This window comes from Kiloniella spongiae (assembly GCF_001026905.1).
Classification (GTDB): domain Bacteria; phylum Pseudomonadota; class Alphaproteobacteria; order Kiloniellales; family Kiloniellaceae; genus Kiloniella; species Kiloniella spongiae.
In genome coordinates this window covers 114,518-172,188 of sequence record NZ_LAQL01000006.1, presented here as the reverse complement: position 1 = coordinate 172,188, position 57,671 = coordinate 114,518, and the positions used below count along the sequence as shown (strand labels likewise).

Sequence of the window (57,671 nt, the reverse complement as noted above, 5' to 3'; positions counted from 1 at the left end):
AAGAACGCGCGGCAATCGACCCGGATAAGAAGATATATGAAGGCCTGGTCTAGAGACAGAGTAAACAAACCAGACTGAGAGATTCTATTTATATGAACTCGGCATTCCAAATGTCGTTACCTGATCTTGGAGGATGCATGAGAACCGGGCAGGCATTTCCCAAGTCGATATTATAAGGGATATTTATTGCCTCTGCGATGGGCCAAAAAACAGCACGGTGCGCCACGATCAGAGGTACACCGTCGTTGTTTAGAGCTGTATTTATGGCTTCGAGTACCCGCGCTGAGAAACTAAGATAATCTTCAGCACCTTGGGGTGTTATTCCCTTACGCCAATTGGCGTCGACTTCTGGATCTGTTTTCAGTTGGCCTTCTAAAGAACCATAATGGCATTCCTGTAGGGCCAATGATTCAACCAAAGGCACGTTGCGGATTTCATTGATGATTTCAGCGGTCTTTTTTGCTCTGCTTAACGTGCTGGTATAGATCGCTGTAATATCTTCGTTCTTTAGAAGGGCCTGTGCCTGATATGCCTGTTGAATGCCTTCGTCGTTAAGTGGGATGTCACGTTGTCCCTGATAACGTTTTTCTTTGTTCCAGTCCGTTAGACCGTGTCTTAGAAAATAGAAGGGTTTTTCAATCAGCATTTGGGGCATTTATCGGGGTGGCATAGTATTTGTCAGGAAAAATTTACTAAGCCTGACTCTTGATGAGGTGTCAAAACATCTATCTTCAGACTGCTCATATCAATAAGGGGGATGAGGTCTTGCAAAGACTGTTTGTTTGCCATCAAATCGTTTGATTTATGGGCATCTTCTTTGGTGTCCCAATAGTAAATATCCATCCATAGACCGTCATCATCTTTTGAGAGGGACTGATACCTAAATCCGGGTAATTTTTCGAGGTCGGGAACCATTGCCTGAACGGCATCAATCATCTGTTGATCGGTTACATTTGGTGCCGCTTTCCAGCTCACAATCTCAACAACATACATCGTCTTGTCCTTTTGGTTCATATAAATGACGAGGCATCATATTGCTTAAATAAGTGAGAACAATTAGCATAATTGATAACTGTTTATTCTCATTTTGGAACGAATATGGATTCATTTCAGCGCGCTTTGATTTTTAAAACGGTTGTGGAAAATCAGACGATGGCAGCGGCGGCACGTATTATGAGCGTTAGCCCATCTGTTATCAGCAAGCGGATCACCGAACTGGAAGCTGCGATGGGGGTACAGTTATTAAGACGAACTACCCGACGTATTACCTTAACCGAGGCCGGAAGTAATTTTTATCATCGTATGGTTTCTTTGCATGGTCAGTGGCAGACCCTGTTGGATGAAACGCAGGATTTAGGGAAAAATCCGCGTGGGCGTCTCACCCTTGCAGCACCGTCCCCTTTATTAAATAGGGTTTTGTTGCCCAGGCTGGGGCCTTTTTTAAGTGAAAACCCTGATATAGATATTGAGTTTAAATCTGCCGCCTACGAGACCTTGCCTTTAGCCGGCGTTGATCTCTCACTGGCGCGGCAGATTGATGATTTTGATTCCATGGCCTATGTGGGGCAACGGCTTTGTCGCTATTATAATCAACTTTTTGCCAGCCCGAATTATCTGGCTCAGCGCAAACCCTTGTCTGATAGCGATGACCTGAGATCAAACGCATGTTTGTTATATGGTGAAAACACAAAGGCGACCACTTGGCATTTTTATTGTGGGGATAATACAGATGTCACCAGTGAGGCTAGTGTTGATGTTTCTGGGCGGCTTTCCAGTAACAATACAGAAGCTTTGATTGCGGCGGCTTGTCAGGGGCAGGGTATTGCTTATGTCCCGGAGTTGATTATTCAAGACGAGATTGAAAGAGGTGATCTGGTTCCGGTGCTGCCGCATTTAAAAAGCAAAACCTTTGAAATGTGGTTCTACTATCAAAAGCTTGATTTTGTGCCTTTGAAACTACGTGTGTTACTTGATTTCTTGAAGCAGCAATGGAAAGAACCAGCTTGATTGAGATGGTTGAAACAAAAAAAGGCAGCTCCAGAGAAGCTGCCTTTTTGATAAAGCGAAGAACTCTTTATTTGTTCATTCTGTTTTCAATAAGATCATCAACAACAGATGGATCGGCCAGAGTGGAGGTATCCCCTAGGCTGCCATAGTCATTTTCGGCAATTTTACGCAAAATACGGCGCATGATTTTACCTGAACGGGTCTTCGGCAATCCCGGTGCCCATTGCAGCATATCCGGTGTTGCAATCGGACCAATTTCTTTTCTGACCCAAACGACAAGTTCTTTGCGAAGTTCATCGCTTGGTTCTTCGCCTGCATTCAACGTGACGTAAGCGTAGATGCCCTGTCCTTTAATGTCGTGCGGATAGCCAACCACGGCAGATTCAGCGACCTTGGCATGGGCTACAAGGGCTGATTCCACTTCGGCGGTCCCCATGCGGTGCCCTGAAACGTTGATGACATCATCAACGCGTCCTGTGATCCAGTAATAACCATCTTCATCACGGCGGCAACCGTCGCCTGTGAAATAAAGGCCATCGTAAGTAGAGAAATAGGTTTGTACAAACCGCTCGTGATCACCATAAAGCGTCCGCATCTGCCCAGGCCATGAGTCAGAGATACAAAGATTTCCCTCGCCAGCCCCTTCGATTACTTTACCTTCATTATCGACGAGCAAAGGTTTTACGCCAAAAAATGGTCTTGTCGCAGAGCCAGGTTTAAGCGGTGTTGCACCCGGCAATGGGGTTATAAGAATACCACCAGTTTCAGTCTGCCACCATGTATCGACAATCTGGCAACGGCCTTCACCAACAACCTGATGGTACCACATCCACGCTTCAGGGTTGATTGGCTCACCAACCGTTCCAAGAAGACGAATGCTAGAACGAGATGTTCTTTTGACTGCTTCAAGGCCTTCGCGCATCAAGGCGCGGATTGCGGTTGGGGCGGTGTAGAAAATATTTACCTTGTGTTTATCGCATACTTCCCAAAAACGGGATGCTGTCGGATAGTTTGGAACACCTTCAAAAACAAGCGTCGTTGCGCCATTGGTAAGCGGACCGTAAACAATATAACTATGTCCCGTAATCCAGCCTACGTCAGCAGTACACCAGTAAATATCGCCATCATGATAATCAAAGACGTATTTATGCGTCATGGAAGCATAAACGAGGTAGCCACCTGTTGTATGGAGAACACCTTTTGGGTTGCCAGTAGAACCAGATGTGAAAAGAATGAAAAGCGGATCTTCGGCCTTCATTTCTTCAGCGGGGCACTCTTTGTCTGCTGCGGCGCAGGCTTCATCCCACCAGACATCGCGCTTGTCGTCCCAGTTGATATCACCACCAGTGCGTTTGACAACAAAAACGGTATCCACATCAGGGCAAGATTTCAGTGCTTTGTCTGTATTGGCCTTGAGCGGTACTTTGCGTCCGCCACGTAAACCTTCGTCAGCGGTAATCACACAGTTGGATTCACAGCCTTGAATTCGGCCAGCCAGTGCATCGGGTGAGAAACCACCAAAAACAACGGAGTGAACGGCACCAATACGGGCACAAGCCAGCATTGCATAGGTGGCTTCGGGAATCATTGGCATGTAAATGGTGACGCGATCACCTTTTTTCACACCACGGGCTTTCATGGCATTGGCGAAACGGCTTACGTTATCGTGGAGCTGCCCATAGGTGATATATTCATGTTCGCTGGGGTCATCACCTTCCCAGATGATTGCGGTGTCATCTTTTTTGGTCGGCAAGTGGCGATCAATCGCGTTATAGCAGACGTTTGTTGTGCCGTCTTCGTACCAACGGATATGAACATCGCCTGGGCCGTAATTTACGTCTTTTACTTTGGTAAAGGGTTTAAACCAGTGAATGCGTTTTCCATGTTCGGCCCAAAATGCTTCGGGGTCTTCGATGGATTGCTGGTACATTTCAAGGTAACGGGGTTCATCTACCCATGCTTTTTGGGCGAGATCTTCCGGTACGGGAAAAACAGTGGCGTCCGACATGTTTCGGTCTCCCTATATTATTATTTATTGTTGCGCTGCTTTATTTTTATCAGCGGTTTTTTATTCGCAGGGATTATTTACGGAATTTCCTGATTTCTCAAGGGTAATTTGGAAATAATCGATAAGCTATTGTCCTGTTAATGAAAATTATGTTGCGATGCAGCATTGTGCTTTGATTAATTTTCGCACCACTATTGTACTTTGCGCATGATTAGGGGCCACAAAGGTGTGATGAGAGAAAAGTTTTATACAGAGAGGTTTGACTTGTTAGTTTATACCCAAGTTTCTTTGGAGCCAGAACGCTGACCCGTTGTCTGGGGTTTATCCGGTTCTTCAAAAATACTGATGTCATTACAGGGACGACCAAAATAATATCCCTGTCCATAATCAACATTACAGTTAATCAGTAGTTGAGTAGTTGCTTCATCTTCGACCATTTCTGCAACAGTCTTGGTATTGAGTTTGCGGCAAAGATCGGCAATGGCCTTGAGAATATGTGCAGATGTTTCGTCTTCCAAAGCATCGCGTACGTAACTGCCGTCAATCTTCAGAACATCAACCTGAAACTGGCGAAGGTACTGTAATGAAGCTTCACCGACACCAAAGTCATCAAGACAAACCTTGTGCCCCAGATTACGCAATGTCTGCATTGCTTCATTTGCAACGACTGGATCGGGAATCCTTGTCGATTCTGTTATTTCAAAAAGGAGGGAATCCGGATCGTCTTTGAGCGGGGTTAAAAGGGGCGTCAATTGCTTGATGAAATCTGCATCACCAATAGAGGCAGCGGAAAGATTTATAGCTATTGATCTGGTATACTCGTCGCTTGGATTATTCTGAATCCATTTAATTGCTTTACGGCAGATAGCCAAATCAAAGCCTTTGATAAGGTTAAGGTCTTCGGCAGAGCGAATGAAATCTTGTGGTGATCCGGTTTCATCGTTGATGCGGGCTAAAACCTCGTAATGATGTATTTCGCGTGTTTTCAGGTCGATAATAGGTTGGAAGACAATTACAAAATCGCCTCCTTCTGTTACTTTGATGATACGCTCTGCGGTTTTTTTGATCCGCGCCAGAATTTCCGGAAGTGAGTGTGCCAGATCAGCGAGGCTGAAATTCTCGCTTTGATCATGCGCAAACTGTTGAATCATAAAACTTAGTGCCTGAGCTGCATTGCCACCAGAAATGCCGCTGTCTGCAAGGGCGATGCTGGCCTGTTCAACCTTGAGACCGACTCCATCGGGATCTGCGTCTTTAACTTGACGTGAAATTTCGTCGGTTAGTTTATCAATATCCAGATCTGGACGGCTAATCAGACCATATTTGCCATTTCCGAATGAAGCGGCAGAATTGGCTTCTGATGAGCTGGCGCGCAAATAGCTGTTGATTGTTTCTGAAAGCTCTGATTGCGCATCTTTATCCAGTTTCTTGGCGAAATCTTCGTAATCTTCCAGCTCAATGAAAGTTAATTTGTCCTCAGGGTTACTTTTCAGATGTTCCGTGACGGTTTGTCCAAAACTAACACGATCATGAACAATGTCCCCGCCAGCTTGTCGCATTGTTTTAGGAGATGTAGCAGCAATAGAAGCAGGGATTTTGCAAGAAATAAAATAATGCTTTTCTAAATCTTCTACATAGTAACCTGTCAGGGAAAGAGGCTGAATTTTTCCCGATTTGCTTTTAAAATCAATATTCATTGGGTTTGGTCGTACGCCCCCAACCATACCGGACAAAAGATGTTTGAGAACAGGCCCTTCGTGCGATAAAACGAGGTCACTAATCGCCGTGCCGATAAGTTCCTTGACTGACCGCCCAAAGATTGCCTGTGTCGCTCCGCTGACAAAGACAATCTTATGATTTTCAGAGAGTTCGAGTAAAAGATCGGCTCTGCAAAATGCAAAAGCGAGGAAACGATCACGTTCCTGGCGTAAGGAACTTATTAAACTTTCATTATCCATTTTGTTCCCAAAATTTTCTTCATTACTTAATACATGAAAGCGCGAAAGGAATTAGTCAGGTTAAAGCCGAGAAGTTAAAGCGAGGTTACCCATGAGTGTAATACTATCAATCTAGGACCAGGTTTCGGTTGTTTCTCCGCGTCGAATAACTGTGCGAGGTTTGTCTGGCTCTTCGAAAAGGCTGATGTCATTGCAGGGACGTCCAAAATAATAACCTTGTCCAAAATCCACATTGCAGTTGATCAATAATTGAGTTGTCTCTTCATCCTCAACCATTTCAGCAACTGTCTGTGTGTTCAGTTTTCGACAAAGATCGGCAATGGCCTTGAGAATATGTGCCGATGTTTCGTCTTCCAAAGCATCGCGAACATAACTTCCGTCAATTTTGAGAACATCAACTTGGAACAGGCGTAGGTATTGGAGTGAAGCCTCGCCGACTCCAAAATCGTCCAGACATACCTTGTGGCCGAGTTTACGAAGAGTCTGCATTGCTTCATTGGCAATAACGGGGTCTGGAATTCTGGTTGATTCGGTAATTTCAAACAACAGAGCTTCTGGTGTTTCCTTCAGTGGATCTAATAATGGGACCAGTTGTTTGATGAAATTGGGATCCCCGATGGATGCTGCGGACAGGTTTATGGCGATTGAGCGGTTGAACTGTTTGCTGGGATTATTTTGTATCCACTTGATTGCTTTTCGGCAGATGGCGAGGTCAAAGCCCTTGATAAGATTCAAGTCTTCTGCGGATCTTATAAATTCTTGTGGTGATCCTGTTTCATCGTTTATACGTGCGAGAATTTCATAGTGATGTATTGCGCGTGTTTTCAAATCCACAATGGGCTGGAAGACAATCATAAAGTCGCCGCCTTCGGTGACCCTGATAATTCTTTCTGCTGTTTTTTTTATACGAGCCAAAATTTCTGGAAGTGAATGTGCCAGATCTTCCAGGCTGAAATTTTCGCTTTGGTCGTGGGCAAATTGCTGAATCATAAAGCTTAAGGCCTGGGCTGCATTTCCCCCCGAAATACCGCTGTCTGCAAGAGCAATGCTTGCTTGTTCAACCTTTAGTCCAACGCCTTTGGGATCAGCAGCTTTTACCTGCTTTGAAATTTCGTCAGTTAGCTTGTCTATATTCAGATCTGGACGGCTGATCAGGCCGTATTTACCGTTTCCGAACGATGCTGCTGAATTTGCTTCTGATGAACTGGCACGCAGATAACTGTTGATTGTCTCCGATAGTTCTTCCCGGGTATCGTTATCCAGCTTTTTTGCAAACTCGTCATAGTTTTCAAGCTCGATAAAGGTGAGTTTATCATCTGGATTGGTTTTGAGATGTTCAGTTGCTGTTTTTCCGAAGCTAACGCGATCATGAACAACAGCACCACCTGCTTGGCGATTTGTTTTTGGTGATGTGGCTGCAATAGTAGAAGGAAGTTTGCAGGACAGAAAATAATGTTTTTCCAGATCCTCAACGTAGTATCCGGTCAGTGAAAGTGGCTGGGCCTTTCCAGATTTGTTTTTAAAGTCGATATTCATCGGGTCGGGCCTGACGCCACCAACCATGCCGGATAAAAGGTGCTTTAAAACCGGTTCTTCGTGAGGCAAAACCAAATCACCTATGGGCATACCGATGAGATCTTTTACAGAACGCCCAAATATGGATTGGGTTGCGCCACTAACGAAAACAATTTCATGCTTTTCCGAGAGCTCTAGCAAAAGGTCTGCCCGGCAAAAAGCAAACGCGAGAAAACGATCACGCTCCTGGCGTAAGGAACTTATCAAACTTTCGTTGCCCATTTGGTCCCCAGGTTTTCCTGCTTTCTTATAGTTGAAAGCGTCAGTAATTGCACAGACTAAGCCCAAGAAGTTAAAGCAACGTGAAAATACCTATGAGTGTGAAGTTGTGATTATCTTAACCTATGATGATTTTGATTTCGGATTATAAAATCTTGAGTTAATGATTAGATTGATTCAATTGGTGATTTTTATGACAGCGCGTATGATCAATATTATGAAACCTGTTCTGAAACATCTTTTGGTTATTTTAATCATCCTGGTTGTGTGCCTGGCGGCGATTTTGTTTTTCCCCGGATCTATAGAGGCCTTTGGCGCTAAGTTCTGGGATGCTGCCTTATGGATTGGTAGTTGTTTTTCTTGACGGTTAAGGTTGCATCCTCCCGAACTGTATTGCCCCCTGTGTGAGTAAATTCTATGACGTGTGCTGACAAAACCATTTCCTCCTCCCGACCAATTTGGGTCGTTTTGTTGTCAGGGTGTCTGGTGCTTTGTTTGGCTTTTGGTGTCAGGTCCAGTTATGGCCTGTTTGTCAAACCCATTACAGATGAACTGAACTGGGGGCGAGAAGTTCTTGCCTTTTCGCTTGCCATTCAGAATTTGCTTTGGGGCGCTGCTCAACCTTTTGCTGGAATGATTGCGGATCGCTACGGTGCCGGGCGCGTTCTGGCATTGAGTGTGCTGGTCTATGCTGGTGGCATTATTCTGGGGGTGATGGACTACTCGCCAATTGCATCCCATATGGGACCGGGCTTCTTTGTCGGTATTGGTTTGAGCGGCACAACTTTTGGTGTTGTTCTGGCTGTTATCGGGCGATCTGTTACGGAAGACAAGCGCTCTTTGGCGCTGGGTATTGCAACGGCGTCAGCTTCTTTGGGACAGTTTTTGATTATTCCTTTGGGAAGTAGCTTGTTGCAAAGTTTTGGTTGGCAAGATGCTCTGTTAATCCTTGCGGGACTTTTGATGCTGATTGTTCCCGCATCTTATTTTTTGCGGGGAGTTTCGTCGACATCGAACAATTCTGTTGAGCCTGATGCTGTGATGTTGCCTGAGGGGTCAATGTCTGAAGCTTTAAAGGAAGCTGCAGGGCATAGAGGTTACTGGTTGCTGATTGCCGGTTTCTTTGTCTGTGGCTTTCATTTAGCTTTTATTACTGTTCACTTTCCATCCTATGCCATTGATAAAGGCCTGGCTCCGGAAGTTGGTGCCTGGACATTGGCGCTGGTTGGATTGGCAAATATTTTCGGATCTTACACTGCGGGGGCGTTGGGCGGTACTTACCGAAAAAAATATCTGTTATCTGGGATCTATATTGCGCGCTCTGTCGCAATTCTCGCTTTCATTCTCATTCCCGCTTCGACGGTTTCCTTTCTTGTCTTTGGTTTTGCCATGGGGCTTTTGTGGTTGAGTACAGTGCCTTTGACATCAGGTCTGGTTGCCCAGATTTTTGGTCCGAAATATATGGGGACTTTGTTTGGCTTTGTTTTCTTTAGCCATCAGGTTGGCAGCTTCATCGGCGTATGGTTGGGGGGTGTGTTATACGATTCGACGCAATCCTATGATTTGGTGTGGTGGATTTCGATTTTCCTCGGTGTTTTTGCTGCCATCGTTCATTGGCCGATTACCGATGAACCTCTACGGCGACTTCCACAAGCGACCTAAAAGATTACGTCAATTAACTCGGGGTTTTTAAAGGTAAAACGACTGTTGGTTGAATTCTCGTTGGGGATAATTTTCTTTGCACTTGATTAAGGTTTCATCCTGTAGACTAGGTGATAATATGCCTGAGACCCAGATCGGATCCAGATTAGATATTGAGATCGAATATTGGCCGTTTCAGAAATATACAGGACGTAAAAGTGGAAGTGAAATTGCATATGCCAACCAACAATCTGAAGCCCAAGGTGCCATCCGAAGGCGGCCCTGAACTTGAGGATATTGTTGCAAAAGCAGAGCATGCACTTTCAGAGATGGAAGGTGATTATGAGGTTTTGGTCGGCGATGAGGTTACGCAGATAAGTGAATTTCTTCAGACCGCTAAAAACGATCCATCTGAAGGTGCGCACTGTATAAAAGAGATTCACACTATTGGCCATAATATCAAGGGGCAGGCAGCAACATTCAGTTATCCGCTTTTGTCATTGGCTGCAAAATCACTGTGTCATTTTATCCAGGAAAATGCGGCTGTGGCAGAGGAACGTCTGGACCTGATTGAAGCACATGTGAATACAATGCGGATTATTATTTCGCAAAAAACCAAAGGTGATGGCGGCAAAGAAGGCCAGGGATTGATTACGGCTCTGGAAGAAGCCGTTGGCAAAATTTTGGCGAAAGATTAAAGCTTACATTCTAAAACGAGGCTTATAATCGACATAGAAACTCTATACCGATAAAATTCTTTAAGCTGGTTTTGTATCGCCCATTGCGCAGATAATTTCCCATTCGCCATCATTGACGGACATAACCGAAAGTCGTGATTGTTTGATAAGGGCCATGTCTTGTAATTCAGGATGTGCTTTGATTTCTTCCAGGCTGACAGGTTTGATCATGGGATAAAGCGTTTTGACATCGACCATTCCAAAACGTCCAGATTTATCCGTATGATCGGGGTAATATTCTTTGCAAACCTCGACAATGCCGACGATCTTCTTTTCTTTGACGGAATGATAGAAAAAAACGCGATCACCTACCTTCATAGCCTTCATATTGTTCGATGCCTGGTAATTGCGAACACCGTCCCAATGCTCGACATCTTTGGCTACCTGGTCTTCCCAAGACCAACTACCGGGTTCTGTCTTCATCAACCAATATGCCACAGTAATCTCCTTTTAAGGCCTTGCTATAACGTGCTCATAAAGAGAGTAGCACTGCTTGCTAGGTAAACAAGCAGTGCTATTGAGATTCAGAACGGTACATTCATTTCGGCAAAAGTTTACCTTGGTCTGAACCTTATTTTGGTAGAGCCTGTTTCCAGGGAGTGATTGTTACCTGCTCGAAGAGGCCGGCTTTGTTGTAAGGATCGTTGAGGGCAAATTCTTGGGCGGCAGCGACATCATCAAATTCGAGAATAAGAAGGCTGCCCGTCATGCTTTCATGGTCGGTCCCCAGTGTTGGGCCTGCAACCACAATGTGATCCATGAACTGGCCAAGATATTCCAGGTGGGCCGGACGGTTTTCGGCGCGTACGTGGGTGTGATCTTTTTTATCGACACATGAAAAGATGAACTTCATTGAATGTTTCCTAATGTTTGAGGGTCAAAGTCTTGGCTCGTTTACACTTCTGCCTTTTGAGGGCGGGCGAGAAGCTGGGCGATTGTTTTGTCAATATCTGCATTGTTGTGCAATATACTGCACACGGCATCACAGATGGGCATATCGATAGAGAGATTCTGGGCAAGCTCTGTCACTGATTTGCTAGAGCTTAATCCCTCAGCGACCGTAATGCGGCCCTTGAGGTAATCCTGAATTTTGATTCCTTCGCCCAAGGCTTTGCCGAGGGCATAGTTCCTGGATTGTGTGGCCGTACAGGTGAGAGTGAGGTCCCCCATCCCCGACAGGCCCATAAGTGTTTCCCGTCGTCCGCCTTTAGCAAGACCCAGCTTTACAATTTCAGAAAGACCACGGGTGATCAGCGCGGCACGGGCATTGTCACCAAGTTTTTTACCCGCAACGATGCCACAGGCGATCGCGATTACATTTTTTACAGCCCCGCCAATTTCGGCCCCGATAGGATCAAGAGATTGGTAAATCCTAAAGGAGCGATTGTTTAATGTTTTTGACAAGGCTTTGCCTAGACTCTCGTCTGCACAGGCAAGAGTAACCGCAGTGGGCAATTTGTTGGCAACCTCAATAGCAAAGGTTGGGCCTGAGAGAACAGCAAGTGGATTTTCCGGGAGTATTTCGGTAATCATTTCTGTCATCATAAGCCCGCTTTTGATTTCGACGCCTTTGGTACAGAGAACAAGCGGTGTTTTCGAATTGATTTGATCTTTGCTGGCTTCCAAGACAGCACCTAAATGCTGAGAAGGAACGACGAGTAAGAGTATGTCACAATTTTGTAGGGCTGATGTTTCTGTTGTTGCAGTGATTTTAGGGCTAAGGCTTGCGCCTTTCAGGTAGAGCTTGTTTTCGTGATTCTTGTTGATATCAGAAACAACGTCCTTATTGCGCGACCATAGAATAACATCATTTCCAGCTTCTGCAGCAACGGCAGCAAGGGCTGTGCCCCAGGCACCAGACCCAAGAACACCAATAGTTTTTACGGGCTTGTCTGTCATGCTTCAGCGCCTGTAAGTTGATCGAGTGGCCAACGAGGGCGCGGAGCAAAATCCAACGAGTCTGTAAGGCCGAGGCGCAGGCGCTCCAATCCGGCCCAGGCAATCATAACACCGTTATCGGTACAGAGCTTCACGGGTGGAGCCAGCAGGCTGGTGTTATAGGTATCTGTGAGTTCTGTAAGGCGGGCGCGTAATGCCAAGTTCGCCGCAACACCGCCCGCGACGACCAATGGTCCCGGTTGTCCATAGGTATTCTGAAATACTTCCATGGCTTTTTTGCAGCGATCAACAAGAACATCGCCGACAGCCAACTGGAATGAGGCTGCGAGATCGGCTTTATCCTGTGCGCTCAGGTTTGCAATATCAGCTTCTTCGCTTCTTCCCTTGCTGGCACATTCAAGGATTTGTTTACGTATGGCTGTTTTCAAGCCTGAAAAAGAGAAATCACAGCCCGGTCGCCCTTTCATGGGACGTGGCAGGTCAAAACGTTTGGGATCACCATTTTTGGCAATCTGTTCGATCATTGGTCCGCCGGGATAAGGCAGTCCCATCATCTTGGCGGTTTTATCAAAAGCTTCACCCACGGCATCATCAATGGTGCCGCCCAATCGGCTATAACGTCCGACATCCTCAACGGCGAGAAGCTGGCAGTGCCCGCCGGATACAAGCAGGAGAAGATAGGGAAAATCGGCAGCGTCTTTTTCTGTCAGGCGCGCGGTTAAAGCATGTCCTTCAAGATGATTCACAGCAAGGAAAGGCAGCTTGCGTGCAGCGGCAATTGCCTTGGCTGTCATAACGCCCACAAAAACACCGCCGATCAGGCCAGGACCTGCGGTCGCTGCAACGCCGTCCAGTTGATCAAAGTCCAGATTAGCTTCTTCCAACGCAGATCTTATCAGGCGATCAAGATGGTTCATGTGGCTGCGCGCTGCAATTTCGGGAACAACACCACCATAGGGTTTGTGTTCTTCCAACTGGGTAAGAACTTTGTTGGCGAGAATGTTATGGTTACTATCAACGATGGCCGCTGCGGTTTCGTCGCAGCTGGTTTCGATACCTAGTACCTTCATGTTTTTTAATCCGGCCATGCTTTTCAAATTAGCAGAGTTATCTGAACTGAGTTATTAGAGAGACTGTATCTCATTTTTCAGCTTAGCTTCATATTTCAAAATCTTTTTGTAGAAAATACTATTCCCAACATTTCGGCAAGGTTTCACTGCTGAAATAACAGCGATTAGGCGTTTTATAAGTTAACAAGTTTCTATCTTTTGAGAACATATAACTAAAAGTTGTTTTTCTGTGAGGTGGAAAAGTCGCCAAGGTCGTCTTATTAATAATAAGTTACTGTTTGTGGCATTTGACAGGGTCATGCTCTTAGTTGGAGATTTTATGAAACAAATTGAAGCTTTTGTTGTTATTGGACTGTTACTTGGCGGATTATTTCTCGCCTCGCTGTCTCAAGCTGCGGGTCAGCAAGTAAAGGCAAGTCTAGAGATTGAAGAAATCGTTCTGGATTCAGGGCGCTATGTCATAGTCATGCCAGAAGCTGAAACTGAAATAAGAAACGAAGCTGAAAATAGCGCAGAGCCTTATCCAACATTATTTTATTATCACGGTTATGGGCAGAGTGCAGATCTTGTCCTGAAGAATAATGCTTTACAGGAGCTGGCTTCTTCAAGGGGTGTGATGCTGGTTATTCCTGATGGCCTCAATCGTAGTTGGTCCAATGTCGGGGCACCGAGCGAACGACGAGATGAAATCGCCTTTACCAAAGATATTCTTAAAGATGTTAAATCTCGGCATAAAATTGATAACACTCGCTTATGGGTTTCCGGTTTTTCCCAAGGTGGATCGATGGCCTGGGATGTTGCGTGTTATATGGGTGAAGAGTTTTCAGCCTTTTTTCCAATCGCAGGATCGTTTTGGCGGCCCCATCCTGTGTCCTGTGAAGCTCCGGTAAATATCCGACACATTCACGGACTGTCGGATCGTGTCGTTCCAATGACGGGGCGACCCATCGGGGCGCGGTGGCATCAAGGTGATGTGAAAACAGGCGTGCGTATCTGGCAAGAAACCAATCGATGTGATGCAAACTCTAAAAAAGTTTCTCTTGAAGATATGTCTTGTGAAATTTGGCGAGGATGTTCGACAGGCAAAGAGATGGAACTATGTCTCCACAAAGGTGGACACAACATTAAAATGAAATGGTTGGCTCAAGGCATGGATTGGGCTGAGAATTTAAAAAATGCAAGAGTGGGCAAAGAAAGCCTGTAAGCATTTTCTTACTTTTCCTGATTTAATTATATTTAGTGGTTAATACAGATTAAATCTGCGTCGGTTCGCCGCGCGATTTACAGGCACCATAAGAATTGTCGAAACGTGACTGAAAGAGTAAGGTGCGCTTGATTGAATTTTCTCTGGATGAATCTCTCCATCCGGACTTACAGGAATATATGGCAATAATTGATGACTGATAATCCGATTCTTCGTCTTGGTACCCGGGGAAGTCCCCTCGCTCTGGCACAAGCTTTTGAAGTTAAACGTCTGTTGCAAGAGACACATTCAGATCTAAGAGATGAAGAGTCTGTTGAGATTGTTGTGATCAAAACCACTGGTGATATGATTCAGGATCGGGCCTTGTCCGCGATTGGTGGCAAAGGGCTTTTTACCAAGGAAATTGAAGATGGTCTTCAGGATGGTAGCATTGATATAGCTGTACATTCTATGAAAGATGTTCCGACATGGTTACCTGATGGATTGGAAATCTCTACCGTTTTGGAACGGGAAGATCCTCGTGATGCGCTTTTCTCATCCAAAGCAAACTCGCTGGCAGAGCTTCCCAAAGGGGCTGTTGTTGGTTCTGCGTCGTTGCGCAGGCAAGCCCAGATCAAGGCAAAACGCCCGGACCTTGAAGTTATTACTTTTCGCGGATCGGTCCAGACCAGACTGCGTAAACTGGAAGAGGGACAGGTTGATGCGACCCTGCTTGCTGTTGCGGGTTTGAACAGACTGAAACAATCCGATTTGATTACGGCTGCTCTATCAATCGAAGAGATGTTACCAGCTCCTGCACAAGGGGCTGTGGGACTGGAAGTCCGAACCGGTGATGATCGTATCCGTAGATATGTTGATGCTATTCACCATGAACCGACGATGCAGCGCATCACTGCAGAACGCGCTTGTCTTGCGGAACTGGATGGATCTTGTCGAACACCAATCGCTGCACTTGCAGAAATAGAAGGCGATGAGCTTTATCTCCGGACAATGCTGGCGGCAACAGATGGTAGTGAAATCTTCACAACAGAGCGGCGTGGTCCTATATCGTCAGCTGAAGAAATGGGGCGGTCTGCAGGCCGGGAACTGAAAGAACAGGCCGGCGAAGAATTTTTCAAAACCCTTGAAGAGCAGCAATCCTGATTTAATCATAGAGGTCATTAATGATCACTCACCTTGTCACGCGTCCACAAGCGGATCAGGAGCCTTTTGCTTCAGAGCTTCGCCAATTGGGGCGCGAGGTGTTTTTTGATGCGGTTTTTGATATCGTGTATGGGGATTCGATCAAACTTGACCTCTCTGACGTGCAGGCCGTTCTTTTTACCTCTGCAAATGGTGTACGTGCTTATCAGTTAAATAGTAAAGACTATTCCTTGCCGGCTTTTTGTGTGGGGGAAAGCTCTGCTGAAGCCGCGCGCAAATGCGGATTCGAAACCGCCTATTCCGCAAATGGTGATGTGAGTGATTTAGCTAAGCTTGTACAGGTAAAACTAAAGCCAGAAACAGGAGTTTTGTTGCATCCTGCAGCTTCGAAAATAGCAGGAGATTTACACGTAAATCTCTGTCAGGCGGGCTATTCTTATCGTCGTGAAGTTTTGTATGAGGCGATGTCGTCCAAAACACTGCTTCGACAAACAGAAAACTTGTTAAAAGAAAATAAAATCAATGAAATAAGCTTTTTTTCACCGCGTTCTTCTAAAGTATTTTTAGCACTATTATCTCAAGAGGATTTATTAGCCAGTCTAGAAGGTTTGACCATCTATTGTTTAAGCCAGGCGGTTGCGGATTGCTTTGATCAAATACCTGTGTGCAAGCTTTTGGTTCCTGCGAAGCCGAACAGGGCTGATATGATAAAGTTAATTGCATCAAACAAATAAGTGTACGTACGTACTGGATTTTACCTTAACTCTGGCGCATAGTTTCCTTAATGACGTGTTTTGATCGTATGGATTGAACACAATCTGGATGACAGAGGATACTATGGCCAGCAAACAGGGCGACAAATCAAACAAATCAACAACAGGTTCTTCTGTAAAAGACGACAACAAATCGCTTGATAAGAAAGCGGTTAGCGAAAGTCCAACGCAGGAAATTATCAATGCTTTTGGTGGTTTGAGGCCTCTGGCCAGTAAACTGGGCATTGCTGTTAGCACCGTGCAGGGGTGGAAAGAGCGTGATTCCATTCCCTCTGCCCGCCATGAAGATATTCTTCAGGCCGCAGCTAAATCGAAGATTACACTTAATGTGGCAAGGGTTCGTGAAAGTGATCTTTTGCAGTCAGATGAACCTGATCTGGATACTTCAGGTATAGCGGATGAAAAATCCGAGATAAAATCTACCCTTAAAGCCACGAGTTCAATACCTGCATCGGGATCAAAAGCGGCTGCAGCAAAGAAAAATGGTGATACGCTTAAAAGCAACGATACAAATCCTCGTCAATTCAATGATGATAACGAGCGGTTAAACACGGACACTGTTACCGTTGTTAAAAAGGGTGGAACCCTGAACAGTTTCTTTTATGGTGTGGGGTTTTGTGCGCTGTCGATGGCTGCAGCTGTTTTCTTCCGCAGTGAATGGTTACCTCTTGTTGAGAAGATCCCCACATTTGGGGTTGAGAGTAATACGCCGAGCGTCAGTTCTTTAGAAGATCGAATTGCGGGATTAGAACGAGACGTTTTGAATTCGCAAAGCAAAGGTGTTGATGAAAATCGCTTTCTGTCGCTTTCAGAAACAGTGCGTACACTTAAACTGGAACAGTCTGAACTTGAAAGACAATTAAACGGTCTGACGAGCGGCGGTGTGGTTGTAACGTCAAGTGATGCGGATAAGAACGTTGTAGATGCCCTGAGGACCGAGTTAGAGCAAACGCGTCAACGCATCAATGTTATTGAGAGCTCAGGGCTTGCTTCTTCATCTGTTGGCGACAGTCTCAACGCGGCCTCTGTTCAGCAACTGGCATCTATCCGCACGCAAATAAACGCGCTTGTATCCGAAGTAGAAGGCCTGAAGATCAACGCACCGGTTTCTTCCCCAGCATTGCTTTCTGGTCCAGCAACTGGTGATGTTTATCTTGCTCTTGGTGTTTTACAGCTTCGTGATGCGTTGCGTGGATCTGGCCCTTTTGTGAAAGAGCTTGATCTTGTCCGTGCCGTTGCACCAAAAAACAGTACTGTTGGTGAAATGGTGTCTCCGCTGTCTTCTTTCGCAGCTGTTGGATTGCCTAGTTTGACTGATTTACGGGCGCGCTTTCCTGCTGCGGCGCGCGATGCGCTTACGGCTGATAAAATTGCCGGTGGGCAGAGCTGGGTCGATAAAGCGATCGGTCGGGTTACGGATGTGGTTTCAATACGTCCAATTGATGTTCTGGATGGACAGGGAACATCCAGTGTCTTGGCTCGGGCAGAAAACTATCTGAAAGACGGTGATTTATCGGGTGCTTTGCAGGAGCTTGAAAATCTTACCTCGGCTGCAAGTTCGGGAATGCAAGATTGGCTTGAACTGGCCAATCAGCGCGAGGAAGGTGAACAAATCAGTCAAAAATTGGCTTTGCTTCTAATTGGTGTCACGGCACAAGGTAGCGGTGCCGGAGGTATTGAATAATGAAACGGACACTGATTTATTTTCTTAAACTGGCGATTGTTCTAACAATTGTTATATGGATTGCGAACCGTCCGGGTCTGGTTTCTGTTGACTGGATTGGGTATCGTCTGGAAACAACGGTTGGGGTTCTCTTTCTTGCTGCCGTGGCCTTGGCAATATCTGCTGCGTTCTTGTACCGGTTTTGGCGTAGCCTCATCAACGCGCCAGCACTTTTCGGCCAAGCCCGTCAAGATAATCGCAAAAAACGCGGATACAAAGCCTTGACCCATGGTATGGTTGCTGTGGCTGCTGGTGAAGCGCAGACGGCCCTTGCGATGGCCCGTAAAGCGGAAAATTTACTGTCTGATGAACCACCGTTGACCATGCTTTTATCTGCTCAGGCGGCACAGTTGCAGGGAAATGAAGAGGCCGCGACCAATTATTTCAATGCCATGTTGGAAGACAAGGAAACTCGTTTCCTTGGACTGCGCGGACTTTTAATGCAAGCACAACGTCGCGGTGATTTTACCGAAGCGCTGGAACTTGCAAAGCAGGCACATACCCTAAGTCCCAAAACACCTTGGGTTCAGGAAAGTCTGTTTGAACTTTCGGAAGCAACAGGACAGTTTGCAATTGCAGATCAGGCTTTGAAAGAAGGGGCTAAGACAAAAAATCTTACTCCTGCTGAAGCTGCACGAAAACGAGCTGTTGTTAAATTGCAGCAAGCTTTGAAAGCAAATGATCAGGGTGAAGTTCAAGCCTCACTCGCTTTTGCCAAAGAGGCGCACAAATTGGCGCCTGATTTGGTACCTGCGGTGGCTTTTCTTGCCGAAGCTTATCATCGCGCTGGGCGTATTAAAGATGCTGAGAAAACCTTAAAAAAGACATGGACTAAACAGCCTCACCGTGATCTTGCGCGGGTGTTTTTAACACTTTGGCCTTCTGAAAGTAATGTCGAACGGGCCAAGCGTTTGGGACAGATGGTCGCGCAGAATAAAGATCACTATGAAAGCCATATTGCCCTGGCGGAAGCTAATTTATCAGCAAAACTATGGGGTGAAGCTCGACGTCATTTGAAACAGGCATCCGAGCAAGGTGGCCCAAGCCGTCTGGTGTGTCGTTTGATGGGACGGCTAGAGCAAGAAGAGCATGGTAACAGTCGTGCTGCGGCTGAATGGTTTGAAAAATCGGAAACCGCGCTTATCGCTCATAATTGGGTTTGTGAGTCCTGTGGTGCAATTGCCGAAAACTGGCAAGCTCATTGTGGTGATTGTGGCTCATTTGATTCGCTGACCTGGAAACGTCCGACAATTCTGACGGAAGAAAAGGTCATTGGACCAAAAGGAACTGAGCCAAAGGGCATTGAAATGGCAACCGGCGCATCGCTTGTGCTAGAGAATACGGACAGTAATGAAATTGTGATTGCTAAACCAACAGAGATTGAAGGGGCAGCAAGAGAAACAGGCGCTTGATTTTATCATGAGGAAATCAAACGCCTCCGGCAGATTTGCTTCTGATCGACCAGAATATAAGGTCGGTTAGAACTGGTAGTATGTTCTTCCTCGAATACAGCTATTCGTAATTCTGTTTAATTCGCAGGCATATTTATTGTAAGAAAAGAGGTGTTTGTTTTGAAAAAGGACTCTTTTTTATCAATGCTAATTCTTGGCTGCGTGATTTTTGCCGTGATTTCAAAAGTCGGTGCACAGATAAGTCATGTTAGTCTTTTCGACGACAAATTAGAGAGCTCCATTAGCAATAAACGCGTACTTATGGTTAAGAACGGAGAGAAAATTTCGAAATTCAGAATTGTGGATCTCGAGAAATTACCTCTCTATGAAGTTTTTCTTCCACCAGTCTGGGAAAATGAGGCTGGTAAATATCAGGGAGTACTTTTATCTGATATTTTAAAAGCCTCAGAGATGGCCGATGTGGATAAGGTCAAGTTGGTTGCTTTAGGTGGATATGCCATTGATTTGGCTCTGTCCATGTGGCCTGCAAATTGTTTGTTTGTGGCAACCCGGCATCAGATGCATGAAATCAGAGTTAAGATGAAGGGGCCGATCCGTCTGCTTTTGCCTTGTATGATCAAGGAAGAGGATGGCGAGACGAATTATACGGAAATGTCGACAGCAAGTTGGATCTGGAATCTAAAAGAGATTCACGTGCTTGACTAATATCAAGTCAAAAAGATTTTGAATAATTTTCCTCACTGTTTTGATAAGCTTTCGAACTGATATTCTTTTGTAGAATAGATCGGCATATTATAAGGCATTGTTTTCCTTTGTTATTAGGGGAGATAATCTTAAGTCCTTAAAATATATAAAAATTTACACAAAATTAGCCTAATAAATTCTTGTTGCACGGATGTTATCATTTGGCCTAAGCAGGGGATATCACAGTGATTGTGTGCGGCTAAATCAAGATAGCTTGGCATGCAATTCTTTTGCGTTGAGCCACAACTTTTCCCTTAAAAGATTGCTGGTTTGCGTGTCGAGGATCATCTTCCCCCGAAGGTGATCCTCATTCATTTAAAATTTTTATATTCAAATTGATATTATAAATTATTTTTATGAATATTTTTTTGATACCAATAGGGTGAAAATTAATTCCCTTACTATTGGAGTCAGCAATGGAACGCACACTGCGCATCCGTAACGGAGAAAAAGTACAAGGCACATTTTCCAGAGCAGAAATGGAACGCCGTATTGGCAAGCTACGTCGCCATATGGCTGATAATGATATTGATGCCGTGGTTTTGACCTCGTATCATAACATCAATTATTTCAATGATTTTGTGTACTGTGCTTTTGGTCGCCCTTATGGCCTAATTGTTACCCAGGACAAACATATCTCTGTAACTGCCAATATCGATGGTGCTCAGCCTTGGAGGCGCAGTTTTGATGACAATGTCATCTATACGGATTGGCAAAAAGATAATTATTTCTTTGCAATCAAAGATGAATTATCCGGACAAAATCTGGGGCGTGTCGGTCTGGAATTCGATCACATTAACATTGATAACAAAAACAAGATGGCTGTGGCCCTCGGAAGTCCGGAATTTGTAGATATCGGATCGCCGACCATGCGGATGCGGATGCTGAAATCTGCGGAAGAAATTGAAATTATCAAACATGGTGCAGCAACGGCTGATATTGGTGGTGCAGCTTGTGCGGAAGCCATTGCTGTTGGTGTTCCTGAGCACGAAGTTGCGCTTCATTCGACTCAGGCAATGATTCGCCATATCGCTAAGACCTTCCCTGATGCTGAACTTATGGATACCTGGACCTGGTTTCAGTCCGGGATCAATACAGACGGTGCACATAACCCTGTGACAAGCCGTAAGATTGAATCTGGTGATATCCTGAGCTTGAACTGTTTCCCGATGATTGCTGGATACTACACTGCTCTAGAGAGAACGCTTTTTGCCGAGTATGCATCTGATGCGCACATGAAATACTGGAAGGCAAATGTCGAAGTTCACGAAGCTGGCCTCGAATTGATCAAACCCGGTGTACGTTGCTGTGATATTGCGCTCGAGCTTAATGAAATCTTCAAAAAGCACGATATGCTTCAGTATCGGACTTTTGGATATGGTCACTCGTTTGGAACGCTGAGCCATTACTATGGTCGTGAAGCTGGTTTGGAACTGCGTGAAGATGTCGAAACAGTTCTGGAACCGGGTATGGTTGTTTCTATGGAGCCAATGATCATGGTTGAAGAAGGTAATCCGGGTGCAGGCGGTTACCGCGAACATGATATTCTGGTCGTCGGCGAAGATGGCGCTGAAAATATAACCAAATTCCCGTATGGCCCGGAACATAACATTATCAGAAAATAAAGATCTTCCCCTGATTGAAACACTCCATTTTGGAGGTTTTGATATCTCAAACTTTAAGCCCGGCATATTTGTGCCGGGTTTTCTTTTGCATAGATATTTTAATAATCGATGTCACATTAAGAGCTCTTTAAGCGTCATATTCCTGAAAGCAACATCAAAAAGAACAAAGGAAATATGACGATGGCAACTTCTTCTGTATCTCTGACATCTGAAAAACCTGTTATACATGAAAAAAATGACCCCAAGCTGATCGGGTATTTAGGTCAGGTTCATGTGATGATGGCTGAACGTGGTTTAGAGCATTCTCTTTCTGCACTTATTGAGTTACGGGCGTCTCAAATAAATCAATGCGCCTATTGTGTAGACATGCATACATCTGACGCTCGGAAAGCCGGAGTTAGCCAGGACAAGCTGGATAAAGTGATTGTCTGGCGCCATGTGGACGTATTTTCAGTAGCCGAAAGGGTTGCGTTGGCTTGGACCGAAGCGTTGACAATATTTGATCCGAAAACAAATTATGCGAAACTTCGTTCTGATTTGCGACAACATTTTTCTGACAAGGAAATTACATTAATTACGACAGATATCGGGATGATTAATCTGTGGAACCGTATACAGATATCCAAGCATTGATATGAGAATGTCCATATGACGCTTGAAAACAAAACAGATATATTTGAGCAATCACGACCCCGGCTTACGGGGCTCGCGTATCGCTTGTTAGGTTCCGTCAGTGATGCACAGGATATTGTGCAAGATACCTATCTGAAATGGGTTTCTTATTCTGGCCCGGAAATAGAGAATTCTGCCGGTTGGTTGTCTCGTGTTTGTACAAACCGTTGTTTGGACCAACTGAAGTCTGCCAATCGCCAAAAACTAGATTACATTGGGTCGTGGATACCAGATCAAATTCAAACGGAATTTGAAGCCAGCGCAGAAGAACAGTTGGAAATTGCCTCGTCTTTGACAACAGCCTTTCTTCTCTTGCTTGAAAGGCTGACACCCAAGGAGCGGGCTGCATATCTGTTACACGACGTGTTTTCGGTGTCATTTGACGAGGTTGCACGCATTCTGGATATGCAATCGGCGAATTGTCGGAAGTTGGCTGCACGCGCCCGTGAGTATGTAGCGAAAAACAATGTGCGGCATGTTCCGGAAAAACAGCATCAGGAAAAACTGTTAAAAGCTTTTCAAGGAGCGATCAAAACCGGGGATGTTGAGATTCTAGGAACGATGTTACGGGCAGATAGCGACTTACGCGCGGATAGTGGTGGCAAGGTGCAGGCTGTTCGGGATGTAATTGTTGGCGATGATGCGATCTGTCGATTTGTTCAAGATATTTTATCTCATGCATGGAGTGAAATGACGATTAGGACTCAAGTGCTGAATGGTACTTTGGCATTGTTAATCGTGGATGAAGGTAATGTTCACGCTGCCCTATCATTTGGGTATGACGCAAAAGACAAGATAAGCCAGATATACATTATGCGACATCCAGAGAAGCTACAGCAGATGACTTCGGCCAGAGGAGTCTTGTCAACATCAGGCGCTATATCCTGGGGATGATATCCCGGTTCTCGATATTGTTCTTGGGTATGAAAAACGCCCGTACTGTTAACAGGCTTTGTCCCTTTCATGAAATATTGATAAGCTTTGTCTTACCTGTAAAACGAGTTCAGGATCTTAATTTTTGCGAGTTTGATCGAGAGAGTCTGATAATGTGTTTTTCACACCATGATTAATATTCCCACAGATCTTCTGCGTACCTTTTCGACTGTGAATGATTTGGGAAGTATAACCCGTGCTGCAGAGACATTGGGGCGCTCTCAACCTGCGATTAGTCTTCAGCTGCAACGGTTGGAAGATCTGTTGCAAATATCACTTTTTAATCGGAGCGGGCGAAAGATTACACTCACTGAAGAGGGGGAAATTTTGCGTGGGTATGCCAAGCAAATTCTCGCGCAAAATGATGAGGTCATTTCCAGATTGAAAACACCGAAAGTCGGGGGCGTGGTTCGGGTTGGGTTGCCAAATGATTTTGCGGTTTCTTTGCTGCCGACAATTCTTGGTGGATTTACCAGTGCTCACGACGGGATCACGTTGGAAGTCGATTGTGGGATCAGCCGTGACCTCATTCAAGCCGTGGATAAGAATGATTATGACGTTGTTATTGCGCTTTGTTCGGATACACCGTCACCATCCCTGGCAAAAACGTGGTCTGATCGCCTGGCATGGGTTGGGAATGGTGATACTGCCTTGTTAACTCAAGATACTTTGCCTTTAATTGTTTACCCGCAAGGGTGCATCTATCGGCAACGATCAGTTGATGCCTTGAACAGAGCGGGGAAAAAATGGCGTATATCCTATTCCAGCCCCAGCCAATCTGGCATTGAAGCAGCGGTAAAGGCTGGTTTGGGATTGACGGTCTTGTCCGAAAAAACGGTGCCCGACAGTCTGGAAGTTGTGCCAATGGAAAGCGGCTATCCGGGGTTGGCAGATGTGGAAGTTGGCCTGTTTTATCGTCAGGGAGATTTAACCGAGGCTGGATTACGGTTAGTCAACTATATCACGGCATCAATGGATGAAATTCATCAGGAATAAGAAGCCAGGCGTTGATTAAATTTGCTCGTCTTTTACATGCCGCATCTCTCGTACTGTGTTTCTAATTATTATACTCCCCAAATGCGCATTTATATCCCATCCCTTGACGGTCGGTGTGCGGTGCAGCATAAATGATCGCTAGTCAAAATCGACAAATAAAAAAATTCAGGGAGCGACAGGCGATATGACTTCTGTGACCAAACCTCAATGGGTACCAAGCGAAGATCGTGTGCAAAATGCGATCGTCACTGATTTTATGACCTGGCTGGATCAACAGGACAGAGCAAAGGTGAATGATTTTGCTGGTCTGCATCAATGGTCTGTATCGCATATCGCTGATTTTTGGTCCGCAGCGTGGGATTATTTTGATCTCCCCGGGGAAAAAGGCAGGCATATCTACACGCGCAATGATCAGGATATCAAGGCGAGCGCGTGGTTCTCGCAATCGAAAATTAACTTTGCAGAGAACCTGTTACGGTATCGTGGCGATCAGGAAGCCCTTGTTTTCTGGGGAGAAAAAGGACGGCAGAGATCACTGAGCCGGGATGAGGTGTACAATGAAGTTTCCCGCCTTGCACAAGCGTTGAAAGCGCAGGGTGTGGAGCCGGGCGATCGTGTTGCTGGACTAATGCCGAATATGCCCGAAGCCATCGTTGCCATGCTTGCGACGACTGCTATCGGTGGTGTTTGGTCCTCGGCCTCACCGGATTTTGGTGCTCAAGGGATTTTAGATCGCTTTGGTCAGATTGCTCCGAAAGTTTTGATTGCGCCCGATAGTTATGATTATAACCTAAAAAATCACGACGTTCTTGGCAAAGTGACCGATGTGGTGAAAGAAATCCCTGCGCTTGAAAAGGTCGTTGTGATTTCCTGGTCGGGCGAGAATCTGGATTTATCGGGATTGGACAATGCCGTGGATATGCGGGATTTTGTCAATCCTTTCGAGCCAGCTGAAATAGCCTTTTCCAGACAGGGTTTTGATCATCCCCTGTATATTATGTTCTCTTCCGGAACCACAGGGGCGCCCAAGTGTATTGTTCACCGTGCAGGTGGCGCGCTAATGAAACAGTTGGTTGAGCACAAGTTCCACGGTGATTTGAAAGAAAATGATCGCCTGTTTTACTTTACCACCTGCGGGTGGATGATGTGGAACTGGTTCGCTGCTGGGTTGGGCTGTGGCGCAACCCTGATTTGTTATGATGGATCGCCATTTGCGGGTAGTCCGACAATTCTTTTCGATTTGGCAGAGCAGGAAAAAATCACCCATTTTGGGACGTCGCCAAAGTATTTGGATACCTTGAAAAAAGCAGGCGAAAGCCCGATTGATAAATATAAGTTACCAGCACTTCGGGCGATCTTTTCAACTGGTTCTCCTCTGTTACCCGAAGGCTTTGATTTCGTTTATGAACATGTGAAAAAGGATGTCCAGTTGGCATCCATTGCTGGCGGAACAGATATTTTGGGCTGTTTCATGCTCGGAAATCCTATCGGAGCTGTCTATCGCGGCGAAATACAAACACCTGCACTGGGTTGCGCTGTTTCAGCCTTTAGTGATGAGGGCAAGCCTGTGTCTGATGCCAAGTCGGATGACGGGTCTAACGAACGTGGCGAGTTGGTCTGTACTGAACCCTTCCCATCCATGCCACTCTGTTTTTGGGGCGATGAAGACGGATCCCGTTATAACAAAGCTTATTTTGAGCGCTTTGATAATATCTGGACCCATGGTGATTTTCTGGAAATCACAGAAAATGGCGGCCTGATTATCCATGGCCGTTCTGATGCGACACTCAATCCTGGTGGCGTTCGTATCGGTACGGCTGAGATCTATCGTCAGGTCGAAACACTGGAAGAAATCCGTGAGGCGATTGTCGTTGGTCAAAACTGGGACGGCGATGTGCGCGTGGTTCTTTGCGTTATTTTGCAGGATGGAGTAAAAAGTCTTGATAAAGAGCTGATCAAGAAGATAAAAACTAGAATCAGGACTGGCTGTACACCGCGTCATGTTCCGGCAAAGGTTGTTGCGGTTTCAGATATCCCGCGAACTCGATCGGGTAAAATCACTGAGCTTGCCGTACGCGATATTATCAATGGGCGCGAAGTGGGTAACAAAGAAGCGCTGGCTAACCCCGAAGCTTTGGATCTCTACCGAAATATTTCGACATTACAGGAAGATTAGAGGGATTCTCGCCAAGTTTGTATTTTAAGTACAGCCTTGGTGAAGAGTATTATATGTCGTCTGAATTGTTATCTAAGAGAGATCACTGATAAGTGATGTTTTCTGATCTCTGATCTCATTATTATTGCTGTATTAATGAAGGAATTAAACGTCCAATTAATTCAGAGTTGAGATCTTAATGAAGGCGATATTTATCAAAGTATTAGCAACGTCTCTTGTGTGTCTTCTATGGCCGATTGTATCGTTGCATGCACAGGAAAAAATTAATTTTTCATCCGAAGACGGGTTGATGGTGACTGCTGATCACTATGCGCCTGCCGTACAAAATGCATCCTATGTTGTGCTTTTCCATCAAGCGGGATGGAGTAGGGGAGAATATCGGGAAATTGCCCCAAAACTTATAAGTCTTGGGTTTGGTGTTGTCGCTGTTGATCAACGTTCCGGTGGTAAGGTTAATGGGATCGATAATGAAACATATGCTGCGGCTTTAAAAAAGAACGCCAAGGTGGATTATATTGATGCTTTGCCAGATATGTTGTCAGCGATTGAGTATGTAGACCAGATCTACAAACCTAGAAAGCTCATCGTTTGGGGCAGTTCTTATTCTGCTGCTCTTGTTTTACATATTGCTGGCGAAAAATTACGCAAAATTGATGCAGTTTTAAGTTTTTCACCAGGTGAATATTTTACCGGATCTGGAAAGCCCGGCGACTGGGTGAAACAATCTGCGCAGAAAATTGATATCCCAGTCTTTATCACATCAGCAAGATCGGAAATCAGGGTCTGGGATGATATATTTAAGGTGATTCCAGTGGCTGATAAGGCTGGTTTTGTACCAAAAGGTGCGGGACAACACGGCGCCCGAACCCTTTGGTCAAAATTTCCTGATCATCAGGAATATTGGCAAGCTGTAGAGCATTTCCTAAAGAATTTATCAGTATCTTGATTTATGTACTCAGAGATCAACTTCGATATCGCTCTTGGCAAAGCTACAGCAGGCGAGGAATAGATTATTTTTTGTGTCTTCCTCACTTAATGCCATAGCGTTTGGCGCTGTAATTTCGCCCTGTTTTAGCTCGCTTTTGCAAGTACCGCACAGACCACCACGACAGCTATAGGGAATATCAATTCCTGCAGCTTCAGCGGCATCAAGAACAGCTTGATTTCCCTTGATTTCTGCGGTTACACCGGATTTGGAGAAATGGATTGAATAGCTTGCGGTTGATCCATCTTCCGGAGGCAGGGTTGGCTCTATAGTAAAGCTTTCTTGATTGTACTGATTTTCTGGAAGGCCGCTGTCCATCAGGTGTGTTTGTACAGTGGCCATAAACTGGTCAGGACCGCAGACAAATACATCGCGTTCAAGATAATCCGGGCAAACTTCTTTGAGTATTTTGAGCGAGATCCGTCCCTTGATACCATGTTCCGCCAAACTGGAGGAAGGAACGCCCTGTGTGGTGTTGTAGGAAAGCTCTAACCCGGGAAACTGCTTTGATAGTAATGATAGCTCTGACCAGGCAATAAGATCATCAATGGTGTGGCTGGAGTGGTGAAAATGAATATCATAATCCAACCCTGTATCGGTAATGAACCGGGTCATCGAAAGCATTGGTGTTATACCTGACCCACCAGAAATCATCAGAATTTTTTTCTTCTGGTTTTCTTTTAGGTGAAAAACGCCTGCCGGACCCATCGCTTCTACACTAGAGCCAACGGCTACATGATGGTGCAGCCAATTGGAAACACGTCCATTTTTAACCCGTTTGACCGTAATTGTAATGGTATCCGGGCGTGAAGGTGTGGATGAAATAGTATAGCAACGGCTAATGACTTCGCCGTTAATTGGGATGAGAAGGGTTAAGAATTGTCCGGGCTGATAGGAAAAACGCTTCACAGGGTCAGCTGTGAATTTAAAGGTTTTCACATCCTTGGTTTCATCAATAACCTGCACACATCTTAATAATATGGGATTCTGGTCAAAGGTTTCCGCCGCCTTAGGCTGTAAATGGGCAGTCATTCGTGCTGATTTGGGTGCCCAATTATCAATGTAATGCGGTTTGGATTTTGTTTTTAGTATTTCAATAGGATCACCAACTTGAATAGTTCCTGTATTCAAGGGAATCATATTTTCCCCAAAAATGACGTCTTTCCCATCTGGAACTTGCCGGAATTCAGTCAATGTTTTCAAGGGTTCAAGAATTTTATCTGCGGCATGTGCAAAAGGATCAACCGTTGTAAAGACACAGCGCGCGCAGGGTTTTGGTAACTCGAATCTGACATCGCCAATTCTAATCAAGGACCAGCCATCCTCTTCGAAAGGTAGAGTGCCACTAACTGTTATGTTGGGGCGAAAATTAGCCATTGAAACAGGGGCGAGCAATCTTCTGTTTAATTCACCCAGTGAACTCTCTGCGGTGATGAGTAGCGGGAAGCCATCAGCAAACCCAACATCATTTTCCGGATGCTGTTTGATAAAGCGTTCCGATTTGTTCCCAAAGTAAAGCAGCTTCATCGGTTCACCGAGCAGATCACTTATCCATCTATCGGCTTGGGATCCACATTCCTGTCCGATCAGATCCGTGCCCCAAATATTACTGTTTTGATATTTATCGGCGAAGCTTTCCGGATTGAGCGTCATTGATTCTGTGTCTTCGTGGGACAGGGTTAAATGCGCACCCTGATAGATACTGATAATCGCTGTGATTTTGGGATGTGTTCGCCCGGTGACAAAGGTGCCGTCAGGTTTTGTGATCAGATATCGACGATCCCCCGCCAGGCCTGCTGTTAACACAGATGCCTTGGGCATTGAGATCCCTGCAACAGATTTAACGGGATAAATCAAGAGATCGCTGACAACTGCTTTAGACATTATAAGAGCCTTATTGGGGGTGGGAATTAGTAAGGACAATTAATCATACTGATCTGCTCCTAAGGAGAACAGGGCTAGATGGTAGATATCGTTTAAAAATATATTTGATGGAAAAATTTTCTGTATGAGCGAAAATTTATGCCTGTCCACGACGATTAGAAGAGAGCCAGCGATTTACAATCGCACAGTACCTGCAGACAATACCTACCGTAGGTGTTTCATGGTGTGGCCGGTATTGTTATAGCAATTTAAAGTTACAGTCTTAAAGGGATTAAAACAGCTGTGCTTGTTGAATTTGAGGTTCATGACAAGATGGACCCTCGTTACGGGCGTTGTTGACATAGTTGGTAACGGGTGTTGCCTTGAGGGTGTTGATCGGGAGGGGTTTCAACAGGTCATGGCCACCTTTGAAAAGCCATGTATTGTAATCTTTTCTTTGCACGATTACGGGCATGCGGTGGTGAATATGGCAAATGTCATGATTGGCGTCGGTCGTCAAAATGGCACAGGATTGGACTTCACTTCCATCTGCGCCCAGCCAATCATCCCAGATGCCGGCAAACGCAAAGGGCGCGTTGTTTTTTTGTGCGATATAGTATCCTTGTTTTCCTAAAGCGCCGGATTTAGTCGGACTACCGGATTTTCCGCTTTGCCATTCGTAAAATCCATCTGCCGGAATCAGGCAGCGTCTTCCGCGAAAGGGACCTTTGAAAGAAGGCTTTTCGTTGACGGTTTCGCTGCGGGCGTTGTGCATCGGATTGTTGAGATTCGGCTCTTTAACCCAGTTTGGAATCAATCCCCAACGATGTAGGGTAAAGTGTTTCTTTTTATCTGAGCCTAGAATAACAACTGCAACGGGTTGGGTCGGGCAAATGTTGTATCGTTCTTCCAGGTTCGGGCGTTCGGGAAAGCCCATAAGATCGCTTAAATCTGCGATAGGTGTGGTTAAAGCAAAGCGTCCGCACATGATTCTGAAATATTAATCCTTGAAAATTTACGTCTAACTTACCAGCTTTCTGTCTTGAGGAAACCATCTCTTGCGATGTGATTCAGTGATGTTTTTTAACGCTAAGTAATCCCGGAGTTTCATTTTTACGATTCTTGATCTATACCCTTGGTTTATAGCGGAACGCCCAAGAAGCGCGATTCCCCTTCTAATGAACCTTGATGCGAGATCGAAGTAATGATTTTTGGATTTTTTGGCCGAAAAAAAGAAATCCATATGATCGATGATGGATTGAAGCGCACAGGTACGTTCACGGCGGTTGTTCCCGACGCTGTAAAGCTGACTTTATGGCGTTTGGCAAAAGACCGGGGATTACTTAAAGATAACCCAGAGGCTGCTTTACATGATTTGGCCGGGTTTTTGAGCTACTGTATCTTGGGACAGGAAGACTTTGAGGATTTTAACGGATCTGAAGAGGCAAAGGAAATGTTGCGCCGATTAGAGATGGTGAAGATTTTCGAAGATGGTATTGATGCGGAAATTGTTTTGTTAACCCTGCATGCGGGATTGGCCGATGAGACAACAGCCGGACAATATTCGATAGAAGCAGAGACTGAAACTGATTCAGCTAACAGCGTTTAGAATGAGTAAGGTTTCAGTGTGATTTTCTCAGGAAACAAGCCGGAGAACACTTCTTTTGACTAAAGTGTTTTACTATCTGATGTGGATATTCTTTATCCCCTTTATTCTGTTGTTAAATGTGATTGAGGGAAAAAGTAATTATCCGGTAAAACAGGCAGATTGTCGTAAGAACGCAAAGACGGAAAGCTTGAAGAGTAAGCCAAAGCAAAAAACTGAAAAAAATTAATAAAGTTTACTGCCCATAAACCAGAGTTGGCGTATAATGGGCAACTTGGAAATTAAGCAAGGGAATTAAGACCATTAGTGAGGGATTTTCAGAGGCAGAGCGGATCAGGTTCCATAATCTATTACAGGTTGCGGCACTAAGTCCCTATGACGGAGAGAGAGAGAATGCACTTGCTGCGGCTAAACGTATGGCAGCAAAGCATAATATGTCTTTGGAAGAAGCTGCTGAAGGTGGTCCGAGAGAGGAGCCAAAGCAAAAGGCACGTCCGGCTTCTTATAGCATGTCGGCGACCGAACGTGTTTTTGCCAACTCACTTCACCTGATGGATTCCCATCTTGAACAGGAAAAAGCACGTCACGAGGCAGCGTTAAAAGCCGCTTATGAACGAGGCTTGGCGAAAGATGATAAGCCTCAGAAATCATTGGCAAGTCCTGTGAAAGTCAGAAATAAAAAACCACGCGGCATGCCACCGAAAATTCATGCAGCTGTTTTGTTGAGAGAGACAGAGCTAACTATTCGTGAGATTGCGAGTATTACGGGGTTGGATGTATACAAGATCACAGCAATGAAGCTTAAGAACAGAAAGCCCGCTGCTTAAGGTGTGTGATCATAGACTGACCATTTGTGATCATAATTTTGAGAATTAAAATCTTTTAGATGTTGCCAAAGAGAGCACCCTGACGGTGATCGTGAAGAGATACTGTGTGTGGATGCCTGTCTCTGAATTGTACGCCGACGCCATCCCAGGCATGTCGAACAACAGTACCGGAATATCTGCCCAAGCTGCTTAAATCCAGTTCAACGACTGTGCCAATCGGTGGACGACAAAAGGTTTCCAGAAAAAGACCATTTCCGGAGAGGTTTTGAATGGAACAGGCGTGCCAAGAACCATCAATGCCTAAAGAGGCGTTATCCCCTGCGGCATACCTTTTATATTGGCGATTTTCTATCATCTACTATACGTGTACCCAATCTAGTTACTTCGGATGATTCTATGTACTAATCCTTACCAATTCCTTTCTAATTGCGGTTAATTACTCTGGAACTTGTGTGATTTTTGTGAACTTTGAATCTTGTGAGTGTATTTTCGATCTATGATCACATTGTTGTGTCGGTTTATCCGCTTTTTTGAAACAGTAATGTCTTGACCAAAAAGCTGTGATGGTCGATGTGTTATGTAGCAATTTTATGTCACTCTTTCCTTCGCGTTTTTTCAGTTTTTGTGTTGGTTATGACTTGATCGGTATAATCACACATCTCTCTTCGGGTCTTGGGAAAAGTAAATTAAAACTGCTACAGGTGATTTGTTTCAGCACAGGAATAGCGTCAAATGTATAAACTGTACTACTATCCCGGCAACGCAAGTCTGGCCCCACATATGTTGATGGAAGAGCTGGGTGTTGACTATGAACTGGTCTATGTGGATCGCAATAAGCAAGCGCATAAAAGCCCGGAATACCTTGCTTTGAATCCCTCTGGCCGTATTCCAGTGCTTGAAGATGGTGCGATGGTGATTTCAGAGACCGCGGCAATTTGCTTACACATTGCCGATCGGCATCCAGAAGGCCGTATGATACCCGATATTACAACGCCGGAACGTGCTAAATTTTATCAGTGGCTCATGTTTTTGACCAACACAATCCAGACCGAATTTCTAGTTTATTATTACTCTGACCGCTACAGCAGTGACGCATCGGATGCGCCTGCTATTAAAGAAGCGGCAGAGCAACGTCTTATGAGTTATTTTGATATCGTTGAAGCCCAGCTTGCGAAAAAAGGCCCCTATATGATGGGGAAAGCAGTCTCATTTTTGGATTTTTATCTTTTGATGCTTTGTCGCTGGGGGCGTTTCCTGCCAACAAAACCAAATGAGATGAAGCATTTAGGCAAGCACGTCAAATTAATGAGCAAGCATCCGGCTGTGTTGAGAACTTTTGAGCAAGAAGGGCTGGAAGCGCCTTTCGCATAAGAAAGCTGTTTGAGGTTCTTGATCTTTATATAACGGGTAATGATAAATTATTACCCGTTATGTTTATGGTTAAATTTCAATTGTTTGATTCATAAAATTTATGCTTGTTACTCTTTTTCTGCGCTCGTTGTGAATAGAGAAGTGAAAAGTCGCAACTAAGGTAGAATTATCTTAATAAATATTCTCTAGTGGTAAGAATGGAATTTGGTCAGGCTTTGGTGCCTTGTACCTAGGGGAATAATAAATGTTATCAGCGATCACTAATTCTTGGGCGCTTTTGATCGGTATTGCCTTCTTGATGTTAGGTAATGGCCTACAGAGTACCGTGTTGAGTGTGCGAGGCTCTATAGAAGGCTTTTCCACCGAGGCAATCGGTGTTGTGATGACCTGTTATTTTGTCGGGTATCTTGCTGGATCATTTGTAACACCTAAGGTTCTTGCGAATGTTGGCCATGTACGTGTGTTCGCGGCCTTGGCTTCTCTGTCTTCCGCTTCAGCTTTATTGCATGCCGTTTTTATCGATCCCTACACCTGGGGGGCAATGCGTCTTATCACCGGGTTTTGTTTTGCGGGATTATATATCGTTGCAGAAAGTTGGCTAAACGATAGTTCGACCAATGAAACACGTGGACAGCTCCTAGCAGTTTATATGGTTGTGGTTTACGGAGCCATGGGACTAGGGCAGCTTCTGATTAATATTTCTGATCCCGGTAGTTTCTTGCCGTTCATTTTGATGTCTGTGTTGGTTTCCTTGGCTCTGATTCCAACAACCCTGACGGTTGCGCAGGTCCCTACATTCGAATCTCCGACGCCAGTTGGCCTCAAGCGGCTTTTTAAAATCTCGCCGCTTGGATTTGTCTGTGCATTTGGCGTGGGTGTTGTTCAAGCTCAAATTTTTGGTGCTGGTGCTATCTATGCCAAAGAACTGGAAATGGATACTGTCGATATCTCAGTTTTTATGGCAACGATGTCTATCGGTGGTGTTGCCCTACAATGGCCGATTGGTAAGGTTTCGGATCACTTTGACCGACGCAAGGTTCTGATTGTCGTAGCACTACTTGCGGGGTTGATTGGTATTTCAATGGGCTTTTTCTCTGGCCCTGAAGCGACGGTATGGTTTCTGGGGAGTGCCTTTTTATTCGGTGCGCTGTGCCTGCCTTTGTACTCATTGGCGATTGCCCACACCAATGATTATCTGGATGCATCTGAAATTGTTGGTGCCACGAGTGCCTTGATTGTTATTGGTGGAATAGGTGCAATCGTCGGACCGATCATCAGTACATTTTTGATGGGGCAATTAGGACCAAATGCTTTTGTATATAGTATGTCCGTTACATTGTTAATGATCACTGCTTTTGGTGTATTCCGCATGACACAGCGTCGCTCTGTGCCAATTGAAGAGCAGGGTGATTATATTGGGGTGCCTGCCGAATCCTCTACGATGGTGGTTGCAATGACGCCAGAGGGTGAGGAATGGTATGAAGAAGTGGTCGCTGAGGCTGAGAATGAAGCTACTGAATCTGCATCTAGTGATGAAGACATAGAGCCAGATATTCTAGAAGATGGCCCCGCATTTTGGGAGGAAGAGTTTTCCTCTGAAGATGAGATGGCTGAAGAAGAAAGTGCCCAGGCAGATAGCGTAGTTAAAAACGGCTAGTTTTGCTTAACAGCCACCAGAAATTGTATTAGCGATTTTCGTTAATGATTTCCAGGAAGATATCGGCATAGCGTTCGAGCTTTCGTTTGCCTACACCGGGAACATTCGCCATATCGCCCAGATCGACCGGACGTGCCATGACCATTTCCAAAAGGGTCTTGTCGTTAAAGATTACATAAGGGGGTACACCCTGATCCTTAGCCAGTTCAAGGCGTTTTGCTCTTAAGGTCTGGAAGAGCGCTTCGTCTTTTGGATCATCGATTGTTGCTGCCGGACCAAAAGATTTTTTATAATGACTGCGAAGAGAAGCACGGGTTTTCTTTGTTGGATCACGGCGGAAATGAACTGTTTTTTCGCCTCGTAGAACGGGTCGACAATCTTCGCCAAGCTGGAAAGATCCATGTCCTTCCATATCCACCTTGAGATACCCCAGAGCAACCAGTTGACGGAAAATGGATCGCCATTCCTGTTTGAGGAATTCTGTGCCGATACCAAAGGTGCTTAATTGGTTGTGGCCAAGTTTTTCAATCCGTTCCGTCTTTGCCCCCAAAAGAACGTCAATGACATGTGCCGAACCAAAAATCTGACCTGTCCGATAGACTGTTGAGAGTGCTTTTTGCGCGGCTTCTGTACCATCGAAACTTTCAACAGGCGTCAGGCAAGTGTCGCAGTTACCACAGGGTTTAATCGGATTGTCATCAAAGTATTCAAGCAAAACCTGTCGGCGACAGCGTGTTGTTTCGCAAAAGCCCAATAAGGCTTCGAGTTTTCTATTCTCGATTCGTTTTTGGGCTTCCGGAGCATCGGATTGTGACGCCATATGATAGAGCCGCGCGACATCGTTCATGCTGTAGATCATCCAGGCCTCTGCCGGAAGACCATCGCGCCCGGCGCGCCCTGTTTCCTGATAATAAGCTTCCAGGCTTTTAGGTAGGTCGAGATGAATGACAAAGCGGACATCAGGTTTGTCGATGCCCATGCCAAAAGCAACAGTGGCAACCATGATGACGGCATCTTCTTTGAGGAAGCGATCCTGATTACCTGATCTAATATCTTTGGGAAGACCCGCGTGATATGGTAAGGCGTTGAAACCCTTTTCACTCAATGATTGAGCGATTTCTTCTACCTTGTTTCTGGACATGCAATAGATAATGCCTGACTGTCCTGAATGTTCGCGCTCTAATAAATCAGTTAGCTGTTTTTTCGGGGCGGCTTTTAAACCAATTTTGTATCGAATATTTGGTCGATCAAATCCGGCGACAAAGGCACGAGCTTCACTTAAATGAAGACGTTCTTTAATATCTTGTCTGGTTGGTCCATCAGCTGTTGCCGTTAGGGCAATTCTGGGAACCCAGGGAAAGCGTTCTTTTAAGAGGCTGAGCTGTAGGTATTCCGGTCTGAAATCGTGCCCCCACTGTGAAACGCAATGGGCTTCATCAATGGCAAAGAGTGATAGGTCACACTGTTCCAGCAGGTTGAGAAAACCGTCAGTAAGAAGCTTTTCCGGTGCGACATAGACCATATCCAGATCGCCAGATCGCATGCCTCTTTCCGTGGCCAGTATTTCACCATAGGGAAGTGAAGAGTTCAGGGCCGCAGCTTTTACGCCGAGTTGTTGAAGCGCGGTGACCTGGTCTTGCATCAGGGCAATCAGAGGAGATACAACTATCGCAAGGCCGGGACGACAAAGCGCGGGGATCTGATAGCAAAGAGACTTACCGCCACCGGTTGGCATCAAAACAAGTGCATCGCCACCATCGATTACATGATCAATGACAGCTTCCTGGTCTCCACGAAAGCTGTCGTAGCCAAAAATACGGCTAAGAATATCCTGTGCAGAAGGTATTTGAGGGGCGAGCGCATCCATGCTTGGCTTATAGCCAAGTCTTTCGTGGTCGGTCAAAAAGAGTTTGTTAAGAGATTGTCGAGTATTTTAGTAAAGTACTTTGAATTTCACGCGATCGTTGAAGTCAGTTCTTAGTTCGTTTGTTGCCGATATACAATATAAATACGTTCTTTTGCCTGCCAACGATAACATGTAAAGGATGTTGACGTGTCTGGAACAGGCCAGGAAATTTATGTGGATGCCGAGCTTATCGAGCTCTATCGGGCTAGTGTGGAGGATGATTTCTCTACTTTGGCTGGTATACTCGAAGAAATAAAAAATAATCCGGACGGAGCATTCGAAGCGATGGATCAAGCTCGTAGTATTATTCATAATATGAAAGGGCAGGGAGCCAGCTTTGGTTTTCCATTGATAACACGTGTTAGTGACAGCTTTTATGAGTTGCTAAAGCATCAGGTTGAACAGGGTTCGCTTCATGTATCGACATCGCAGCTTTATGAGGCACACCTCAAGGCATTGAGGTCTATTATTACCAATGAAATTTCTGGTGATGGCCCCGAAATTTTCCAAGAAGTAGCGGTCTCTTTAAAAGAGAAAGTTGCTCAAATCGTTTATTAAGTTGTTTGTGATTTAGCAGATATCAAAAAAAGCCCGGCGATTAAATCGCCGGGCTTTTGCTATGACTTAATGTCATCAACGCTTATTCGCGGTTACCAAAAAGCTGTAGCAGGAACAAGAACATGTTCAGGAAGTTCAGGTACAGTGAAAGGGCACCCATAATAGATTTTTTCTGGGCAACTTCCGAATGGTCACTTTCCATATACATCAGTTTGATGCGCTGGGTATCGTAAGCAGTAAGACCTGCAAAAATCAGAACACCAAGAATGGAAATTACAAAACTCAGACCTGAGGAAGCCAGGAAGATGTTAACGATACTGGCTATGACAATACCAATCAGACCGATAGTCAGGAAAGAGCCAAAAGCTGAAAGGTTTTTCTTGGTGGTATAACCAACAAGGCTCAGCCCAGCAAAAGATGCCGCCGTGATAAAGAACACACGGACGATGGACTCACCTGTGTAAGCGATAAAGATGTAGGAGATCGAGACCCCCATCAACACCGAAAAGACCCAGAAAAGAAGTTGGGCTGTGGAGGCCGCCAGAGCATGAATACGGGCGCTTAGGAAGAATACCATTCCCAATGGGGCCAACATTACAACCCATTTAAGCGGGGTGCCATAAACAAGCTGTAGGAGTTCTGGGCTTTGGGATACCCCGAAAGCTGCAAGTCCGGTAATAAGCAGGGCAATTGACATATAGTTGTATACGCCAAGCATGTATTTGCGCAGACCAGCATCAATGTCGGCCGCTGTTGCTTGGCCATATCCAACACTGCGTTGTGTGGAACGGTCGATCATAAGAAACCTCGTTTCGTATTTACGTAAAAGTTGATCCTAATATTGGGTCTTGTTGTTTAAAAATCAACAATAATCGGGTTTTTAGTCGGATATTATCATCTCAATCGAAAATTTATTCATTTCGTAACAATGCAGCGGGGCGTTGTCGCAGTGCACTCCACGTTCCGGCATAGCCACAAATCAGTGTTGCAAGCAGAGCCAGCAAGGGAGTGAAGAGGACAACTTCGGTCAGTAAGGTGAATTCAAGGCGTAAGATATAGACCGTTATTGCCCAGGAAGCCACAGCGCCAATGACAACAGCAACCAAAGCAGAAATCAGACCCAACATACCAAATTCCAAAAAGAAGGTTGCCGCGAGCGATCGTCTGCTGGCACCCAATACTTTCAGGACAATCGAATCGTATACCCGGCGGCGGTGTCCTGCGGCGACGGCGCCCCCCAAGACAAGGGTGCCAGCTAATAATGCAACGACAGCGATAACGGAAAGCGCAAGTGCGACGTGGCTGAGCAATTCGGTAGCTGCTTCCAGTGCTTCTTTGACACGAATGGATGAGACGTTGGAAAATTGATCTGTGACTTTGATTTCCAGCGCGTCTTCTATTTCAGGCAGAGCCTTCACCGTTGCTATATGTGTTTGCGGTGCTTTGGACATCAGTCCGGGTGAGAAAACCATAACAAAATTGATTTCCAACCCACCCCAGTCGATTTTTCGCAAGTTAGCAATTTCGACGTCAATGGGTCGCCCGAGCAGATTGATTGTAAGACTGTCACCAAGGGTAAGCCCCAGTCCTTTTGCAACGGCTTGATCAAGAGAAACCAAGGGTTTGCCGTTATAGTCTTCGGGCCACCAGCTTCCCTCGACCAGTTTGGTGTTCTCTGGCATTTCGGCGGACCATGTCAGGCCGCGATCACTGCGGAATACCCATTTGATTTCGCTTGGAATCTCCAACTCGGAAGGGGGGGTGCCATTTACGGCTGTAATCCGGCCACGCATCATGGGAACGCGCCGTAATTCGTTGACGCCAGAAGTACTTTTTACAAGCGCGTCAAAGTCCTCGACCTGTTGTGGCTGAATATCAATGAAGTAAAAACCCGGAGCTTCTTCAGGTAGACTTTGTGTTACGGCCTGGCGAACATTTCCTTCCAATAAGGCAACGATAACAAGGACGGTAAGCCCTAGCCCCATTGACAGGATGACACTTGTGGTCGGGGCACCTGGCCGATGAAGGTTAGCAATTGCTGTTCGCAAGGGGGGATGGGTTGCCCGCGGCAAAAATTTGGTGAGCTTGGTTATGAGCCAGCCAACAGCGTTATAAATGGCAAAGGTACTGATTGCCCCCACAATAAAGAATCCGGCAATTTTAGGATTACTTGCAAAGGTAATCGCCGTCAGTGCGAGAAGAATGGCACTAAGAGTTAAGGCCAGCATTGCCTTCGGTGTCGGACGACCGGTAATGGGGGATGTTAGATCTCTGAAAAGGCGGGCAGGAGACGTTTTTCCAGCCTTGGACAGTGACCAAATTGAAAAGGTGAAAGCGGTGAGGAAGCCGAAAGCCGCTGCCAGTAGTAGAGGTTCTGCATAAAATTGTGCGGCGATCTCCCATCCGAGAATATCTTTGGCGAAGGCACTGGCAATGTAAGGCGCGGAAGCTCCTGCAATCAAACCTGTGATGGTGCCGATCAGGGTGAGGAAAAGTATTTGAATCAGGTAAATCTGGAAAATTAATCTGGAGGGTGCTCCAAGACATTTCAGTGTTGCAACCACACCTACTTTACTGTCCATAAAGCTTTTCACCGCGTTTGCGATACCAACACCGCCCACGAGCAATGTTGCCAGCCCGATAAGTGTCAGATACATGCCGAGCACATCAATAAACTGGCTGATGCGTGGCGCAGCTTTTTCTGAACTTCTTATCCGCCAACCTGCTTCGGGGAAGGTTGTGGCAATTGTTTCCTGAAAAGCTTTGAGGTCTGTTTCTATCGGTAAGGCCAAGCGATAATCATATCGAACCATACTACCGGGTTGAATAAGGCCTGTGCCTTCGAGACTTTCCCCTGATATCATAACCGTTGGGCCATAGGTGAAAGCACGGGTTGAGAGATCTGGTTCTTTTATAAGAGACGCCCGTATTTCATAGTGTCCATTCCCAACGATAATTTGATCGCCAACCTTTAGATTGAGCTTTCGCAAAAGGTTAGGAGCGAGAACCGTGCCCCAGCCGTTATCTGTTTTTGCCAGCGCGTCTGAAAGTGGGATGTTAGGCTCAAGGATCACATCACCGTAGAGAGGATAGACGTCATCAACGGCGCGCAATTCTATCAAGGTTCTTTTGCCGCCTTCGACAGCTTGTTTCCCCATTGTACGCATTTCGCGAACAAGGGAAATCTCTCCTTGGTCCTGAAGCCAGCGCAGTTGTTCGTCTGAAGCTTTGCGGTGGACCAGATTAAGGGCAATATCGCCGCCTAGAAGATTTCTGCCATCATTGCGCAGCCCTTGTTCGATGGCAGCTGAAATTGAACCAACGGCTGCAATGGCAGCTACACCCAAAAACAAACAGGCCAGAAATATGCGGAAGCCTTTTATGCCGCCCCTGAGTTCGCGAAAGGCATAGCTGGCAGCCAAAGAAAAAGGTAAGCGTTTTGACATAACAATCAGCCTTGCGACGCCACAGCGGGGGTGGGAACCTTGGCAGTTGAGCTGGTGGTTTCTTCTTTCAACTGTCCATCCTGAAGGGTGATGGTGCGATTGCACATTGCTGCCAGCCGCGGATCATGAGTGATGAGAATTAGCGTGGTGTCATGATCTTTTTGTAGTTTGAAAAGAAGCTCAATGACCATTTCCCCTGTTGTACTATCAAGGTTACCGGTGGGCTCATCTGCGAGCAAAATTTTGGGTTCTGCAGCAAAAGCCCGGGCAAGAGCGACCCTTTGCTGTTCACCGCCGGAAAGTTGGCCGGGGAAATGATCTAGTCTGTGTCCTAGTCCTACAGCTTCGAGCCTTTCCTGTGCGCGTTTCAAGGCATCCGGTTTACGTGCAAATTCCAAGGGGACAGCAACGTTTTCCAAGGCCGTCATTGTTGGAATGAGATGGAAATCTTGAAATACAATGCCAACGGCGTCTCTACGAAAACGCGCAAGCGCGTCTTCGTCCATCTTGCCTAAATCGTGTCCGTCAATTTCAACCTGTCCGGATGTTGCTGCTTCAAGACCTGCCATTAACATCATCATCGATGATTTTCCGGCACCTGATGGCCCGACCACAGAGACGGTCTCGCCCTTGTCTATGTTCAGATTAATGTCTTTGAGGATATCAACTTTTCCGGCCAATGAGCTCAAGGTCAGATTGACATTTGAAAGACAAACAAGATTTTTTGAGCCCAGGGTCATGATAAGAAAGACTTTCTCTGCATTGTCATAAAGCGTTGATCAGAAACCTATATGGTAGTGGATATCAGAATTTCAATCATCCAGATAATTTACTTCTGGCTTCTATTTGTGAAAAAGCTGCTCTGTCATTTCAATTTTGAGCGCCGATGATGAAACAAGTTTAATTAAGGGTTCTAAATCTTAATTATGAAATTAATCTGAAATGAACTTCATAATTGGTGTTAGAATATTTGTTATATTGTTTTCAGCGCAGTAATTTGTGTGAGTTCTTATGTAAAATTGGATTAAGAATGGCAAAGCAAAATTCAACAGAAAAATCAGCTAGCTGGATCATCGAAAAAATAGATTCAACAGAACTATTTTTAATAAAGTTATCAGGAGAGTTTACTGATCAGAATTGGTTGGAGCTTACACGCGATTTACTGTTATCCCGGAAAAGTGACGAACTATTTGTGATCATGGATTGCTCGAATTGTATAGATGATGTGGGACACACTGGCTTTTGGCAAATCATGGACGAGATGGAAAAGTCGGGTGTATTGCGATATCGACTAGCAATTATTTCTGTTGATGAGGCTGATGAATATCGTAAAAACTTGGCATTAGCTATCAGTGAAAATTTTAAAGTTCAGCTTGAAGTAATGATTTTTCCTGAACTCCTTTCAGCTATTAACTGGTTTCAGACTGATAGTTGAGACATAGAGCTAAACATTGTTCTGTCAAAGAGCCTTGTTATTTCCGAAGCGTCATAATTGTTCGTTGCATAAATTCGATGAACTGAGAACGTTCTTCATTTGAAAAATCAGCAAGTGCGTGGTCATTAACTTCTGTTGCTGCAGTATATGCGTCATCGCGGATGGCTTTTGCCTTTGGTGTTAAATATATTATTTTGGCGCGCCCGTCTTCAGGGTGTTTACACCGTATAATGAGGCCGTCTCGTTCCATACGATTCAAAGTGTTGGCCATTGTTGCTTGTTCAACATCAAGCTTTTCCACGAGTTCACTTTGGGTCTGCCCATCTTGCTGCCAGAGAGCGAGTAATGCTGGAAATTGTCCGGGCACTATTCCAAGTGGTTCTATACGTTTACGCAAGCCTTCAAAAAACAGGCGAGCCATATGGTGTACTAAATATCCAGCGGAAGTCATGTGATCAAAGGTCATAATCTCGTAGCTATTACACAAAAAGGCATTCATTAACAAGTCGTCAGTAGGGTGTTATTGTTTATTTGCATAGCGAGCTGTTTAATTGTATAGTGTGCTATGTAAATAAACAAGCACTGGAGCTCAATCATGAAAACACGTATTCATGCTATTGCCGGCGTAGTTGGACTTTTGACAATTTTAGCCTTTTGGTCTTCGACCGTTGTCTCTGAATTATTCGGCTCTTATGCAACAATCGCCGCGGTGAAAGGAATGATCCTAAAAGGAATGTTCATCTTAATCCCTGCGATGATAATTGTTGGGGCTTCTGGCACTTCGCTTAGTGCTGGGCGGACAGATGCGCTTGTTTTGTCCAAGAAAAAACGTATGCCCTTTATTGCAGCTAACGGACTATTAATATTGGTTCCAATGGCTTTTGTTCTTGAGGCGAGAGCTGCTGCAGGTGAGTTCGATACGACGTTTTATTTATTCCAGGGGCTGGAGCTACTTGCTGGTGCAGTAAATCTGAGTTTAATGGGATTAAACATGCGTGACGGTATCCGCGTTTCGGGAAGGGGAAAGTCAGCTAGCAAAATCAAGTTGTTAAGCCGGGAAATGATAGCAGATAACACTATGGCATTTAACATATCAAAGCCTGAAGGTTTTGAACATAAGGCAGGGCAATGGATCCGTCTAAGCCTGGTTGATCCTGTCGTAACAGATGATAAAGGTGGATCCCGTGAACTTTCTATCGTTAGCGCCCCCCAAGAACCCCACATAACCCTGGCTACCCGGGTTAGTGATAGTGCCTTTAAGCAATACTTGAAAGGATTGCCCGAGGGTACAGAACTGGCTATTGCTGGTCCTAATGGCAGTTTCACGTTAGATGAAGATCCGGCGCGGCAGGCTGTGTTCATTGTCGGGGGCATTGGCATTACCCCGTTTATGTCGATAATTCGTCATATCACATATGCGGGTTTGCCGCATAATATTATAGTGTTCTACTCTAACCGTAATCCAAATGCTGCTGCTTTTCTAAGTGAGTTAGAAGATCTGGAGAGGGCCAATCCGAATTTCCGACTGGTCAAGATTATGACAGATTTTCAAGCGGAAAATAATCAATGGGATGGAGAAACTGATCTCATAAATCACGAGATGCTTGCTCGATATATATCAAATCTAAAGGAACCAATTTACTACTGTGTTGGTCCAACTTCTATGGTTTTATCTACTAAGGAGATACTTGATTCGATAGGTGTTCCCCGTCAAAACCTGGTCTTTGAAAAGTTCAATGGATATTAAAAGGTATTTGTAAAATCTGTCCCGCCCCTATCATTTTGACTGGATTTAAAAATCATCTTTAAAAGCAAAATTGCAAAAGAAATAGTTAGGATATCGTGAAACAAGGCTTGTTCCTTTAAGGTATCGAACATATTTCAAGGTATAGTATGTAATGTTTGTTGCTTTTATTGGAAATGGTTGATCCTATAGATGATGATTAAATTTCTTTGCAAACGTTTATCCCGTCTCATTCCGTATTTCTTTATTACTCTTCTAACTGCAAATTTATCCTATGCAGAAACGCCCGTTAAGCTTTTGGCTTTTGGGGATAGCCTGACACACGGCTATGGTCTGGAGGCTGGAGATACCTTTCCCGAAAGATTACAAGCTGCTTTGCGCGAAGCTGGATACCATGTCACGGTGATCAACGGAGGAAACTCTGGCGATACCTCGACATCTGGTCGATCCCGTCTGGATTGGGCTCTGTTGGATGAGGCGCAGGTTGTTATTGTCGAGCTTGGCGCAAATGATGGGTTGAGAGGGTTAGAGCCATCGCAAACTCGTGAAAATCTCAGTCAGATTATTGCCGGATTCAAAGATTCAGGAGCCAAAGTACTTTTAACGGGGATGCAAGCCCCGAGGAACCTGGGTACTGAATATGTCGCTGAGTTTGATCGGATTTATCCGGAATTGGCAGAGAAATATAACATAGCTTTTTATCCCTTTTTTCTGGAGGGCGTCGCTCTCGATCCTTCGTTGAATCAGGCAGATGGTATCCATCCAAATCGACAGGGTGTGGATTTGATTGTTCAGAGCATTTTACCTTACCTTGAGCCGCTGCTTAAGGAAGGGAAAGAAGGAACATGATTCAGGACGTTCCGAGATTTAAGGCAGCTTTTTCTTCATCGCCGGATTGGTCCAAGGCCTGTGCAGAGATTCTGAATGGCTTGGGTGATCTGCCGCCTGAAGCGAATTTGGGGTGTATCTATGTAACGGATGTCTTTGCTGATGATTTGTCGAGCATCTTGACTTTTTTGAAGACAAAAACAGGTCTTGATAATTGGACAGGAACAGTCGGGATCGGGATTGGAGCAAATGCTGCAAACCAACTTGGTCGTTTCTCTGCTGTGGAACTTTATGATGAACCGGGGGTGAGCGTAATGATCGGTTCGTTTCCATCTGGCTCGTTTCAAGTTTTTGAATCAGGGCAAATGGAAACAGACGAAGGTATCAAGCTTGCTGTTACAGGTGAAGGTGTTGAAAAATGGCTTGAGACAAATGATCCTTATCTAGGGCTAATTCACGGTGATCCGCGTCACTATGATCTTCCTTTGCAGATCTCATCACTCTCTGCGGGGTTAGAGACATATCTTGTGGGAGGTCTGACTTCGTCACGTGGTGAATTGCCACAAATAGCCAATCACGTAACGGATTGTCCCTTATCGGGCGTTTTCTTTAATAATTCTATTCACGCGATTACCGGGCTGACGCAAGGATGCACACCGATTGGCCCCAAGCGAACCATTACATCAGCCGATGAACAGCAGATCTACACGATTGACGGTCGCCCGGCGCTGGACATACTCAAAGAAGATATCGGAGAACTTTTATCCCGGGATTTGAGTAAAATCGGGGGCTATATTTTTGTCGGCTTTCCGGTTGAAGGCAGTGATAGTGATGACTATCTGGTACGAAACCTGATGAGTATTGATACCAGTGATGGTTCCCTGAACATTACCGAAGAAGTCATGACTGGGCAGCCGATCTTTTTTTGCCGGCGGGATAATGAGGCAGCACGAAAAGACCTCAATCGTTTGCTGGATGATATGCGCGCACGTTTGCCGCGTTCTCCAAAAGCCGGGCTGTATTACTCATGTCTGGGGAGAGGGCAGGCCCTATTTGGACCAAATTCTGAAGAGCTCAATATCCTTCGCCAGGAATTCGGGGATATGCCGTTGGTTGGATTTTATGCCAATGGAGAAGTATCTCATGACCGATTGTATGGCTATACAGGGGTTTTGACGCTTTTTTATTAAAGCTATTGAGGATGTTATGAAATATACCAAACTTGGCCGCACTGATACCAAGGTCAGTGAAATTTGCTTGGGGACGATGACCTGGGGAGAACAGAATACGCAAGCCGAAGCCTTTGAGCAGATGGATTACGCGCTGGAGAAAGGCGTTAATTTTTTCGACACCGCTGAAATCTACGCAGTGCCGCCAAAGGCCGAGACCTATGGTCGTACAGAAGAAATAATAGGGAACTGGTTTCGGGAACGGGCAAATCGCGACAGAGTCATTCTCGCGTCCAAAGTGGCGGGACCCAGTGCGGCACAAACCTATATTCGCGGTGAAATTTCACGATTTAACCGAAAGCACATTGTAGAGGCACTTGATAACTCGCTCAGACGTCTTCAGACGGATTATATCGACCTGTATCAGCTTCATTGGCCGGATCGGAATACGAATATCTTTGGTCAGCTTGGTTTTGAATACCAGGATCAGGAACAAATCACCCAACCTGAAGAAACATTGAGTGTACTCGATGATCTGGTCAAGGTTGGCAAGATCCGACATGTAGGGCTTTCCAATGAAAATCCATGGGGAGTGATGCAGTTTCTGAAACTTACAGAACAGGGGCGAGGACCACGTATGGCTTCTATTCAAAATCCCTATAGCCTTTTGAATAGAAGCTTTGAAGTTGGTCTTGCCGAAATTTCCATGCGTGAGGATATTGGGTTGCTCCCCTATGCGCCATTGGGGGCAGGTAGCTTGACGGGTAAATATCTTGGCGGGGCACGGCCAGAAGGTGCACGAATGACGCTTTTCCCCGATAATACCCGTTACATGGGCGAAAGAGGTCAGGCAGCGATTGCTGATTACGTCGATTTGGCTGAAAAATACAGGCTTGATCCTGCACAGATGGCATTGGCTTTTGTACGTTCACGCCCCTTTGTAACGGCACCAATTATCGGAGCCACAAAGATGGCACAATTGAAGGTAAATATTGAATCAGCTGAACTTGATCTTTCAGAAGAGGTTTTAAAAGAAATTGAAGAACTGGGGCGCAAACATACAATACCTTGTCCGTAACTTGTGCCTTTGGTTTTCGGAGTATTTTAAGATTTTGATTTTGAAATATAAATTGGAAAAATAAGGTATTATACTCTTCAGGTTTCTTGTTCTTATGAAGCTAATAGCAAGTTTATTTTGATTGAGTATTTGGCTTTGTCATTTGTTTACAGGAGGTACCCATGCGGCTGTTTAGCGCGATTGCTCTTCCCGAAGAAGCAAGATTGCGGCTTTTAGGGCTTTGCCATGGATTACCAGGACAGCGCTGGGTTGCTCCTGAAAACTTTCATATTACGTTGCGATTTTTTGGTGACTTGGATGGGGCGCAGGCTCGGGATTTGGATGATGCTTTTAGCAGATTACATTTTAATCCCTTTCCCGTCCGCTTGAGCGGTATTGGTTTTTTTGGGAAAGAGAGCGGCCCGAGGATGTTATGGGCCGGGGTAGAGAAAACACCTGAGATCACGGATCTTCGTCGCAAGGTAGAATATGCAGCCCAATCCACCGGGATCAAACTTGAACGTGAAAAATTTACACCGCATGTGACGCTTTGTCGGTTTAAAAATAACCCAGGTCCAGCATTTGGTGCGTATCTCCGGGAAAATAATCTCTTTTCTCACCCGGAGTTTATGGTCGAAAGCTTTGGTCTTTATTCCAGTAAGCTTACACCGTCGGGGGCGTGCTATTTTCTGGAGGCTGACTATCCAGAACCGTTTTATTCCTGGACCGAGACTCTCGATATATGATGTAGAGACCGCTTGCTATTATTATACCTGCGCCGAGTAAGACGTGTGATTCCGGGGTTTCGTCCCAAAATACCCAGCCGAAAATAATTCCCCATATCAACATCGTGTAATCAAAGGGCGCGATAACAGCAGCGGGGGCATAGCGATAGGCTTGTCCTGTCAAAAAGTGTGCGGTAGTTGCGACAGCTGCCATGCCCATTAACATCAGCAGATCTGTATTACTGGGCAGGGTCCAGGCAAAGGCTTCCCAAGGTAAAACAAGAGATGTGGCTGCCAGAAAAACCGTTGTAACAGTCCCCCAGAAAGTCATCCCGGATGAGCTGCAATGATGACGAAGTTGTCGAGTCATGATCATTAACAGGGCATAAAAAAACGCAGCGATAACCGGCAGAATTGCAGCGAGTTGAAAGGTATCTGTTCCGGGTTGCAAGATGACGAGGACACCGCCAAATCCGACAAAAACGACGGCCCAGCGATGAAAACCTACTTTCTCTTTCAGGAAAATCACGGAAAGTACAGTTGTGAACAAGGGGGCAACAAAAGCGATAGCAAAGACTTCTGCCAGAGGCATAAAGGGTAATGCGGCATAAAATGAACCAGCTGCAAAAATAATCAATGATGACCGAGCCAATAAAAGAAGCGGGCGATCTGACTTCAAGGTGGCAAGGCCACCGGTTTTTGCTACAAGCGTAATGGCGAGGGGCAAGCTGAACAGATTTCGAACCAGTATGATGCTGATGATACTATAGGATGCTGTTAGCCATTTGGCGATACCATCCATAACGGACGTGCAAAACACCATTAGAATTGCCAGGATGATCCCAAGGATAATTCGATCTTCGTGTGTGTGTTGCGAAGTTCCTGCCGATGTACTCATTTTGTGGATACGTCCATTTTAACGATCTTTGATTTGTGCTTTTAAGTGCTTTACGAGGTTGGAAACACCCGTTTCAATGACATCAAGCATTTCTTCGTAATCCTGAGGTCCACCATAATAGGGGTCTTTGACTTCTTTATCTTCAAGAGGGCTGTGATCCAAAAACATGCTTATTTTATTTTGGTGCTTAGGGTGGCATTTTCTGCAAGCAATTTCCCGATGACCAAAATCCATTGCCAGAATCATATCAAAAGTTTCAAAGTCTTTTGCTGAAATCTGGCGTGCTCTGAGGTCAGAATAATCATAGCCTCTCTTGGCTGCGAGCTTAAGTCCTGTCGTAGTTGGTGGTTCCCCGATGTGATAGCTGTGGGTACCAACTGAATCTGTTGTAATAAAAGCACTTAAGCCGCTTTCTTGCAGTTTGTGGCGCAAGATGCCATCGGCGGCTGGAGAACGACAAATGTTGCCCGTGCAGACAAAGAGAACTTTGTACTTTTCCATCTCTGAACTGTTCCTGTTTAAGGGCTTTAGATTACATTTTGAACTTATAGGGTTTGTAGAGGTTCTTGATAGGAGACCTCGACCTCATAATGAAAACTCAGTCTAATTCTGGATCAGGCTATCTTTACTAGATCGTAAGTTTGATCAACTGTCTAGGTATGATTGTATACAATTTTTGGGTAAAGCAAAAAATAATGGTCATTATTTGGTTCAGCTAATTTTTAAGATATGAGAATCAGTGTTTTGTGGTGAAGAATTTTTTCAAAACACTTCATGCGCGTAATTTTAAAAAAATTCTAAACTTTCGGATTCTATTGAATATTTAGCGAAATCTTGTTGGTAGGTATTAGATAATATAAGTCGTTTTTAGGAAGATTTTCAATTTTGTTTCTCAATTTTTAGTTGAGCTTTGAAAATTGATTTTTAATGATTTTCTATAGTTTTCATCCCGTTAATTTATTTTCGCAGCGTTGACAAAAGTCTCGATTACGGCAACGCTATTGATAGCGACGCATAAAAACAACTGAGAAATCAAGAATCAGGTTTTCCAAGAAGCGGCGCATCTAATACAGGGAGTCCAAAGTGAAGATAAAGAATTTACTGAAAGGTCTGGCTTTTGCCACGGCTGTTTCTGTTTCTGCATTATCGGCGACTGCTACTTATGCTGGAACACCAGATAACGTTCTCGTCATTGCCAATCGTATTGACGATATGACATCTCTTGATCCACATGATCTGTTTGAGTTTGCAGGTACGGATTATGTTAATAACGTTTATGATAAACTCGTAAGTTTTGATCCTAAAAACCTGTCTAAAGGTTACCAACCGGGGTTGGCTGATAGCTGGACGGTTAGTGATGATGGTAAAACCTTTACATTTAAAATTGCCGAGGGTCGAAAGTTCCATTCGGGTAATGATATTACAGCACACGATGCAGCATATTCATTACGCCGAGTAGTTATGTTGAAGAAGACACCGTCTTTTATTCTGACTCAGTTCGGATTTAATGAAGAAAATGTTGAAGCAGCAATCAAGGCAACAGATGATCGTACTCTGGTTGTGACAACAGATGAAAAGTATGCTCCATCTTTTGTATTAAACTGTTTTGCAGCGGCAGTTGCTTCTGTCGTTGATTCAAAACTGGTCCAGTCCAATGAAGTTGATGGTGACTGGGGCAATAAGTGGCTACAAACAAACTCTGCAGGTTCCGGTGCCTATTCTTTGGTTAACTGGAAGCCAAACGAGTCCTACCGTTTGAAAGTGAACGCTGATTACTGGGCTACGAAGCCTGCGATGAAAAGTATTATCGTACGTCATATACCTGAATCTGCGACACAACGGCTTCTTCTGGAAAAGGGTGACGTTGATGTAGCTCGAAATCTTAACCCGACTGATGTTGACGGTATTTCCGGCAATTCTGATTTGGCAGTAGATAACGATCTTCGTGGTCGTATCATGTATATCTCCATGAGTCAGAAAGATCCTATTCTTTCCAAACCTAAAGTTCGTCAAGCTCTGCGATATCTGATTGATTATGAAGGAATGGTAAACTCTTTCCTTAAAGGTCAATATGTTGTTCATCAGGCATTCCTGCCGTTGACCTATATGGGTGAACTTAAAGACAAACCGTTCAATCTGGACATTGAAAAAGGCAAAAAACTTCTTGCTGAAGCTGGCCATGGCGATGGTTTTGATGTGGAAATTATCGTGCGTAATGCGCAAGAACGTATTCAGATTGCACAGTCCATTCAAAATACTTTCAAACAAGCAGGTATTAATGTCAGCCTGACTCAGGGGACTGGTAAGCAAATTCTCGGTAAATATCGCGCACGCGACTTCCAGATTTATGTCGGTGCGTGGGGCCCGGATTATCCTGATCCACATACGAATGCGGATACCTTTGCGTCAAACCCTGATAACAATGGGACGCACGCCGGTAAACTGGCTTGGCGTAATTCATGGGATATTCCTGAAATGACGGCTTTGACCAAAGCTGCGTCTCAGGAAACAGATAGTGTGAAACGTGCCCAAATGTATGTTGATATGCAAAAAGAGCATCAGATGAATTCACCGTTCGTGGAAATGTTCCAGAAAAATGAACAGACTGGTCGTGGTGCTAATGTTAAAGGATTTTACACCGGATCTGCTGTTACAGGCGTTTTTTACTGGACTGTGACAAAGTAGTTTCTGATGAGTGATGCTGTTGATACAGCGACGCCGAAGCGGCGCGGGTCTTCCGTGCCGCTTCTAAAGCGTCTCAAGAGTTTGATCACAGTGCTTTTAACTGTGCTGCTCACCTTAGTTGGCCTTTTGTTTGTTACTTTTATTATTGGCCGTGTCATGCCAGTCGACCCTGTTTTGGCGATTGTCGGCGAACGTGCATCGCAAGAAATTTATGATGCGGCTTACATATCTTTGGGTCTAGACAAACCACTATTGGTTCAGTTTGGGATTTTCTTAAAACAAATTGCCCAAGGGGATTTTGGTATTTCCAACCTGACCGCAAGACCTGTGTCCGAAGATATTGTGCGCGTCTTTCCTGCGACTTTGGAATTAGCAACGGTTGGTACGATCTTTGGCGTGCTCTTTGGGGTTCCCATGGGGGTTATGGCGGCTGTTAACGAAGGGAAATGGCAGGATCAGGTTGTACGTTTTGTTGGTCTTTTTGGTTATTCCATGCCGATTTTCTGGATCGGTCTAGTGGGCTTGATTATTTTCTATGGATTGCTGGATTGGGTCGGTGGTCCGGGGCGTCTTGATGTATATTACGAAGATGTAATCCCAGTTGTGACGGGGTTAATTTTGATCGATAGTTTGATTGAAGGTGACCTTGATATTTTCTGGAATGCTTTCTCTCACATTATTCTCCCTGCTTCCATTCTTGGTTATTATTCGCTTGCTTATATCAGCCGGATGACAAGATCCTTTATGCTTGAGCAACTTTCACAAGAATACATTACAACTGCCCGGGTCAAGGGCCTTTCCGAGCGAACAGTTATCTGGCGACACGCTTTGGGGAATGTGATGATTCCCCTGATAACTGTGATCGCGCTTTCCTATGCAAACCTTTTGGAAGGCTCTGTTCTAACAGAGATTATTTTTGCCTGGCCGGGACTTGGTTCCTATCTGACGACTGCGTTACTTTCTGCTGATATGAATGCGGTTATCGGGGGGACGGTTGTTGTTGGCCTGATTTTCGTGGGGCTCAATCTTCTGTCTGATTTCTTGTATAAAGTTGTTGATCCGAGGGCGCGTTAGGTATGAGCATAGATACAACATCGCACGATCAGGGATTCAAAGGCTGGTTAACCAGCGAGTCCCCTGAATCACGTTTTCATGCCCAGATGGTGCAACTTTACGCCGGCTGGCAGTCTCTTGTGGCAAACCGTCTGGCTTTTCTTGGCTTTATGATCATTGTTCTGTTGGTTTTGGTGGCTATTTTTGCTCCTTTACTCGCAACACATGATCCATCCATTCAGAATTTAAAAACAACACTGCTCCCACCGTTTACAGGTGGACATATCCTTGGAACGGATGATTCTGGGCGTGATATCTGGAGCCGGATTATATACGGATCACGGATCACACTGTTTATCGTTGCGCTGGTTGCTTTTACAGCCCCTGTTTTCGGACTTTTGGTCGGCACAGTTTCTGGTTATCTCGGTGGTTGGGTCGATACCGTGTTGATGCGTATTACGGATATTTTTCTGGCGTTTCCGAGATTGGTCCTTGCGCTTGCTTTTGTTTCAGCATTGGGGGCAGGGATTGAGAATGCAATCCTCGCCATATCCTTAACGGCTTGGCCACCATATGCGCGTATTGCGCGGGCAGAAACACTGACAATTCGTAACAGTGATTATATTGCCGCTATTCAGCTTCAGGGCGCGGGACGATTGCGCATTATTCTGGGGCATATATGGCCCATGTGTATGTCTTCACTAATCGTTCGAGTAACACTGGATATGGCGGGAATTATCCTGACAGCTGCCGGACTTGGTTTCCTCGGCCTTGGGGCGCAGCCGCCAAGTCCGGAATGGGGGGCAATGATTTCATCCGGGCGACAGTTTATTCACGATCACTGGTGGATCGCGACAATGCCGGGACTGGCTATCTTTATTGTTTCTCTTGGATTCAACCTGCTTGGTGATGGTCTGCGCGATATTCTCGATCCAAAGAAGGCACAGTCATGAGTAAAGCACTTTTGGAAGTTGAAGATCTTTGGGTGCGTTTTGCATCCAAAAAGCGCGTTGTTGAGGCTGTGCGAGGGATTTCGTTTTCTGTTGGTCGTGAGCGCGTTGGAATTGTTGGTGAATCAGGTTCCGGTAAATCCATGACGGGACGGTCTATCTTGCGCCTTATCCGTCATCCCGGCCAGGTTGAAGCCAAGAAAATTCACTTTGATGGACAGGATTTACAGGCGCTGAGTGAAAAGGAAATGCGGGATGTCAGAGGACACAAGATCTCTCTGGTTATGCAGGATCCCAAGTTTTCACTGAACCCTGTGATGAAGGTTGGCGATCAGATATCCGAGGCTTATCGCGTTCATACAAATGCATCAAAGACCGAAGCCAAAGAACGATCTATTGAGATGCTAAACGCGGTGCAGATTCGTAACCCCGAACGGGTTTATGATAGCTATCCGCACGAGGTTTCCGGCGGCATGGGGCAACGTATCATGATTGCTATGATGTTGATTCCGGAGCCGGATTTGTTGATTGCAGACGAACCAACATCAGCTTTGGATGTAACTGTTCAACGTCGCGTTTTACAGATTATGGACAAGTTGGTGCAAGAGCGTGGCATGGGATTGATTTTTATCAGTCATGATTTGAACCTCGTCGCATCTTTTTGTGATCGTGTCATCATTATGTATGGTGGTAGAATCGTTGAAACTTGTCGGGCCGACGAGCTCCAGAATGCGAAGCATCCCTATACACGTGGCTTGTTGAACGCCTTGCCGGATATTCATAAGCCAAAAGATCAGCTATCGGTTCTTGAACGTGACCCAAAATGGATAGAGGACCCCAGTGTCGATGCCTTCCTCTAATAATACGATGTTAAAGCAAGAGCCTATTGCTCTGGATATCCAGCACCTGAATGTTTATTTCGGTGAGGGACATGAAAAATTTCGCGCTGTTAAAGATGTCTCCATCTCGGTCGCGGCCGGTGGGTCTTATGGTCTTGTGGGGGAATCCGGGTCCGGTAAATCCACTGTCCTTCGTGCGGTAAGCGGTTTGGTGCCGAGTTGGGACGGAACAGTTGCCGTTAACGGTGAACCGATTAGCAAAAAACGCGAAATGTCCTATTGCCGGACGATACAGATGGTCTTTCAGGATCCCTATGCATCTTTGCACCCCAGGCACAGTATTGACCGAACATTGTCTGAGCCTCTAAGACTTCACAAGTTTGATAATATTGATGATCGGGTGAATCAGGCGCTGGTTGATGTGGGGCTGGGAAGGTCTTTCCGTTTTCGTTATCCTCACCAATTATCAGGTGGGCAACGTCAACGTGTCGCGATTGCTCGTGCCTTGATGCTAGAACCTGATATTTTGCTTTTGGATGAGCCGACATCTGCGCTGGATGTTTCAGTGCAGGCTGAAATTCTCAATCTGCTATCGGATATTCGAAAAACGCGACAATTAACCTATATTCTGGTGACACATGATCTCGCGGTAGTTGCCCATATGTGTGACGAGATAGCGGTTATGAGCCATGGCGAAATCGTTGAGGTTATGGATGTAGAAACAATGCGGGATTCCAAACCTCAGCATGAATATACCCGTGAGCTTCTTGAAGCCAGTGAGGGCTATCAACCGGAAGCGTAATCTGCCGGGAGTAAAATTTCGGTGACGTAAATTTTTAATGCCAAGGCCTTAAGGGCAGATGTTTTTTATGTAACAGGATAATTTAATGTCAGGTTCAATCATTCCGGTATTTGATGGTCATAATGATACACTGCTTCGGCACGTGATGAACGCAGGAACTGCAAAGGAAGTATCCTTTTTTACGGAAAACCAAAAAGGACACATTGATCTGCCAAAGGCACGCAAAGGCGGGTTACAAGGCGGGCTTTTTGCCATGTTTGTGCCTTCAAAATATGACGATAAATCCGGTGTTCCATTTGATCCGGAAGATCCTACCAATTTTGCGCCTATTGATCAGCCCGGCGCACTTAACTTTACCAATCGTATGTTTGCAATGGCCCGCCGTTGGGAGAGAGAAAGCGACGGTCAGGTTGTTATTGCGAGAAGTGTTGCAGAAGCTAGATTAGCGATGTCTGAAGGCAAGCTGGCGATGATTATGCATATCGAAGGGGCAGAGGCTATTGATAAAGACTTCTGCGCTTTGGAGGTTCTTTATGCAGCAGGACTGAGATCTATTGGTCCTGTCTGGAGCCGGAAAAACATCTTTGCCGATGGTGTACCTATGGCCTTTCCAAGCTCTCCTGATACGGGGACTGGTTTGACGGGGATGGGACGCGAGTTGATTGTGAACTGTAATCGTATGGGAGTTATGATTGATCTTTCGCACATAACGGAAAAAGGGTTCTGGGATGTTGCGGGACTATCGTCCAAACCGTTGGTCGCTTCACATTCCAACGTGCATGCCTTGAGCCCCTCCGCACGAAATCTGACAGATAAGCAACTGGATGCGATCAGAGAAAGTCAGGGGCTTGTGGGTATCAATTATCATGTTGCTTTTCTGCGCGAAGACGGGGCGCATGATGTGAATACACCAATGGATGTGCTTGTCCGACATGCTGCTTACCTTGTCGAGAAATTAGGTGAAGACGGTGTAGCGCTTGGGTCCGACTTTGACGGTTGTCTGGTGCCGGATGCCATAAAGGATGCAGCGGGATTGCCCAAGCTTCTTGAGGCCCTTCGCCGCTCGGGATTTGGCGATAAGCTGGTGAAAAAAATTGCTCATGAAAACTGGTTGTCAGTACTTGAACGAACAGGAGTTTAGAAATTTTGTTTCATTGTTTTTGATCGTTTGGGAGGACACATTTTGAACTGGTTAAGTCTTGATCATGTGCAGTTGGCTATTCCTGTCGGGAGTGAGGATCTGTGCCGCACTTTCTATGGCACAGTCCTTGGATGGGACGAGGTTCCAAAGCCTGAAAGCCTGACTGGACGGGGTGGGGTATGGTTTTGTACAGATTCTTTTCGCATTCACCTTGGGGTTGAAAAGGATTTTCGCCCCGCGAAAAAGGCACATCCGGCCTTTCTTCTCGAGGATTTGAATGCCTTGGCTGAAAAAATGTCTGCCCATGATGTGCCAGTTGAATGGGATGATAACTTGGAGGGCTATAATCGGTTTTATGCGGATGATGCTGTAGGTAATCGTCTGGAGTTTATGGAGAAGAAAAACGGGTGAATTTACTTTCGTTTCGAATGTGTAACGAAAGTAAATATCTTATATATTTCATGTGATTAGCCTTGAATATTTTGTTGCTTTGTGCATGATTTACTGATTAACAGTTTTGGATCTCAAGGCTGTACTGTCCCGAGTGAATATACCCGGGGAAAGTTTAACCCGATAAGTAAAGTGATATTGAAAGAGTTGGTGTCTCCACCTTTACATCGTGTGCCTGTTGATATCAGTAGGCTGAAAACCCCACTTAAGAATTTCCTGAAATACTGGGAAGAGAAAAGGGGGGCAGGAGATGTTTTAGGTAAATTACCCCAGAGACTTCCGAGTAAAGAGGACATGGATCCCGTGGATTTTAGAGGGTTGCTGAATAAAGTGATGCTCTTTGAAGTTCTTGATGGCGGGGAAGATTTCAAAATTCGAATTTGCGGTCAGGAAGTCAGAGAAATTTTATCGCTTCCTGTTAAGGGAGAACTTCTAAGCGATTTGGAAAAACAGGGAATTGTTGTCGCGGACATGGACGCATTTCGGTTCGTCATTTCTAGTCGTGAACCCTTGTGTGAAATCAATCGTTCTATGGCTGCAGTGGGACGCCCCTATGTCAATTTTCAGTCCGTCTTAGTTCCGCTTTCAACTGATGGTAATTTGGTTGATTTTTTGATGGGTGCTTATGTGTACGGGGAAAACTGATTTCAACTTTTCGTGCCTGTAAAATGAAATTAATAAAATAGAAAAAGCCGCCAAAAATAAAGGACCCTGAATAAACCACTCCTCCTAAAAAAATCACATGAAGTTGATCCCTGTTGTCTTCCTTTTGGTCATAAAAAACGTATGCTGAAGACTCTTCTATTATTAAGGGGTGGCTTTTATTATGGATGGTTTGGAAAGCCTGTTAAAGGAAGTGCGGGAATGCCGCCATTGTGACAAGAACCTCCCTTTAGGTCCCCGCCCGGTTATTCAGGTTTCACCAAGGGCGAAAATTCTTATTGTTGGACAGGCACCGGGAACAAAAGTGCATGACACAGGTATCCCCTGGAATGATCCTTCTGGCGACCGTTTACGAGAATGGATGGGGATTGAAAAGGACGTTTTCTATAATCCAGAAAAAATTGCGATTATGCCAATGGGCTTTTGTTATCCCGGACGACTTGATAAGGGGGGGGACGCACCCCCGCGCCCGGAATGTGCCCCTTTGTGGCATGATAA

Annotated in this window: 56 protein-coding genes (2 of these 56 running past the window's edge); 37 read left to right on the top strand and 19 right to left on the bottom strand. The window is 45.3% G+C overall.

The window, feature by feature from the left end; genetic code table 11:
* On the top strand, nucleotides 1-53 hold the final stretch of the coding sequence (locus WH96_RS09750) for a Rossmann-fold NAD(P)-binding domain-containing protein (protein WP_047763972.1). 892 nt of this gene lie to the left of the window's left edge; only the last 53 of its 945 coding nucleotides appear in the window; the start codon falls outside the window, past its left edge; the stop codon is at nucleotides 51-53.
* Between the two features lie 35 nt (nucleotides 54-88).
* Here WH96_RS09750 and WH96_RS09745 read toward each other — a convergent pair whose 3' ends face one another.
* Complete coding sequence (locus tag WH96_RS09745; protein WP_162200138.1) at nucleotides 89-646, bottom strand: histidine phosphatase family protein; 558 nt, start codon at nucleotides 644-646, stop codon at nucleotides 89-91.
* 32 nt (nucleotides 647-678) lie between these two features.
* Nucleotides 679-993 (bottom strand): antibiotic biosynthesis monooxygenase family protein, encoded by a 315-nt coding sequence (locus WH96_RS09740; RefSeq protein WP_053005813.1) that lies wholly within the window; start codon nucleotides 991-993, stop codon nucleotides 679-681.
* 105 nt (nucleotides 994-1,098) lie between these two features.
* Between WH96_RS09740 and WH96_RS09735 the strand changes: the two genes are divergently transcribed.
* Entirely contained in the window at nucleotides 1,099-2,007 is a 909-nt protein-coding gene (locus tag WH96_RS09735; RefSeq protein WP_047763969.1) for a LysR substrate-binding domain-containing protein, read from the top strand.
* Nucleotides 2,008-2,074: 67 nt separating this feature from the next.
* On the opposite strand, the gene acs is transcribed toward WH96_RS09735, so the two are convergent.
* From acs to WH96_RS09720, 3 genes are all read right to left on the bottom strand, one after another.
* Nucleotides 2,075-4,015, bottom strand: a complete 1,941-nt coding sequence (acs, locus tag WH96_RS09730; protein WP_047763968.1) for an acetate--CoA ligase — start codon at nucleotides 4,013-4,015, stop codon at nucleotides 2,075-2,077.
* Nucleotides 4,016-4,287: 272 nt separating this feature from the next.
* Nucleotides 4,288-5,973, bottom strand: coding sequence for a sensor domain-containing phosphodiesterase (locus WH96_RS09725; protein WP_047763967.1), 1,686 nt, complete (start codon nucleotides 5,971-5,973; stop codon nucleotides 4,288-4,290).
* 111 nt (nucleotides 5,974-6,084) lie between these two features.
* A complete protein-coding gene (locus WH96_RS09720; RefSeq protein WP_047763966.1) occupies nucleotides 6,085-7,770 on the bottom strand; it encodes a sensor domain-containing phosphodiesterase in 1,686 nt (561 codons plus the stop codon).
* Between the two features lie 190 nt (nucleotides 7,771-7,960).
* Here WH96_RS09720 and WH96_RS09715 point away from each other — a divergent pair, with 190 nt between their 5' ends.
* The 3 genes from WH96_RS09715 (at nucleotide 7,961) to WH96_RS09705 (ending at nucleotide 10,106) form a co-directional block, all read left to right on the top strand.
* Nucleotides 7,961-8,131 carry a hypothetical protein gene (locus tag WH96_RS09715; protein WP_156176772.1) on the top strand — a complete coding sequence of 57 codons (171 nt, stop codon included), beginning with the start codon at nucleotides 7,961-7,963 and terminating at the stop codon, nucleotides 8,129-8,131.
* Between the two features lie 53 nt (nucleotides 8,132-8,184).
* Nucleotides 8,185-9,429, top strand: coding sequence for an MFS transporter (locus WH96_RS09710; protein WP_047763964.1), 1,245 nt, complete (start codon nucleotides 8,185-8,187; stop codon nucleotides 9,427-9,429).
* Nucleotides 9,430-9,626: 197 nt separating this feature from the next.
* A complete protein-coding gene (locus WH96_RS09705; protein WP_156176771.1) occupies nucleotides 9,627-10,106 on the top strand; it encodes a hypothetical protein in 480 nt (159 codons plus the stop codon).
* 60 nt (nucleotides 10,107-10,166) lie between these two features.
* Here the strand turns inward: WH96_RS09705 and WH96_RS09700 are convergent, their stop codons facing one another.
* The 4 genes from WH96_RS09700 to tsaD form a co-directional block, all read right to left on the bottom strand.
* Nucleotides 10,167-10,583: an EVE domain-containing protein gene (locus WH96_RS09700; RefSeq protein ID WP_047763962.1), complete on the bottom strand. Its 417-nt coding sequence runs from the start codon at nucleotides 10,581-10,583 to the stop codon at nucleotides 10,167-10,169.
* A gap of 133 nt (nucleotides 10,584-10,716) precedes the next feature.
* Nucleotides 10,717-10,998, bottom strand: coding sequence for a YciI family protein (locus WH96_RS09695; RefSeq protein ID WP_047763961.1), 282 nt, complete (start codon nucleotides 10,996-10,998; stop codon nucleotides 10,717-10,719).
* 41 nt (nucleotides 10,999-11,039) lie between these two features.
* The gene (locus WH96_RS09690) at nucleotides 11,040-12,044 is read right to left on the bottom strand and encodes an NAD(P)H-dependent glycerol-3-phosphate dehydrogenase (RefSeq protein ID WP_047763960.1); all 1,005 of its coding nucleotides are present in this window, start codon (nucleotides 12,042-12,044) and stop codon (nucleotides 11,040-11,042) included.
* Nucleotides 12,041-13,114: a tRNA (adenosine(37)-N6)-threonylcarbamoyltransferase complex transferase subunit TsaD gene (gene tsaD / locus WH96_RS09685; protein WP_047764244.1), complete on the bottom strand. Its 1,074-nt coding sequence runs from the start codon at nucleotides 13,112-13,114 to the stop codon at nucleotides 12,041-12,043. Before tsaD ends, WH96_RS09690 begins: the two co-directional genes overlap by 4 nt.
* Before the next feature lie 319 nt (nucleotides 13,115-13,433).
* Between tsaD and WH96_RS21315 the strand changes: the two genes are divergently transcribed.
* The 12 genes from WH96_RS21315 (at nucleotide 13,434) to WH96_RS09625 (ending at nucleotide 27,461) form a co-directional block, all read left to right on the top strand.
* The gene (locus tag WH96_RS21315) at nucleotides 13,434-14,318 is read left to right on the top strand and encodes an alpha/beta hydrolase family esterase (protein WP_053005812.1); all 885 of its coding nucleotides are present in this window, start codon (nucleotides 13,434-13,436) and stop codon (nucleotides 14,316-14,318) included.
* Between the two features lie 192 nt (nucleotides 14,319-14,510).
* On the top strand, nucleotides 14,511-15,461 hold the full coding sequence (hemC, locus tag WH96_RS09675; RefSeq protein ID WP_047763959.1) for a hydroxymethylbilane synthase: 951 nt from the start codon (nucleotides 14,511-14,513) through the stop codon (nucleotides 15,459-15,461).
* A 20-nt stretch (nucleotides 15,462-15,481) separates the two neighbouring features.
* Complete coding sequence (locus WH96_RS09670; protein WP_053005811.1) at nucleotides 15,482-16,195, top strand: uroporphyrinogen-III synthase; 714 nt, start codon at nucleotides 15,482-15,484, stop codon at nucleotides 16,193-16,195.
* A 103-nt stretch (nucleotides 16,196-16,298) separates the two neighbouring features.
* Nucleotides 16,299-17,918, top strand: coding sequence for a COG4223 family protein (locus WH96_RS09665; protein ID WP_047763958.1), 1,620 nt, complete (start codon nucleotides 16,299-16,301; stop codon nucleotides 17,916-17,918).
* A complete protein-coding gene (locus WH96_RS09660; RefSeq protein WP_053005810.1) occupies nucleotides 17,918-19,369 on the top strand; it encodes a heme biosynthesis protein HemY in 1,452 nt (483 codons plus the stop codon). Before WH96_RS09665 ends, WH96_RS09660 begins: the two co-directional genes overlap by 1 nt.
* A 159-nt stretch (nucleotides 19,370-19,528) precedes the next feature.
* Nucleotides 19,529-20,074, top strand: coding sequence for a hypothetical protein (locus WH96_RS09655; protein ID WP_156176769.1), 546 nt, complete (start codon nucleotides 19,529-19,531; stop codon nucleotides 20,072-20,074).
* A gap of 455 nt (nucleotides 20,075-20,529) precedes the next feature.
* Entirely contained in the window at nucleotides 20,530-21,738 is a 1,209-nt protein-coding gene (locus WH96_RS09650) for a M24 family metallopeptidase (protein ID WP_047763956.1), read from the top strand.
* A gap of 180 nt (nucleotides 21,739-21,918) precedes the next feature.
* The gene (locus WH96_RS09645) at nucleotides 21,919-22,371 is read left to right on the top strand and encodes a carboxymuconolactone decarboxylase family protein (RefSeq protein ID WP_156176768.1); all 453 of its coding nucleotides are present in this window, start codon (nucleotides 21,919-21,921) and stop codon (nucleotides 22,369-22,371) included.
* A gap of 15 nt (nucleotides 22,372-22,386) precedes the next feature.
* Nucleotides 22,387-23,304 carry an RNA polymerase sigma factor SigJ gene (sigJ, locus tag WH96_RS09640; RefSeq protein WP_047763955.1) on the top strand — a complete coding sequence of 306 codons (918 nt, stop codon included), beginning with the start codon at nucleotides 22,387-22,389 and terminating at the stop codon, nucleotides 23,302-23,304.
* 168 nt (nucleotides 23,305-23,472) lie between these two features.
* On the top strand, nucleotides 23,473-24,339 hold the full coding sequence (locus WH96_RS09635; protein WP_047763954.1) for a LysR substrate-binding domain-containing protein: 867 nt from the start codon (nucleotides 23,473-23,475) through the stop codon (nucleotides 24,337-24,339).
* Nucleotides 24,340-24,523: 184 nt separating this feature from the next.
* Nucleotides 24,524-26,515 (top strand): acetoacetate--CoA ligase, encoded by a 1,992-nt coding sequence (locus WH96_RS09630; RefSeq protein ID WP_047763953.1) that lies wholly within the window; start codon nucleotides 24,524-24,526, stop codon nucleotides 26,513-26,515.
* 178 nt (nucleotides 26,516-26,693) lie between these two features.
* Nucleotides 26,694-27,461 carry an alpha/beta hydrolase gene (locus WH96_RS09625; protein WP_053005808.1) on the top strand — a complete coding sequence of 256 codons (768 nt, stop codon included), beginning with the start codon at nucleotides 26,694-26,696 and terminating at the stop codon, nucleotides 27,459-27,461.
* 9 nt (nucleotides 27,462-27,470) lie between these two features.
* On the opposite strand, the gene WH96_RS09620 is transcribed toward WH96_RS09625, so the two are convergent.
* Entirely contained in the window at nucleotides 27,471-29,384 is a 1,914-nt protein-coding gene (locus tag WH96_RS09620; RefSeq protein WP_047763952.1) for a hybrid-cluster NAD(P)-dependent oxidoreductase, read from the bottom strand.
* 271 nt (nucleotides 29,385-29,655) lie between these two features.
* A complete protein-coding gene (locus tag WH96_RS09615) occupies nucleotides 29,656-30,351 on the bottom strand; it encodes an SOS response-associated peptidase (protein ID WP_047763951.1) in 696 nt (231 codons plus the stop codon).
* 255 nt (nucleotides 30,352-30,606) lie between these two features.
* Between WH96_RS09615 and WH96_RS09610 the strand changes: the two genes are divergently transcribed.
* Both WH96_RS09610 and WH96_RS09605 read left to right on the top strand, forming a co-directional pair.
* Nucleotides 30,607-30,972 carry a hypothetical protein gene (locus WH96_RS09610; RefSeq protein WP_156176767.1) on the top strand — a complete coding sequence of 122 codons (366 nt, stop codon included), beginning with the start codon at nucleotides 30,607-30,609 and terminating at the stop codon, nucleotides 30,970-30,972.
* A 413-nt stretch (nucleotides 30,973-31,385) separates the two neighbouring features.
* Nucleotides 31,386-31,796: a hypothetical protein gene (locus WH96_RS09605; RefSeq protein WP_047763950.1), complete on the top strand. Its 411-nt coding sequence runs from the start codon at nucleotides 31,386-31,388 to the stop codon at nucleotides 31,794-31,796.
* A gap of 55 nt (nucleotides 31,797-31,851) precedes the next feature.
* On the opposite strand, the gene WH96_RS09600 is transcribed toward WH96_RS09605, so the two are convergent.
* Nucleotides 31,852-32,151: a PilZ domain-containing protein gene (locus WH96_RS09600; protein WP_047763949.1), complete on the bottom strand. Its 300-nt coding sequence runs from the start codon at nucleotides 32,149-32,151 to the stop codon at nucleotides 31,852-31,854.
* A 377-nt stretch (nucleotides 32,152-32,528) separates the two neighbouring features.
* Here WH96_RS09600 and WH96_RS09595 point away from each other — a divergent pair, with 377 nt between their 5' ends.
* Nucleotides 32,529-33,167, top strand: coding sequence for a glutathione S-transferase family protein (locus WH96_RS09595; RefSeq protein WP_047763948.1), 639 nt, complete (start codon nucleotides 32,529-32,531; stop codon nucleotides 33,165-33,167).
* A gap of 244 nt (nucleotides 33,168-33,411) precedes the next feature.
* Complete coding sequence (locus WH96_RS09590; protein WP_053005806.1) at nucleotides 33,412-34,824, top strand: MFS transporter; 1,413 nt, start codon at nucleotides 33,412-33,414, stop codon at nucleotides 34,822-34,824.
* 28 nt (nucleotides 34,825-34,852) lie between these two features.
* Here WH96_RS09590 and recQ read toward each other — a convergent pair whose 3' ends face one another.
* On the bottom strand, nucleotides 34,853-36,691 hold the full coding sequence (gene recQ / locus WH96_RS09585; protein WP_047763947.1) for a DNA helicase RecQ: 1,839 nt from the start codon (nucleotides 36,689-36,691) through the stop codon (nucleotides 34,853-34,855).
* 186 nt (nucleotides 36,692-36,877) lie between these two features.
* Between recQ and WH96_RS09580 the strand changes: the two genes are divergently transcribed.
* The gene (locus WH96_RS09580) at nucleotides 36,878-37,288 is read left to right on the top strand and encodes an Hpt domain-containing protein (RefSeq protein ID WP_047763946.1); all 411 of its coding nucleotides are present in this window, start codon (nucleotides 36,878-36,880) and stop codon (nucleotides 37,286-37,288) included.
* An 82-nt stretch (nucleotides 37,289-37,370) separates the two neighbouring features.
* On the opposite strand, the gene WH96_RS09575 is transcribed toward WH96_RS09580, so the two are convergent.
* The 3 genes from WH96_RS09575 to WH96_RS09565 form a co-directional block, all read right to left on the bottom strand.
* Complete coding sequence (locus tag WH96_RS09575) at nucleotides 37,371-38,087, bottom strand: Bax inhibitor-1/YccA family protein (RefSeq protein WP_047763945.1); 717 nt, start codon at nucleotides 38,085-38,087, stop codon at nucleotides 37,371-37,373.
* 112 nt (nucleotides 38,088-38,199) lie between these two features.
* A complete protein-coding gene (locus tag WH96_RS09570) occupies nucleotides 38,200-40,734 on the bottom strand; it encodes an ABC transporter permease (protein WP_047763944.1) in 2,535 nt (844 codons plus the stop codon).
* 5 nt (nucleotides 40,735-40,739) lie between these two features.
* Nucleotides 40,740-41,474 (bottom strand): ABC transporter ATP-binding protein, encoded by a 735-nt coding sequence (locus tag WH96_RS09565; protein ID WP_047763943.1) that lies wholly within the window; start codon nucleotides 41,472-41,474, stop codon nucleotides 40,740-40,742.
* A gap of 290 nt (nucleotides 41,475-41,764) precedes the next feature.
* On the opposite strand from WH96_RS09565, the gene WH96_RS09560 reads away from it, so the two are divergent.
* Nucleotides 41,765-42,169, top strand: a complete 405-nt coding sequence (locus WH96_RS09560; RefSeq protein WP_047763942.1) for a hypothetical protein — start codon at nucleotides 41,765-41,767, stop codon at nucleotides 42,167-42,169.
* A gap of 37 nt (nucleotides 42,170-42,206) precedes the next feature.
* Here WH96_RS09560 and WH96_RS09555 read toward each other — a convergent pair whose 3' ends face one another.
* Complete coding sequence (locus WH96_RS09555; RefSeq protein WP_204248165.1) at nucleotides 42,207-42,668, bottom strand: MarR family winged helix-turn-helix transcriptional regulator; 462 nt, start codon at nucleotides 42,666-42,668, stop codon at nucleotides 42,207-42,209.
* Nucleotides 42,669-42,764: 96 nt separating this feature from the next.
* On the opposite strand from WH96_RS09555, the gene WH96_RS09550 reads away from it, so the two are divergent.
* From WH96_RS09550 to thpR, 5 genes are all read left to right on the top strand, one after another.
* On the top strand, nucleotides 42,765-43,916 hold the full coding sequence (locus WH96_RS09550; protein WP_053005805.1) for an FAD-dependent oxidoreductase: 1,152 nt from the start codon (nucleotides 42,765-42,767) through the stop codon (nucleotides 43,914-43,916).
* Between the two features lie 189 nt (nucleotides 43,917-44,105).
* The gene (locus WH96_RS09545; RefSeq protein ID WP_047763941.1) at nucleotides 44,106-44,762 is read left to right on the top strand and encodes an arylesterase; all 657 of its coding nucleotides are present in this window, start codon (nucleotides 44,106-44,108) and stop codon (nucleotides 44,760-44,762) included.
* Complete coding sequence (locus tag WH96_RS09540; protein ID WP_047763940.1) at nucleotides 44,759-45,931, top strand: FIST signal transduction protein; 1,173 nt, start codon at nucleotides 44,759-44,761, stop codon at nucleotides 45,929-45,931. The genes WH96_RS09545 and WH96_RS09540 overlap by 4 nt, the downstream gene beginning before the upstream one ends.
* A 16-nt stretch (nucleotides 45,932-45,947) precedes the next feature.
* Nucleotides 45,948-46,988 (top strand): NADP(H)-dependent aldo-keto reductase, encoded by a 1,041-nt coding sequence (locus WH96_RS09535; RefSeq protein ID WP_047763939.1) that lies wholly within the window; start codon nucleotides 45,948-45,950, stop codon nucleotides 46,986-46,988.
* Between the two features lie 161 nt (nucleotides 46,989-47,149).
* The gene (thpR, locus tag WH96_RS21750; protein ID WP_082130412.1) at nucleotides 47,150-47,713 is read left to right on the top strand and encodes an RNA 2',3'-cyclic phosphodiesterase; all 564 of its coding nucleotides are present in this window, start codon (nucleotides 47,150-47,152) and stop codon (nucleotides 47,711-47,713) included.
* On the opposite strand, the gene WH96_RS09530 is transcribed toward thpR, so the two are convergent.
* A complete protein-coding gene (locus WH96_RS09530; protein WP_047763938.1) occupies nucleotides 47,631-48,590 on the bottom strand; it encodes a DMT family transporter in 960 nt (319 codons plus the stop codon). The genes thpR and WH96_RS09530 overlap by 83 nt on opposite strands.
* 18 nt (nucleotides 48,591-48,608) lie before the next feature.
* Nucleotides 48,609-49,091, bottom strand: coding sequence for a low molecular weight protein-tyrosine-phosphatase (locus WH96_RS09525; RefSeq protein ID WP_047763937.1), 483 nt, complete (start codon nucleotides 49,089-49,091; stop codon nucleotides 48,609-48,611).
* A gap of 582 nt (nucleotides 49,092-49,673) precedes the next feature.
* On the opposite strand from WH96_RS09525, the gene WH96_RS09520 reads away from it, so the two are divergent.
* The 9 genes from WH96_RS09520 to WH96_RS09480 form a co-directional block, all read left to right on the top strand.
* A complete protein-coding gene (locus WH96_RS09520) occupies nucleotides 49,674-51,275 on the top strand; it encodes an ABC transporter substrate-binding protein (protein WP_047763936.1) in 1,602 nt (533 codons plus the stop codon).
* A gap of 6 nt (nucleotides 51,276-51,281) precedes the next feature.
* Nucleotides 51,282-52,349 carry an ABC transporter permease gene (locus WH96_RS09515; protein ID WP_047763935.1) on the top strand — a complete coding sequence of 356 codons (1,068 nt, stop codon included), beginning with the start codon at nucleotides 51,282-51,284 and terminating at the stop codon, nucleotides 52,347-52,349.
* 2 nt (nucleotides 52,350-52,351) lie between these two features.
* Nucleotides 52,352-53,281: an ABC transporter permease gene (locus tag WH96_RS09510; RefSeq protein WP_047763934.1), complete on the top strand. Its 930-nt coding sequence runs from the start codon at nucleotides 52,352-52,354 to the stop codon at nucleotides 53,279-53,281.
* Complete coding sequence (locus tag WH96_RS09505; protein WP_047763933.1) at nucleotides 53,278-54,138, top strand: ABC transporter ATP-binding protein; 861 nt, start codon at nucleotides 53,278-53,280, stop codon at nucleotides 54,136-54,138. The genes WH96_RS09510 and WH96_RS09505 overlap by 4 nt, the downstream gene beginning before the upstream one ends.
* Nucleotides 54,125-54,919 carry an ABC transporter ATP-binding protein gene (locus WH96_RS09500; protein WP_047763932.1) on the top strand — a complete coding sequence of 265 codons (795 nt, stop codon included), beginning with the start codon at nucleotides 54,125-54,127 and terminating at the stop codon, nucleotides 54,917-54,919. The genes WH96_RS09505 and WH96_RS09500 overlap by 14 nt, the downstream gene beginning before the upstream one ends.
* Nucleotides 54,920-55,004: 85 nt before the next feature.
* Nucleotides 55,005-56,060, top strand: a complete 1,056-nt coding sequence (locus WH96_RS09495) for a dipeptidase (RefSeq protein WP_047763931.1) — start codon at nucleotides 55,005-55,007, stop codon at nucleotides 56,058-56,060.
* 42 nt (nucleotides 56,061-56,102) lie between these two features.
* The gene (locus WH96_RS09490) at nucleotides 56,103-56,471 is read left to right on the top strand and encodes a VOC family protein (RefSeq protein WP_047764234.1); all 369 of its coding nucleotides are present in this window, start codon (nucleotides 56,103-56,105) and stop codon (nucleotides 56,469-56,471) included.
* A gap of 189 nt (nucleotides 56,472-56,660) precedes the next feature.
* Nucleotides 56,661-57,155: a PAS domain-containing protein gene (locus WH96_RS09485; protein WP_047763930.1), complete on the top strand. Its 495-nt coding sequence runs from the start codon at nucleotides 56,661-56,663 to the stop codon at nucleotides 57,153-57,155.
* Nucleotides 57,156-57,336: 181 nt separating this feature from the next.
* On the top strand, nucleotides 57,337-57,671 hold the 5' portion of the coding sequence (locus WH96_RS09480) for a uracil-DNA glycosylase family protein (protein ID WP_047763929.1). The gene runs 247 nt beyond the window's last position; the window shows 335 of its 582 coding nt (coding positions 1-335); the start codon lies at nucleotides 57,337-57,339; the stop codon falls past the right edge of the window.

Excerpts from the sequence above, each read along its gene's own strand:
- WH96_RS09745 (WP_162200138.1), bottom strand. The coding sequence starts at position 646 with ATGCTGATTGAAAAACCCTTCTATTTTCTAAGACACGGTCTAACGGAC.
- WH96_RS09740 (WP_053005813.1), bottom strand. The coding sequence starts at position 993 with ATGTATGTTGTTGAGATTGTGAGCTGGAAAGCGGCACCAAATGTAACC.
- WH96_RS09735 (WP_047763969.1), top strand. The coding sequence starts at position 1,099 with ATGGATTCATTTCAGCGCGCTTTGATTTTTAAAACGGTTGTGGAAAAT.
- acs (WP_047763968.1), bottom strand. The coding sequence starts at position 4,015 with ATGTCGGACGCCACTGTTTTTCCCGTACCGGAAGATCTCGCCCAAAAA.
- WH96_RS09725 (WP_047763967.1), bottom strand. The coding sequence starts at position 5,973 with ATGGATAATGAAAGTTTAATAAGTTCCTTACGCCAGGAACGTGATCGT.
- WH96_RS09720 (WP_047763966.1), bottom strand. The coding sequence starts at position 7,770 with ATGGGCAACGAAAGTTTGATAAGTTCCTTACGCCAGGAGCGTGATCGT.
- WH96_RS09715 (WP_156176772.1), top strand. The coding sequence starts at position 7,961 with ATGACAGCGCGTATGATCAATATTATGAAACCTGTTCTGAAACATCTT.
- WH96_RS09710 (WP_047763964.1), top strand. The coding sequence starts at position 8,185 with ATGACGTGTGCTGACAAAACCATTTCCTCCTCCCGACCAATTTGGGTC.
- WH96_RS09695 (WP_047763961.1), bottom strand. The coding sequence starts at position 10,998 with ATGAAGTTCATCTTTTCATGTGTCGATAAAAAAGATCACACCCACGTA.
- WH96_RS09690 (WP_047763960.1), bottom strand. The coding sequence starts at position 12,044 with ATGACAGACAAGCCCGTAAAAACTATTGGTGTTCTTGGGTCTGGTGCC.
- tsaD (WP_047764244.1), bottom strand. The coding sequence starts at position 13,114 with ATGAAGGTACTAGGTATCGAAACCAGCTGCGACGAAACCGCAGCGGCC.
- WH96_RS21315 (WP_053005812.1), top strand. The coding sequence starts at position 13,434 with ATGAAACAAATTGAAGCTTTTGTTGTTATTGGACTGTTACTTGGCGGA.
- hemC (WP_047763959.1), top strand. The coding sequence starts at position 14,511 with ATGACTGATAATCCGATTCTTCGTCTTGGTACCCGGGGAAGTCCCCTC.
- WH96_RS09670 (WP_053005811.1), top strand. The coding sequence starts at position 15,482 with ATGATCACTCACCTTGTCACGCGTCCACAAGCGGATCAGGAGCCTTTT.
- WH96_RS09665 (WP_047763958.1), top strand. The coding sequence starts at position 16,299 with ATGGCCAGCAAACAGGGCGACAAATCAAACAAATCAACAACAGGTTCT.
- WH96_RS09660 (WP_053005810.1), top strand. The coding sequence starts at position 17,918 with ATGAAACGGACACTGATTTATTTTCTTAAACTGGCGATTGTTCTAACA.
- WH96_RS09650 (WP_047763956.1), top strand. The coding sequence starts at position 20,530 with ATGGAACGCACACTGCGCATCCGTAACGGAGAAAAAGTACAAGGCACA.
- WH96_RS09645 (WP_156176768.1), top strand. The coding sequence starts at position 21,919 with ATGGCAACTTCTTCTGTATCTCTGACATCTGAAAAACCTGTTATACAT.
- sigJ (WP_047763955.1), top strand. The coding sequence starts at position 22,387 with ATGACGCTTGAAAACAAAACAGATATATTTGAGCAATCACGACCCCGG.
- WH96_RS09635 (WP_047763954.1), top strand. The coding sequence starts at position 23,473 with ATGATTAATATTCCCACAGATCTTCTGCGTACCTTTTCGACTGTGAAT.
- WH96_RS09630 (WP_047763953.1), top strand. The coding sequence starts at position 24,524 with ATGACTTCTGTGACCAAACCTCAATGGGTACCAAGCGAAGATCGTGTG.
- WH96_RS09625 (WP_053005808.1), top strand. The coding sequence starts at position 26,694 with ATGAAGGCGATATTTATCAAAGTATTAGCAACGTCTCTTGTGTGTCTT.
- WH96_RS09620 (WP_047763952.1), bottom strand. The coding sequence starts at position 29,384 with ATGTCTAAAGCAGTTGTCAGCGATCTCTTGATTTATCCCGTTAAATCT.
- WH96_RS09615 (WP_047763951.1), bottom strand. The coding sequence starts at position 30,351 with ATGTGCGGACGCTTTGCTTTAACCACACCTATCGCAGATTTAAGCGAT.
- WH96_RS09610 (WP_156176767.1), top strand. The coding sequence starts at position 30,607 with ATGATCGATGATGGATTGAAGCGCACAGGTACGTTCACGGCGGTTGTT.
- WH96_RS09605 (WP_047763950.1), top strand. The coding sequence starts at position 31,386 with ATGGCAGCAAAGCATAATATGTCTTTGGAAGAAGCTGCTGAAGGTGGT.
- WH96_RS09600 (WP_047763949.1), bottom strand. The coding sequence starts at position 32,151 with ATGATAGAAAATCGCCAATATAAAAGGTATGCCGCAGGGGATAACGCC.
- WH96_RS09595 (WP_047763948.1), top strand. The coding sequence starts at position 32,529 with ATGTATAAACTGTACTACTATCCCGGCAACGCAAGTCTGGCCCCACAT.
- WH96_RS09590 (WP_053005806.1), top strand. The coding sequence starts at position 33,412 with ATGTTATCAGCGATCACTAATTCTTGGGCGCTTTTGATCGGTATTGCC.
- recQ (WP_047763947.1), bottom strand. The coding sequence starts at position 36,691 with ATGGATGCGCTCGCCCCTCAAATACCTTCTGCACAGGATATTCTTAGC.
- WH96_RS09575 (WP_047763945.1), bottom strand. The coding sequence starts at position 38,087 with ATGATCGACCGTTCCACACAACGCAGTGTTGGATATGGCCAAGCAACA.
- WH96_RS09570 (WP_047763944.1), bottom strand. The coding sequence starts at position 40,734 with ATGTCAAAACGCTTACCTTTTTCTTTGGCTGCCAGCTATGCCTTTCGC.
- WH96_RS09565 (WP_047763943.1), bottom strand. The coding sequence starts at position 41,474 with ATGACCCTGGGCTCAAAAAATCTTGTTTGTCTTTCAAATGTCAATCTG.
- WH96_RS09560 (WP_047763942.1), top strand. The coding sequence starts at position 41,765 with ATGGCAAAGCAAAATTCAACAGAAAAATCAGCTAGCTGGATCATCGAA.
- WH96_RS09555 (WP_204248165.1), bottom strand. The coding sequence starts at position 42,668 with ATGAATGCCTTTTTGTGTAATAGCTACGAGATTATGACCTTTGATCAC.
- WH96_RS09550 (WP_053005805.1), top strand. The coding sequence starts at position 42,765 with ATGAAAACACGTATTCATGCTATTGCCGGCGTAGTTGGACTTTTGACA.
- WH96_RS09545 (WP_047763941.1), top strand. The coding sequence starts at position 44,106 with ATGATGATTAAATTTCTTTGCAAACGTTTATCCCGTCTCATTCCGTAT.
- WH96_RS09540 (WP_047763940.1), top strand. The coding sequence starts at position 44,759 with ATGATTCAGGACGTTCCGAGATTTAAGGCAGCTTTTTCTTCATCGCCG.
- WH96_RS09535 (WP_047763939.1), top strand. The coding sequence starts at position 45,948 with ATGAAATATACCAAACTTGGCCGCACTGATACCAAGGTCAGTGAAATT.
- thpR (WP_082130412.1), top strand. The coding sequence starts at position 47,150 with ATGCGGCTGTTTAGCGCGATTGCTCTTCCCGAAGAAGCAAGATTGCGG.
- WH96_RS09530 (WP_047763938.1), bottom strand. The coding sequence starts at position 48,590 with ATGAGTACATCGGCAGGAACTTCGCAACACACACACGAAGATCGAATT.
- WH96_RS09525 (WP_047763937.1), bottom strand. The coding sequence starts at position 49,091 with ATGGAAAAGTACAAAGTTCTCTTTGTCTGCACGGGCAACATTTGTCGT.
- WH96_RS09515 (WP_047763935.1), top strand. The coding sequence starts at position 51,282 with ATGAGTGATGCTGTTGATACAGCGACGCCGAAGCGGCGCGGGTCTTCC.
- WH96_RS09510 (WP_047763934.1), top strand. The coding sequence starts at position 52,352 with ATGAGCATAGATACAACATCGCACGATCAGGGATTCAAAGGCTGGTTA.
- WH96_RS09505 (WP_047763933.1), top strand. The coding sequence starts at position 53,278 with ATGAGTAAAGCACTTTTGGAAGTTGAAGATCTTTGGGTGCGTTTTGCA.
- WH96_RS09500 (WP_047763932.1), top strand. The coding sequence starts at position 54,125 with ATGCCTTCCTCTAATAATACGATGTTAAAGCAAGAGCCTATTGCTCTG.
- WH96_RS09495 (WP_047763931.1), top strand. The coding sequence starts at position 55,005 with ATGTCAGGTTCAATCATTCCGGTATTTGATGGTCATAATGATACACTG.